Origin of the sequence: Fibrella aquatica, assembly GCF_041321135.1 — a bacterium.
In the GTDB taxonomy this organism is placed as follows: Bacteria; Bacteroidota; Bacteroidia; order Cytophagales; family Spirosomataceae; genus Fibrella; species Fibrella aquatica.
On record NZ_JBGGWF010000008.1, the window covers coordinates 115,343 to 173,013 of the forward strand.

General features: G+C 50.3%; 49 protein-coding genes (2 of these 49 running past the window's edge). 29 read left to right on the forward strand and 20 right to left on the reverse strand.

Translation table 11 applies throughout. The features are described from left to right. The 3 genes from ACAW87_RS17965 to ACAW87_RS17975 form a co-directional block, all read left to right on the forward strand. On the forward strand, positions 1 to 812 hold the 3' portion of the coding sequence (locus ACAW87_RS17965; protein ID WP_370725022.1) for a hypothetical protein. The gene continues 337 nt to the left of window position 1, outside the view; the window shows 812 of its 1,149 coding nt (coding positions 338-1,149); the start codon falls outside the window, past its left edge; its stop codon occupies positions 810 to 812. 57 nt (positions 813 to 869) lie between these two features. After that, entirely contained in the window at positions 870 to 2,165 is a 1,296-nt protein-coding gene (locus tag ACAW87_RS17970; RefSeq protein ID WP_370725023.1) for a cation:dicarboxylate symporter family transporter, read from the forward strand. Between the two features lie 135 nt (positions 2,166 to 2,300). Continuing rightward, a complete protein-coding gene (locus ACAW87_RS17975) occupies positions 2,301 to 4,568 on the forward strand; it encodes an NADP-dependent malic enzyme (RefSeq protein ID WP_370725024.1) in 2,268 nt (755 codons plus the stop codon). A gap of 166 nt (positions 4,569 to 4,734) precedes the next feature. Here ACAW87_RS17975 and ACAW87_RS17980 read toward each other — a convergent pair whose 3' ends face one another. After that, positions 4,735 to 5,181, reverse strand: a complete 447-nt coding sequence (locus tag ACAW87_RS17980; protein WP_370725025.1) for a hypothetical protein — start codon at positions 5,179 to 5,181, stop codon at positions 4,735 to 4,737. Between the two features lie 240 nt (positions 5,182 to 5,421). Next, entirely contained in the window at positions 5,422 to 5,982 is a 561-nt protein-coding gene (gene pth / locus ACAW87_RS17985; protein WP_370725026.1) for an aminoacyl-tRNA hydrolase, read from the reverse strand. 108 nt (positions 5,983 to 6,090) lie between these two features. Between pth and pyrR the strand changes: the two genes are divergently transcribed. After that, positions 6,091 to 6,651 carry a bifunctional pyr operon transcriptional regulator/uracil phosphoribosyltransferase PyrR gene (gene pyrR, locus ACAW87_RS17990; RefSeq protein WP_370725027.1) on the forward strand — a complete coding sequence of 187 codons (561 nt, stop codon included), beginning with the start codon at positions 6,091 to 6,093 and terminating at the stop codon, positions 6,649 to 6,651. A gap of 62 nt (positions 6,652 to 6,713) precedes the next feature. On the opposite strand, the gene ACAW87_RS17995 is transcribed toward pyrR, so the two are convergent. Next, complete coding sequence (locus ACAW87_RS17995; protein WP_370725028.1) at positions 6,714 to 7,142, reverse strand: Hsp20/alpha crystallin family protein; 429 nt, start codon at positions 7,140 to 7,142, stop codon at positions 6,714 to 6,716. Positions 7,143 to 7,432: 290 nt separating this feature from the next. Between ACAW87_RS17995 and ACAW87_RS18000 the strand changes: the two genes are divergently transcribed. Continuing rightward, positions 7,433 to 8,758 (forward strand): tetratricopeptide repeat protein, encoded by a 1,326-nt coding sequence (locus ACAW87_RS18000; protein WP_370725135.1) that lies wholly within the window; start codon positions 7,433 to 7,435, stop codon positions 8,756 to 8,758. Positions 8,759 to 8,889: 131 nt separating this feature from the next. On the opposite strand, the gene ACAW87_RS18005 is transcribed toward ACAW87_RS18000, so the two are convergent. Beyond that, positions 8,890 to 9,663, reverse strand: coding sequence for an AMP nucleosidase (locus tag ACAW87_RS18005; RefSeq protein WP_370725029.1), 774 nt, complete (start codon positions 9,661 to 9,663; stop codon positions 8,890 to 8,892). Positions 9,664 to 9,814: 151 nt separating this feature from the next. On the opposite strand from ACAW87_RS18005, the gene ACAW87_RS18010 reads away from it, so the two are divergent. The 3 genes from ACAW87_RS18010 to ACAW87_RS18020 all read left to right on the forward strand — a co-directional run bounded on the left by ACAW87_RS18010 (position 9,815) and on the right by ACAW87_RS18020 (position 12,172). Continuing rightward, positions 9,815 to 10,261: a type I restriction enzyme HsdR N-terminal domain-containing protein gene (locus tag ACAW87_RS18010; protein ID WP_370725030.1), complete on the forward strand. Its 447-nt coding sequence runs from the start codon at positions 9,815 to 9,817 to the stop codon at positions 10,259 to 10,261. A gap of 71 nt (positions 10,262 to 10,332) precedes the next feature. Beyond that, positions 10,333 to 11,172 carry a crotonase/enoyl-CoA hydratase family protein gene (locus tag ACAW87_RS18015; protein WP_370725031.1) on the forward strand — a complete coding sequence of 280 codons (840 nt, stop codon included), beginning with the start codon at positions 10,333 to 10,335 and terminating at the stop codon, positions 11,170 to 11,172. Between the two features lie 109 nt (positions 11,173 to 11,281). Continuing rightward, the gene (locus ACAW87_RS18020; protein WP_370725136.1) at positions 11,282 to 12,172 is read left to right on the forward strand and encodes an SDR family oxidoreductase; all 891 of its coding nucleotides are present in this window, start codon (positions 11,282 to 11,284) and stop codon (positions 12,170 to 12,172) included. Between the two features lie 98 nt (positions 12,173 to 12,270). Here the strand turns inward: ACAW87_RS18020 and ACAW87_RS18025 are convergent, their stop codons facing one another. Further along, positions 12,271 to 13,047, reverse strand: coding sequence for a UDP-2,3-diacylglucosamine diphosphatase (locus ACAW87_RS18025; RefSeq protein WP_370725032.1), 777 nt, complete (start codon positions 13,045 to 13,047; stop codon positions 12,271 to 12,273). Positions 13,048 to 13,168: 121 nt separating this feature from the next. Between ACAW87_RS18025 and ACAW87_RS18030 the strand changes: the two genes are divergently transcribed. The 5 genes from ACAW87_RS18030 (at position 13,169) to ACAW87_RS18050 (ending at position 17,735) form a co-directional block, all read left to right on the forward strand. Further along, entirely contained in the window at positions 13,169 to 13,930 is a 762-nt protein-coding gene (locus tag ACAW87_RS18030; protein WP_370725033.1) for a hypothetical protein, read from the forward strand. A gap of 266 nt (positions 13,931 to 14,196) precedes the next feature. Beyond that, positions 14,197 to 15,150 (forward strand): OmpA family protein, encoded by a 954-nt coding sequence (locus ACAW87_RS18035; RefSeq protein ID WP_370725034.1) that lies wholly within the window; start codon positions 14,197 to 14,199, stop codon positions 15,148 to 15,150. Between the two features lie 19 nt (positions 15,151 to 15,169). Further along, positions 15,170 to 15,661 carry a helix-hairpin-helix domain-containing protein gene (locus tag ACAW87_RS18040; protein WP_370725035.1) on the forward strand — a complete coding sequence of 164 codons (492 nt, stop codon included), beginning with the start codon at positions 15,170 to 15,172 and terminating at the stop codon, positions 15,659 to 15,661. A gap of 12 nt (positions 15,662 to 15,673) precedes the next feature. Then, complete coding sequence (locus ACAW87_RS18045; RefSeq protein WP_370725036.1) at positions 15,674 to 16,393, forward strand: helix-hairpin-helix domain-containing protein; 720 nt, start codon at positions 15,674 to 15,676, stop codon at positions 16,391 to 16,393. 124 nt (positions 16,394 to 16,517) lie between these two features. Then, positions 16,518 to 17,735, forward strand: coding sequence for a thioredoxin family protein (locus tag ACAW87_RS18050; protein ID WP_370725137.1), 1,218 nt, complete (start codon positions 16,518 to 16,520; stop codon positions 17,733 to 17,735). Positions 17,736 to 17,741: 6 nt separating this feature from the next. Here ACAW87_RS18050 and ACAW87_RS18055 read toward each other — a convergent pair whose 3' ends face one another. The 5 genes from ACAW87_RS18055 to ACAW87_RS18075 form a co-directional block, all read right to left on the reverse strand. Beyond that, positions 17,742 to 18,446 (reverse strand): endonuclease III domain-containing protein, encoded by a 705-nt coding sequence (locus tag ACAW87_RS18055; RefSeq protein ID WP_370725037.1) that lies wholly within the window; start codon positions 18,444 to 18,446, stop codon positions 17,742 to 17,744. A gap of 35 nt (positions 18,447 to 18,481) precedes the next feature. Beyond that, positions 18,482 to 19,201 carry an SIR2 family NAD-dependent protein deacylase gene (locus tag ACAW87_RS18060; RefSeq protein WP_370725038.1) on the reverse strand — a complete coding sequence of 240 codons (720 nt, stop codon included), beginning with the start codon at positions 19,199 to 19,201 and terminating at the stop codon, positions 18,482 to 18,484. A 138-nt stretch (positions 19,202 to 19,339) separates the two neighbouring features. Then, positions 19,340 to 21,928 carry a type I DNA topoisomerase gene (gene topA / locus ACAW87_RS18065; RefSeq protein WP_370725039.1) on the reverse strand — a complete coding sequence of 863 codons (2,589 nt, stop codon included), beginning with the start codon at positions 21,926 to 21,928 and terminating at the stop codon, positions 19,340 to 19,342. Positions 21,929 to 22,230: 302 nt separating this feature from the next. Continuing rightward, positions 22,231 to 22,929 (reverse strand): hypothetical protein, encoded by a 699-nt coding sequence (locus ACAW87_RS18070; RefSeq protein WP_370725040.1) that lies wholly within the window; start codon positions 22,927 to 22,929, stop codon positions 22,231 to 22,233. A 282-nt stretch (positions 22,930 to 23,211) separates the two neighbouring features. Continuing rightward, the gene (locus tag ACAW87_RS18075) at positions 23,212 to 24,921 is read right to left on the reverse strand and encodes a sodium:solute symporter family protein (protein ID WP_370725041.1); all 1,710 of its coding nucleotides are present in this window, start codon (positions 24,919 to 24,921) and stop codon (positions 23,212 to 23,214) included. A 315-nt stretch (positions 24,922 to 25,236) separates the two neighbouring features. Here ACAW87_RS18075 and ACAW87_RS18080 point away from each other — a divergent pair, with 315 nt between their 5' ends. After that, positions 25,237 to 26,016 (forward strand): glucose 1-dehydrogenase, encoded by a 780-nt coding sequence (locus tag ACAW87_RS18080; protein ID WP_370725042.1) that lies wholly within the window; start codon positions 25,237 to 25,239, stop codon positions 26,014 to 26,016. A 76-nt stretch (positions 26,017 to 26,092) separates the two neighbouring features. Here ACAW87_RS18080 and ACAW87_RS18085 read toward each other — a convergent pair whose 3' ends face one another. Together ACAW87_RS18085 and selD are read right to left on the reverse strand one after the other, a co-directional pair. Continuing rightward, positions 26,093 to 26,872 carry an alpha/beta fold hydrolase gene (locus ACAW87_RS18085; RefSeq protein WP_370725043.1) on the reverse strand — a complete coding sequence of 260 codons (780 nt, stop codon included), beginning with the start codon at positions 26,870 to 26,872 and terminating at the stop codon, positions 26,093 to 26,095. A gap of 61 nt (positions 26,873 to 26,933) precedes the next feature. After that, the gene (selD, locus tag ACAW87_RS18090) at positions 26,934 to 28,001 is read right to left on the reverse strand and encodes a selenide, water dikinase SelD (protein WP_370725044.1); all 1,068 of its coding nucleotides are present in this window, start codon (positions 27,999 to 28,001) and stop codon (positions 26,934 to 26,936) included. Positions 28,002 to 28,268: 267 nt separating this feature from the next. Between selD and ACAW87_RS18095 the strand changes: the two genes are divergently transcribed. After that, entirely contained in the window at positions 28,269 to 31,664 is a 3,396-nt protein-coding gene (locus ACAW87_RS18095) for a TonB-dependent receptor (RefSeq protein WP_370725045.1), read from the forward strand. 103 nt (positions 31,665 to 31,767) lie between these two features. On the opposite strand, the gene ACAW87_RS18100 is transcribed toward ACAW87_RS18095, so the two are convergent. Beyond that, the gene (locus ACAW87_RS18100) at positions 31,768 to 32,736 is read right to left on the reverse strand and encodes a patatin-like phospholipase family protein (RefSeq protein ID WP_370725046.1); all 969 of its coding nucleotides are present in this window, start codon (positions 32,734 to 32,736) and stop codon (positions 31,768 to 31,770) included. Between the two features lie 206 nt (positions 32,737 to 32,942). Here ACAW87_RS18100 and ACAW87_RS18105 point away from each other — a divergent pair, with 206 nt between their 5' ends. Further along, entirely contained in the window at positions 32,943 to 33,917 is a 975-nt protein-coding gene (locus ACAW87_RS18105; protein WP_370725047.1) for a polyprenyl synthetase family protein, read from the forward strand. A gap of 73 nt (positions 33,918 to 33,990) precedes the next feature. On the opposite strand, the gene ACAW87_RS18110 is transcribed toward ACAW87_RS18105, so the two are convergent. After that, a complete protein-coding gene (locus ACAW87_RS18110) occupies positions 33,991 to 34,752 on the reverse strand; it encodes a fatty acid desaturase (protein WP_370725048.1) in 762 nt (253 codons plus the stop codon). 106 nt (positions 34,753 to 34,858) lie between these two features. On the opposite strand from ACAW87_RS18110, the gene pafA reads away from it, so the two are divergent. Beyond that, a complete protein-coding gene (pafA, locus tag ACAW87_RS18115) occupies positions 34,859 to 36,556 on the forward strand; it encodes an alkaline phosphatase PafA (RefSeq protein ID WP_370725049.1) in 1,698 nt (565 codons plus the stop codon). A 113-nt stretch (positions 36,557 to 36,669) separates the two neighbouring features. On the opposite strand, the gene ACAW87_RS18120 is transcribed toward pafA, so the two are convergent. Continuing rightward, positions 36,670 to 37,458, reverse strand: a complete 789-nt coding sequence (locus ACAW87_RS18120) for a biotin--[acetyl-CoA-carboxylase] ligase (RefSeq protein WP_370725050.1) — start codon at positions 37,456 to 37,458, stop codon at positions 36,670 to 36,672. Positions 37,459 to 37,573: 115 nt separating this feature from the next. Here ACAW87_RS18120 and rsfS point away from each other — a divergent pair, with 115 nt between their 5' ends. Both rsfS and ftsH read left to right on the forward strand, forming a co-directional pair. After that, positions 37,574 to 37,984, forward strand: coding sequence for a ribosome silencing factor (gene rsfS / locus ACAW87_RS18125; RefSeq protein ID WP_370725051.1), 411 nt, complete (start codon positions 37,574 to 37,576; stop codon positions 37,982 to 37,984). 106 nt (positions 37,985 to 38,090) lie between these two features. After that, positions 38,091 to 40,124, forward strand: coding sequence for an ATP-dependent zinc metalloprotease FtsH (gene ftsH / locus ACAW87_RS18130; RefSeq protein WP_370725052.1), 2,034 nt, complete (start codon positions 38,091 to 38,093; stop codon positions 40,122 to 40,124). A gap of 362 nt (positions 40,125 to 40,486) precedes the next feature. Here ftsH and rho read toward each other — a convergent pair whose 3' ends face one another. The 3 genes from rho to tilS all read right to left on the reverse strand — a co-directional run bounded on the left by rho (position 40,487) and on the right by tilS (position 47,132). Beyond that, positions 40,487 to 42,874 (reverse strand): transcription termination factor Rho, encoded by a 2,388-nt coding sequence (gene rho / locus ACAW87_RS18135; protein ID WP_370725053.1) that lies wholly within the window; start codon positions 42,872 to 42,874, stop codon positions 40,487 to 40,489. 440 nt (positions 42,875 to 43,314) lie between these two features. Further along, positions 43,315 to 45,603 carry a carboxypeptidase regulatory-like domain-containing protein gene (locus ACAW87_RS18140; RefSeq protein ID WP_370725054.1) on the reverse strand — a complete coding sequence of 763 codons (2,289 nt, stop codon included), beginning with the start codon at positions 45,601 to 45,603 and terminating at the stop codon, positions 43,315 to 43,317. A gap of 149 nt (positions 45,604 to 45,752) precedes the next feature. Continuing rightward, positions 45,753 to 47,132, reverse strand: a complete 1,380-nt coding sequence (gene tilS, locus ACAW87_RS18145) for a tRNA lysidine(34) synthetase TilS (RefSeq protein ID WP_370725055.1) — start codon at positions 47,130 to 47,132, stop codon at positions 45,753 to 45,755. Between the two features lie 38 nt (positions 47,133 to 47,170). On the opposite strand from tilS, the gene ACAW87_RS18150 reads away from it, so the two are divergent. From ACAW87_RS18150 to ACAW87_RS18195, 10 genes are all read left to right on the forward strand, one after another. Further along, entirely contained in the window at positions 47,171 to 49,072 is a 1,902-nt protein-coding gene (locus ACAW87_RS18150; RefSeq protein ID WP_370725056.1) for an OstA-like protein, read from the forward strand. 102 nt (positions 49,073 to 49,174) lie between these two features. Further along, positions 49,175 to 49,819, forward strand: coding sequence for a T9SS type A sorting domain-containing protein (locus ACAW87_RS18155; RefSeq protein WP_370725057.1), 645 nt, complete (start codon positions 49,175 to 49,177; stop codon positions 49,817 to 49,819). A gap of 106 nt (positions 49,820 to 49,925) precedes the next feature. Next, on the forward strand, positions 49,926 to 50,825 hold the full coding sequence (locus ACAW87_RS18160; protein ID WP_370725058.1) for an outer membrane protein assembly factor BamD: 900 nt from the start codon (positions 49,926 to 49,928) through the stop codon (positions 50,823 to 50,825). Between the two features lie 7 nt (positions 50,826 to 50,832). Beyond that, positions 50,833 to 51,147, forward strand: coding sequence for a DNA-directed RNA polymerase subunit omega (locus ACAW87_RS18165; RefSeq protein WP_370725059.1), 315 nt, complete (start codon positions 50,833 to 50,835; stop codon positions 51,145 to 51,147). Between the two features lie 99 nt (positions 51,148 to 51,246). Beyond that, positions 51,247 to 52,449, forward strand: coding sequence for a bifunctional phosphopantothenoylcysteine decarboxylase/phosphopantothenate--cysteine ligase CoaBC (gene coaBC / locus ACAW87_RS18170; RefSeq protein ID WP_370725060.1), 1,203 nt, complete (start codon positions 51,247 to 51,249; stop codon positions 52,447 to 52,449). A gap of 15 nt (positions 52,450 to 52,464) precedes the next feature. Continuing rightward, a complete protein-coding gene (porD, locus tag ACAW87_RS18175) occupies positions 52,465 to 53,376 on the forward strand; it encodes a type IX secretion system protein PorD (RefSeq protein WP_370725061.1) in 912 nt (303 codons plus the stop codon). A gap of 141 nt (positions 53,377 to 53,517) precedes the next feature. Further along, positions 53,518 to 55,182, forward strand: a complete 1,665-nt coding sequence (recN, locus tag ACAW87_RS18180; protein ID WP_370725062.1) for a DNA repair protein RecN — start codon at positions 53,518 to 53,520, stop codon at positions 55,180 to 55,182. A gap of 6 nt (positions 55,183 to 55,188) precedes the next feature. Further along, entirely contained in the window at positions 55,189 to 55,668 is a 480-nt protein-coding gene (locus ACAW87_RS18185) for a viral A-type inclusion protein (protein WP_370725063.1), read from the forward strand. Continuing rightward, positions 55,610 to 56,314, forward strand: coding sequence for an SCO family protein (locus tag ACAW87_RS18190; protein ID WP_370725064.1), 705 nt, complete (start codon positions 55,610 to 55,612; stop codon positions 56,312 to 56,314). The genes ACAW87_RS18185 and ACAW87_RS18190 overlap by 59 nt, the downstream gene beginning before the upstream one ends. Positions 56,315 to 56,344: 30 nt before the next feature. Then, positions 56,345 to 56,785, forward strand: coding sequence for a c-type cytochrome (locus ACAW87_RS18195; protein ID WP_370725065.1), 441 nt, complete (start codon positions 56,345 to 56,347; stop codon positions 56,783 to 56,785). 28 nt (positions 56,786 to 56,813) lie between these two features. Here the strand turns inward: ACAW87_RS18195 and lptC are convergent, their stop codons facing one another. Further along, positions 56,814 to 57,398, reverse strand: a complete 585-nt coding sequence (gene lptC / locus ACAW87_RS18200; protein WP_370725066.1) for an LPS export ABC transporter periplasmic protein LptC — start codon at positions 57,396 to 57,398, stop codon at positions 56,814 to 56,816. A 46-nt stretch (positions 57,399 to 57,444) separates the two neighbouring features. Continuing rightward, on the reverse strand, positions 57,445 to 57,671 hold the final stretch of the coding sequence (gene bamG, locus ACAW87_RS18205; RefSeq protein WP_370725067.1) for a BamG family beta-barrel-assembly machinery protein. It continues 1,054 nt past the right edge of the window; the window shows 227 of its 1,281 coding nt (coding positions 1,055-1,281); its start codon lies beyond the right edge, outside the window — the gene reads right to left on this strand; it ends in the stop codon at positions 57,445 to 57,447.

Here is a 57,671-nt window from a genome sequence, read left to right on the forward strand (position 1 = left end):
AATTAGTGGATATTCATGACCGATACGATGAAGGCGGTTTCGAGGCGGCGATGTCGGAAGCGGAAGAACAGAGTGCTATTTCGATAAAACTAATGGCCGAGTTGATGTTCGGAATCAAATTCGACCCGGAATTGGATTGGAGTGATCCCGAAAAAATACGGGCCCATATCGACGAACAACTTCGAGAACGTACCCAGGCTGAGCAGCAACGTCAGCAGGAAGCAGCCGAAAAACAGGCTAGTCGACCTAAATCAGAGAAACAGCAGATACGCGAAGCCAAAAAACAGGCCGAAGAGCAGAACATAACCAAAGCAGTGCGGGCGCTGTACATGGATCTTGTGAAAGCTTTTCACCCGGATCGTGAACCTGATGAGGCCGAGAAAGTCCGTAAAACGACCATCATGCAACGCGTCACAGCCGCCTACGAGAAAAGCGACCTCATGGCCCTGTTTCGATTGCAACTCGAATTTGAACGGATCGATCAGGCACACCTGGAAAAGCTGGCGGATACACAATTACAGTACTACAACAAGATTCTGAAGCAGCAGGTCGAAGAACTGGACGGGCAATTGTTTCAGATCGAGCGCGAAATGGAATCCATGACCGGCGGAAGCACCTATGGATTCAGCAGCGCGATTGGTCTGGACTACGCTATTAATGCCGATATAAAGTCGATGAAAGGAGCCGTTAAAGCGCTGAAAGCCGATTTGAAAACGCTTACCGATGCTGCTTACCTGAAGGCGTGGTTGAAGACATACCGTATTCCCAGAGAGTCTGATTTTCCACCTGTAGACTTTGGAGGTATTTTCTAAACGCGCTGGTTCGTAAACCTTATCTTGCCGCCTATCTCGCTCATAAGCCCTCTTGCATTGAAAAAAATACTGTCAAACCTCACATTTTGGGTACTCACCGCCATTACGCTGGGCGTACTAATCGGCCATTTTCGACCCGACCTAGCTCTTTATCCTGTCTTGAACGCGCCACTGAAAAGTCGTTTTATGGGGCAAGAACTGACAATCGGTGCTACGTTCAGTGAGTTTTTAAGTGGTGTTTTCATTAGTGCGGTCAAACTCTTCATCAGCCCCATCATTTTCCTGACCATCACGCTGGGCATTGTCAGTATGGGTGATCTGAAAAAAGTGGGTAAGGTGGGAGCGAAGGCCCTGCTTTATTTCGAGGTAGTTACCACGGTTGCCTTGCTGATTGGTGTTGTCGTGGCCAATATCATCAGGCCGGGCGATGGCGTTGCTACGTCGTCCCTGGGCGGAGGCGATATTTCTAAGTTCACCAAAGGTGCTTCGACCTTCAGTTGGTGGACGTTTTTCCTCGACAATGTTACCTTGCAGGTACTGGTTGGCGCTATTCTAGCCGGCATTGTGCTAACCCGCTACCAGGGCCGAGATCGGGTTGTGGCGGTTATGAATCAGGCATCGAAAGTTATTTTCAAGGGACTTCACAAGGTGATGCTGCTGGCTCCTATCGGTGCATTCGGTGGCATGGCGTACACCATTGGCAAATACGGGCTGGGTACGTTGCTGCCGTTGGCTAAACTGATGATAACTGTGTACACCACGATGGCCCTGTTCATTTTCGGGGTGCTAGGAGGCATTCTGTACACTTGCCGGGTGCCAATTCTTGGTTTTCTGCGCTACATCCGAGAAGAGTTACTGATTGTGCTGGGTACGTCCTCGTCCGAAGCCGGGTTGCCGTCATTGATGGAGAAACTGGAGCGGATGGGTTGTGCCAAATCGGTGGTGGGGCTAGTAGTACCGGCGGGCTATTCGTTCAACCTGGATGGTACCACGATTTACCTGTCGATGGCCACGATCTTTCTGGCGCAAGTCTTCAACGTAGAACTCAGTGTCAGTCAGCTATTGACTATCATCGGCATTTTGATGGTGACCTCGAAAGGGGCGGCTGGTGTTACGGGTAGTGGTTTTGTCGTGCTGGCCAGTACGATAACGGCCATCAACGTGATTCCGATCGAGGGATTAGCCCTGTTGCTTGGTGTAGACCGGTTTATGTCGGAAGCGCGGAGTATTACCAATTTTATTGGAAATGGCGTGGCGACGATCTGGCTGGCCAACAACGAAAAAGCATTTGACCGCACCAAAATGGAACACGCGTTCGGCCAGTCAGGGCAAGCCGAAAAAATCGGGCTTTGAGTTAGGAACGGTGTAATTTTGTGGCTGATAAGAGTCAACACAGAGGGGGCCGACCTCTCGGCGTAGAGCACACAGAGATATAATGCAGTAATATACCTCTGTGCGCTCTGTGTCTCTGTGTTGATACAAAAACATATGAGCACTTCGTCACAAAAACTCCGCGAAGACGCCTTGCATTACCATGCTAAGGGTCGTCCCGGAAAGATTGAAATTACCCCCACCAAAGAAACCGAAAACCAGCGTGATCTGTCGTTGGCCTATTCGCCCGGTGTGGCAGAGCCTTGTTTGGCCATTGCCGATAACCCCGAACTAGCCTACGATTATACGGCTAAGGGTAACCTAGTTGCGGTGATCTCGAACGGTACGGCTGTGTTGGGCCTAGGAAACATCGGGGCAGTGGCGTCTAAACCCGTCATGGAAGGTAAAAGCTTGCTGTTCAAGATATACGCTGACATTGATGCGTTCGATATCGAGCTGGATACAACCAACGTCGAGGAGTTTATTCGTACCGTCAAAATTCTGGAACCCACCTTTGGCGGGGTCAATCTGGAAGATATAAAAGCACCCGAATGTTTTGAGATCGAACGGCGGTTACGTCAGGATCTGAACATTCCGGTCATGCACGATGATCAGCATGGTACGGCCATTACCTCAGGCGCGGCCCTGCTCAACGCACTCGAACTCGCCGGGAAACAGATCGACCAGATTAATCTGGTGGTGAACGGAGCCGGTGCCGCCGCCATCGCCTGTCTAGACTTATACGTTCATCTGGGGGTGTCTCCAGATCACATAACGGTGTTCGATAAAGACGGACTGCTGACTAAAGACCGGACAAATCTGGTGGGTAATCAGTATAAATATTGCACTGATCGTCACCCGACTGGGTACGTGCTGGCCGATGCCATGGTTGGCGCTGATGTTTTTCTGGGCCTTTCAGTAGGCGGCGTGGTTACGCAAGACATGATCAGAAGCATGGCTCCCGATCCCATCGTGTTTGCCATGGCAAATCCGAACCCCGAGATTACCTACGAAGATGCTACCGCCGTTCGCCCCGATATTATCATGGCAACGGGCCGTTCCGACTTTCCAAATCAGGTCAACAACGTGCTCGGTTTCCCCTACATTTTTCGGGGGGCGCTCGACGTTCGGGCCACCGAAATTAATGAGGAAATGAAACTGGCGGCGGTCCGGGCGTTGGCGCAACTAGCCCGACGACCTGTACCCGAAGCAGTTAGTCGGAGTTATGGCACAGATGGTCTCGTGTTTGGACGTACCTATATTTTGCCGAAACCGTCTGATCCACGCCTGCTCACGATGGTTGCTCCTGCTGTTGCCAAAGCGGCTATGGACTCAGGTGTTGCCCGAACTGCCATTCGCGATTGGGCTGAGTATGACCTCAAACTGTCGCAACGGCAGGGGCAGGATAATTCGTTCATTCGTAATCTGGTCCGGCTGGCGCAACAGTCGCCTAAGCGGGTGGTGTTTACCGACGGTGAAAACCTGTCTGTGTTGCGGGCAGTAGCCGAGGTACGTGATCAGAAAATGGCCGTGCCTATTCTGCTCGGAAACCCCGATACCATTCACGCCATGCTCAAAGAGCACAATCTGGATTTGGGTGATACGCGCATTATTGATCACCGCGCACCCCGACAAGACCGAATGCGGGAAACCTTTGCGCAGGTGCTTCACGAAAAGCGCAAACGGAAAGGCATGACCCTAGCCGAAGCCCAAAATCTGATGCGTGACCGTAACTATTTCGGCGCCGTGCTGCTGGAAACAGGCGAAGCTGATGTACTTATTTCGGGTCTTACGCGTAACTATCCGCAAACCCTCCGGCCCGCGTTGCAGGTAATTGGGCGGCAGGCTGGTATCCGTAAAGTGTCGGGTATGTATGTCTTGATGTCGAGATTGGGCCCTATTTTCCTGTCAGATACCACGGTGAATATGAATCCCAACACGGCCGAGATTGTGGAAATTGCCGAAACAACGGCCCACGCCGTTCGGCGACTGGGTATTGAACCGCGTATTGCCTTGCTGTCGTATTCGACGTTTGGAAGTGCTACCGGCGAAGATGCCGTGAAAATGCAGGAGGCCACCGCCATGTTGCAGGCCCGTCACCCCGACTGGATTGTCGATGGGGAAATGCAGGCGCACCTTCCGTTCAATCAGGAATTGATGCGCGAGTCGTACAGTTTCTCGCCGCTTGCCGACCAACCCGCCAACGTACTGATTTTTCCAAGTCTGGCCGCTTCAAACATTGCCTATAACTTATTAAAGGAAATTGGTCGGATCGAAAAGATTGGACCGGTGCTGATGGGTCTTCGTAAACCGGTTCACGTGCTGCAATTGGGTAGTTCGGTACGCGAAATTGTCAACATGGTAGCTATTGCCGTAGCCGACTAGTGTGGTAGATATACCTCGCTTAATCTACACAGGGCAAAAAGAAAGGGCCGGATCAATGACCCGGCCCTTTACTGACTATTCCTAAACCCTTAACCTTTTCTACTTGAAAAACTAACTTAAGCACTTTCTTGTTCCAAGAACCCAACTAAATTAGTAGAATTAATAACTACTCATTGTCAGGTAATTGCGGAACTTCCTGGCCTAAAACCCAGAAGTATGATATCGTTCTAACTGTATTGTCAACCTGACTTAACCACAGGCTGGCGTTACCGTCTTTTTGCTTAGCCAACTGCTTCGAAACTACCGAGGCAGCCTGTTTGAAATTCTCATGTTCTGTTGCCGTTAAGGCAAGTACTGAAATGGGATTTTCATTGTACTTCGTCACTACATCCATGCAGGTCTGCCACGAAGGCTGACGAGTAAGCCGATTCATTTTTTGATCAGCATACGTGCTGAACATTTTTTCTGAACCATTAATTAGCATTGTTCCCGCTGGCTTATTGGCAGCTGGGCTATCATCGTTTATGGTGGTAGCTACGCCAATGGCCGCGTTTGATGTTGCCGTGATACTTAATCCAAGAATCAACGATGCAAAGATAACACGCGTTTTCATTGTTTTATTCTATTTTGTGTTCAGTGATAGAACACAGCTGCCCGCCAGTAAGTTTATATAACGCAGGTAGTTACTAGAGTTGCTTCGGAATTATATTTCGTAAAAATCCGTCGAATAACCCTAAAAAACAAAATTAAGTCTTTATTTGGCAGTTAAAACAGAATATTATACGGTGTTAAATTATCGTTACGTCTATTTTGTAACTCTTGATATAATTCAAAAGTTCTTCAAATAGTTATATCATTGGTTGTAATTATTCATGGTATGTTGTATGCCCATAGTGCAAAAACTGATCACCGCGTTACCGGCCCGATCCAGAAAGTCGGGCAATTGAATTAATTCATCTTCCGGAAACTGTCCGAGTACAAAATCTACCTGTCGGCCACGCGAGAAATCGTTGCCGATGCCAATGCGAAGCCGGGCATATTCCTGTGTGCCCAGTAGTTCATCGATACTGCGTAGGCCATTATGCCCGCCGGGAGATCCTTTGGGTTTCAGGCGTAGCTTGCCAAAGGCAATATCTTTGTCATCAGTTAGTATCAGGACATTCTCAATTGGTATATGTTCCTGCTTCATATAGTATGACACGGCTTTTCCGCTCAGGTTCATGAACGTGGTTGGCTTAATGAAGACAAACTGCCTGCCTTTGTGCGACCAGGTAGCTGTGTAGGCTAAGCGGTTCATCGTGAACGTGAAGCCATGTTGTGCGGCCATTCGGTCGAGCACCATAAAGCCTGCGTTGTGCCGTGTCAGTGCGTATTCGGGGCCAATATTGCCGAGGCCTACAATCAGAAATTTCATTGTTTATACCGTGATTCAGTAAACTACCTGGTGCGTTAAGCTAGTGCAAAGGTCATAAAATTGGTTGCTGAAAGCCAGAAACTACCGCCGGAAACCTACTTTTAAGCCATGAATCAAAAACGTCTCGTGTTGTCCAGCCCTTTGCTGGAGATCGTTATCAGTCGCCTGAGTCAGGAATTGATTGAAAATCACAACGATTTTGCCAATTCGGTGGTGCTTGGCCTGCAACCGCGTGGTATTTATTTCGCCGAGCGCGTTGTGCGTGAACTGAATCGAACCCTGGCCATTACCAATCCCGGCGTAACCGTTCCGTTGGGATACCTGGACGCTACGTTCTACCGCGACGATTTTCGCCGTCGCGATTCGCCGCTTAGGGCCAATACAACCAATGTGCCGTTCTTACTCGAAAACAAACGCGTCATTCTGATCGATGATGTGATGGCTACGGGCCGAATGGTACGCGCCGCACTCGACGCCATGACGGCATTTGGTAGACCCAGTAAGGTAGAGTTGCTGGTGCTCATTGACCGGCTCTATAACCGCGACCTTCCAATAAACCCCGATTATGTAGGGCAACGCGTACACACGCTCGATACGCAACGGGTATTGGTAGAATGGACCGAGCAGGGTGCAGAAAAAGACCGTATTTGGCTGGTTGATCCTGAATAACACAAAAACGGCAACCCTCAATGAAGGTTGCCGTTTCTACGTACTAGGTCAATATTTAGGAGTTAGGCAATTTGAATTTGCTTCACTTCTGGCTTAGGTTCTTCCATTTTAGGCAGTTCCACCGTCAGAATACCGTCGATGTAGGTAGCCTTGATGGCCTCTACATTTACAGTTTTGGGAATCCGGAAGCTGCGTTCGAAAGACTGGAAGCTAAACTCCTGACGAACGTAGCTATTCTGCGTTTCTTCAGTGTTTTGCTCGTGGTTAAATGTTAGCGTCAAGACTTGTTGATTGACCGACAAGCCAACGTTTTCTTTCTTAACACCGGGGGCTGCCACTTCAAGCAAATAAGCCGTAGGGGTATCTTTCACGTTAACCGCCGGCGTTGAAGCGGCAGGTTTGGTGTACCGGGTGATGTAAGGTCGGCCTGCATGTGAAGGCCCAAAAAACGTGTCGAACAACGTAGGAAGTGAGTTTGATAAGGTGTTCATGGTTGTGTGTTGTTTAGCTGCTTTTTGTAGCAGGATAACTGTCTTTGTTCAAATCTGATACCAATCGAATAAAGCTGACTTATTGGCAGAAAAATACTGCTTTTGATTGAATTGTGTGTCAAAATGTCGCATTTTTACTGTTTCTCTGTGTCATTCCTTCCGTTCTTTCCTGTGTCTGTGAGCGACCAATAAACTTAATTTGTTGTAGGCGACCCCTTTACGTAGTTTTAAGGTCCGTTAGCTAATTGTACTTTCAAATTAATCCTGCCTCATTTGTGATACGTCTTCCTATTCTACGCTCGCTGTTGTTGCTTAGCAGCCTGGCCGTTACACCCCTGCTGGCTCAGCAAACCGCCGTCGATTATTTTGAAACCGGGGTTACTAAAAGCCGTACCGGTGATTTTACGGGTGCTCTGCAAGCCTTCAGTATGGCTATTACCATGAACCCCGATAATGCCGCGAGTTACTACAACAGGGGGCTGGCTAAAGCCAATTTGAAAGATCACCGGGGGGCGATTTTGGATTATGACCGGGCGGTTGAACTGAATCCGAAGGATGCGCTGGCGTATCTAAACAGGGGTGTAAGCAAAAGTAAGCAGGACGACCACCGGTCAGCGCTGCTGGATTTTGGCCGCGCTATCGAACTTAGCCCGGAAGATCCGCAGGCTTACTACAACCGGGGAGCAAGCCGGAGTAAACTCGAGCAACACCGGGGTGCTTTGCAGGATTTCAACCGTTCGCTCGAACTAGACCCCAATAATCAGGCGGTGCTGTATGCCCGGGGTTTGACCAAACAAAAACTTGAGGAATATTCGGGCAGCCTGGCCGATTTTACCAAACTCATCGAGTTAAGTCCCAAAAAATCGCAGCCTTATGCGGCTCGTGGCGCATCACGGCTTGAATTGAGCGATTACAGCGGAGCCATCACGGATCTGAACAAAGCCATCGAAATCACGCCCGACGATGCCGAGTCGTTTTTGAATAGAGGATTTGCTAAGGGGAAACTGGAAGACTATAAAGGAGCAAACAGCGATTACGACCGGGCTATTGCGCTCAATGCCACCAACTATAAAGGGTATTATGGCCGTGGTTTCTGTCGTAGTAAACTGGGCGATCAGAAAGGAGCCGTGCAGGACTTCAATCAGGCCATTGAAATGAACAATGCCAACACGGAGTCGAAAGTATTTTTCAACGGAAAGATCAGTCGTGCTACGCTTGGTAACCTGCTCAATGTGGTGCAGGAACGCAACAAACTGAACGAACTATCAACTGAGCGGTCAGAGGCGTATTTCAGCCGGGGAATCAGCAAGAATAAGCAGGGTGACTCAAAAGCGGCGATTGCCGATCTGAACAAAGCTATTGAGTTAAATCCAACGTATGCCGAAGCATATTTCAGCCGGGGAATCATTAAGTCGGCACAAAATGACCAGAAAGGAGCCATTCTGGATTGCAACAGCGCTATCAAACTGAATCCCCGTTATGCTGAAGCTTTCTATGTGCGCGGTATCATCCGTCACGGCCTCGGCGATGATAACGGCGGCTGCCTCGACCTGTCAAAGTCTGGCGAACTAGGCTATACGCCCGCTTATAAGGTCATCAGCGATTATTGTAACTAAAAGAAGAAGGGAGGAAAGGGAAGAGGGGGAGGAAGGGGAAGAAAGGGATTGCTGACGCTATAGCAAATTAGCTGGCGTCAGCAATCCCTTTCTTCCCCTTCTTTCCCCTCTTCCCTTTCCTCCCTTCTTCTCTATTCAAACCGCAAATGCTTCACTGATTCGCCGGATGTGGCAAGTTCGAGGAGCGAGTCGATGCCGATTTGCAGGTGTTTATTGACGAAATTGGTCGTGACGATTTTATCGCTCTCTTCCGTTTTTACCCCTTCAGGTACCATTGGGTTATCAGAAACGAGAAGCAACGCACCGTGCGGAATGGCATTGATGAAGCCTACCGAGAAAATGGTGGCTGTTTCCATGTCAATCGCCATAGCCCGGGTTTCACGCAGGTATTCCTTGAACGTTTCGTCGTGCTCCCAAATCCGGCGATTGGTGGTATAAACCGTACCGGTCCAGTAGTCTAACTCATGTTTTTTAATGGTCGACGAAACCGCGCGTTGGAGCCGGAACGAAGGCAGGGCTGGAATCTCAGGGCGCATGTAGTCATTGCTGGTACCCTCGCCCCGAATAGCGGCAATGGGCAGAATGAGATCACCAATCAGGGTACGGCGTTTCAGACCTCCGCATTTTCCCAGAAACAATACCGCTTTTGGGCTTACTGCCGATAGTAAATCCATGACCGTAGCGGCCATAGCACTGCCCATACCGAAATTGATAATCGTGATATTGTTGGCCGTGGCGGTTTGCATAGCCCGTCCGATGCCATAAATTTCTACGTTATGGTCTTTGGCGAACATTTCAACATAGTTGATAAAATTCGTCAGCAGAATGTACTCGCCAAACTGATCAATCGGCGTACCGGTGTAACGGGGTAGCCAATTCTGCACAATGTCTTCTTTTGTTTTCATGAGTGTAAGGTGAGATAAAAAAGCTAAAACACAGGGGTGCAAAGAGTTACACGAAGCTACACGGACTTATTTTGCTTATTTCTTTGTGTAACTCTGTGTTTTCTCTGTGCATCTCTGTGTTTTAGCTGTTTTATCTCGTTTATCTTCGTGTATGGACGCGCTGAATCTGCCTGAATTTGATTGCAAACTTACGGAGATCAATGGCAAACCGTATATTTTCGATTTGTTACGCCGGAAGCATGTTCGACTAACGCCCGAAGAGTGGGTACGTCAGCATGTAGTGAATCTGTTGATCAATCACTACCAATATCCTAAATCGCTGATTCGTTCAGAGGGAGGGGTGGTGCTGAATGCTACCCAGAAACGCACTGACTTACTGGCCTTCACCCGCGATGGTAAGCCCTTTCTGATTGTTGAATGCAAGGCACCGCATATACCCCTCACCCAGGCCGTTTTTGATCAGACGGCGCGGTATAATCATGTACATCAGGCGCCGTATCTGGTCATCACCAACGGCATGACCCATTATTGCTGCTCGGTGTGCCACCAAACCAGCAACATCACATTCCTCGACGATTTTCCGGTATTTCTCGGCTAGTGTTCTTGTCTTTTTCGGGGAATTTATACCTTTGCCCTGTACCAAAATAGTATGCGTGCATACTACTTGTCATGGCAGAAACATATCAATCGCTTTCAACAGCTACCCAAAACGGTGTACTGACGTTAACCTTGCTGGGCCCGGGAAAAGGCAATGCTATGGGCTCGGATTTCTGGGCCGAATTACCACAGATAATTGATGAAATAAACCGGATGGATGATGTTCGGGCGGTTATTTTGCGCGGCAGCGGCGACCATTTTTCGTACGGGCTTGACTTACCCGACATGATGCCTAAACTGGCTGCTATGGTGGGGGGCAATCAAATGGCCGACCGGCGGCGTGAACTGATGGACATGATCCGGCAGATGCAGTCTGGTTTTCTGAAAATCCACGAGTCGCCAAAACCATTTATAGCGGCCGTACATGGCTGGTGTATCGGCGGTGGGTTGAATATGATTTCAGCGGCCGATATTCGCCTTTGTTCAGCCACGGCCAAATTCAGTCTGCGCGAAGCGAAACTGGCCATCACACCCGATATAGGAGGGTTACAGTGGTTACCGCGTATTGTGGGCGAAGGCATCACGCGTGAAATGGCCTTTACCGCTGGTGATTACGACGCCAATTTTGCGCTGCGTACCGGTTTAGTTAACCACATACTCGACACACCCGACGAGTTATTTGCCAAAGCTGAAGAAATGGCGCATCAGATTGCCGATAATGCTCATTTGGCAGTACAGGGTGCAAAAGCCGTGCTCAACTATGGGCTCGACAAATCCATTGACGCCGGTTTGCAATACGTAGCTGTATGGAATTCATCGCAACTGGAATCCATCGATTTTTCGGAAGCCATGGAGGCAACAGCTGAACGGCGTCAGGCTGCTTTCAACAAAAAAATTAACCGAGGTTATTAAACTATTAATTAGTGAATGGGCGAGTTGTGCTGCGGGTTCAGGCATCGAGTCACTCACTGATTCACTCACCAGCTCATACACTAATTCACTTCCTATGGCAAACACCGGTATGCTGCGCGACGACGCACTCAAGGGCAAAACAATTATTGTAACAGGCGGAGGCACTGGCCTCGGCAAGTCAATGACGCGCTATTTTCTACAACTGGGTGCCAACGTGACCATATGTAGTCGCCGACAAGCGGTGCTCGATCAAACAGCGCAGGAGCTAACCGAGGAGTTGAAAGATCAGGCAGGGGCCGGTCAAATAATGGCGATCAGCTGTGACGTGCGCGACCCGCTGGCAATCGAGAAAGTCATTGCCGATACGGTGGCGCGGTTTGGGGAAGTGAACGGTTTACTCAATAACTCGGCAGGTAATTTTATCAGCCCCACAGAACGGCTTTCTTACAAAGCGTTCGATGTGGTGGTGGACATTGTGCTGCGGGGTACGTATTACTTCACGCTGGCCGTTGGTAAATACTGGATCGAAAATAATATCAAGGGCACGGTATTGAACATTTCTACAACCTATGCCACTACAGGTTCCGGGTACGTTGTTCCGTCGGCTGTGGCTAAAGGTGGCGCATTGATCATGACCAAATCGCTGGCCGCCGAGTGGGGCAAATATGGTATCCGGCTAAACGCCATTGCACCGGGTCCGTTTCCAACAAAAGGAGCCTGGGATCGCCTGTTTCCGGAGCCACTAGCCAGTATGATGGACCCTACCAGTCGAATTCCGCTCAAACGTGTCGGCGAGCATCATGAACTGGCCAATCTAGCCGCCTATCTGCTATCCGATTTTTCCGGGTACGTCACCGGCGAATGCATTACCATTGATGGCGGCGAAGTGCTGGCTGCCGGCGAGTTCAGCCACCTCGAAAAAGTAACCGAAGACCAATGGGACATGATCGGCCAATCGATCAAACAAGCCAATCGGGAAAGTAAGAAAGAGGGGCAGTGAACAGTTATCAATGAACAGTTATCAGTTATCAATGGCTCCGCTCAGGTACGTTGATCAACGAAGCCACTGATAACTGTTCATTGGTAACTGTTAACTGTTCATTGAAAAACCTCCAGTTTAACGGTATTGCCATCAAAAACGCCGTAGGTACGGGCGTGGACCCATTCGCCGAGGTTGATGTAGCGGCTCGTGGGCGATACGGCCAGATCGAGGGGGAGGTGGCGGTGACCGAAAATATAGAAATCATGGTGGGTTTGGGCTTCCACTTCGCGGCAGTAGTGCCAGAGCCATTCGTGCTCTTCGCCCCTGAATATTTCTTCGCCCTTTTTTGAGTTGCTAATCCGGCTACGGCGCGACCAGGCTTGTGCTAACCCAATACCCAAATCGGGGTGAAGCCACCGAAAGGTTTGCTGAGCCAGGCCACTTTCAAACACTTTTTTGAGTCGCTTATACACATGGTCGCCGGGCCCCAAGCCATCGCCGTGGCCAATGAGTACCTGCTTATCACCTAATTGATAGGAGCGGGGTTGTCGGTAGACCGGAATGCCCAGTTCGTCGGTGAAATAATGGCGCATCCACATATCGTGGTTACCCGTGAAGAGGGTAATGGGCATACCGCCATCAGCCAATTCGGCCAGTTTCCCCTGCAACCGGGCAAACCCTTTTGGAATAGCGTGCTTGTACTCGAACCAAAAATCAAAGACATCGCCAACCAGAAAGATAGCGGCCGCATCGGCTTCTACCCGGCACAGCCATCGCACCACCGCCGCCTCACGTTCACGGCTTTGGGCAGGTGAAGGAGTACCCAGGTGAAAGTCAGACGCGAAGTAGATCTGGCGTCCCTGCGGTAAATCGATATGGGTAATTGCATTCATGTGTGGCAAAAATACGTCATAAAAAGCAGCGTATGTCCGGTTAAAGCCGACCAGATTTCAGAATAACCCTTGCAACATTCTGCCACTAAACAGAGTTGATGTCATAGCTATAAATCAAGTTATGAAACAGTCAGCCATTTTATTATCCTTTGCTTTCCTTGGCATGATCTCTTGCCGACCTGCCACAGAAGAAGGTGCCAATGATTCAGGTGCGCCACTAGCCCGTCAGGTTGTGGGCGTGCGTTCGCTATCGAATGACGCACTTTACGAAAAGGCAAGCACCATGCTCGCCGAAGAGTTTGTACGCGGTACGTTTAATGTGGAAGACGGCACCGAGATCGAAACAATTGACGAAAAAAATGGCGGCAAGTTTGTTTGGGGCAAAAACGAAGTAGATGTGTCGTTCGCATCGTCGCGTCCCTATCAGTCTATCTATCATGCCGAATACGCTTTCGATCGTATGTATCAGAACAAGCCAGCTACGCCCATGACGGAAGATGCTGACCCAGATATGACTGGCAGAGGCCCACTAAGTGGTCCAGCTCCAGAGGGAACGGGTGCTGAGTTGCCTGCCGAATCGGCCACCGGAACCATTGCAAAGCGCGATACGTCGGCCCAAAATGATACGGCAACAAGTGTCTCGCGCGTAACAGCTGCCGCTGCCCGATTAGCCACGCCTGCCGTAAGCACCACTCGTTTTGCCGCATATCCAGGTATTGGTGATAAAGCAGTTTGGGATGCGTCGACGAAAACATTGCATGTTTTGTTGAACAACCACATTTTGAACGTTCGTGTGAACACCACGGACAACATGGCCATGTCGCGGCAACGTGCGGCTATGTTGGCTAATGTACTCTTCGCAGAGGTAGTTGGTGGTCATTAAGCCGCTGCCCGTTATGCATAAAAAAACCTTCCTCTCAAACGGGGAAGGTTTTTTTATGCGAGAAAACTCAGAACTATGAGTATTTACTGCATTCAGTCTATAGGCCAAGTACAACCATTTAAAGCTACTTGAACACTTGAAATCCCTTGATATTGTTGCATTTACGAAACACAGGCCTATTTTTGGATGACCATTTCCTCTCTGCTTCGTCTAACCGTTTTCGTATACCTGACTAGCCGAGTAGGTTCAACAATTACCCTTCCTCTATGTTCACTAACAAAACCCCCTGGATTATCCTGCTCCTTCTCTGGATGGGCGGATCGGCGTGGTGGCACGTCTGCAAGATCAAGCAGCTTTGTGGTACTGCCCCCGTGGCTGAATCTGCCACTGCAACCATCGCCATGCCCGCCCTGTCGATTGTCGATGCTGATCGGTTAAACCTAAACGTACCTGGTAATTTCAGTTACGCCAAATCAGGAATCGTGGCCAATACGGCAACGATCGGCAACACGATTCAAACCCTGGCTGATTATCTGAAAAAAAATCCAGACCGATTACTGACCATCAATGGATATTATCAGGCCGATGAACAAAACGCGTCGACGTACCCAAATCTGGGGCTTGCAAGGGCCGAAGCCATCAAGGCCGAATTGGTTGAGTTGGGCGTTAATGCCAGTCAGTTAGGAACAGCCGGTATCCTGATCGGTGATGCGAATGGCGACCTGATGCCATATAATGCGCAGGGCGATTCGCTGTATGGCGGTCTGGCCTTCGCCTTTGCCGGTGCAGCTACTCCGGCAGTCGATACAGCCGCTAAAACAACTACTACTGCTGCTCTCAAAACAGAGGAAGCACTGGCCAATGCACAGACGTTTACCTCCGTGTTCAAACCCATCGACCTGTATTTTAAAACCGGCAAGTCAAGCTATATTGAAACGGCGGAAACTAAGAAATTTTTTGCCGAAGCAACCACGTACCTGAAGGAACATAAAGACAAAAAACTGTTGCTGACCGGCCATACCGACAATTTAGGGGCCGACGCCATTAACCTTCAATTATCGAAAGCCCGTGCTGGAACGGTGAAGAGTCGCTTGAAAAGAGCAGGTATCGATGGCGACCAGATTACGGTTGAGGCTAAAGGTGAATCACAACCCAAAGAATCGAACGAGACATTGGATGGCCGTAAAGCTAACCGCCGTGTAACTGTTGTTGTCCAATAATCGAAAAAGCTGAATCACTATGTTTACAATGAATCCCCTGAATTTGCCCGATGCTACCCTACAGCACTGGATTATGCTGTTTGTAGCTGGCACGCTGGGCTTTATTATTGGCTACATTTCGCGGAAGAGCATCATTGCTCAACTGGAAGGCGATTTAGCCAGCACCGAGCGTGAACTTGCCGACTGTTTGCGCATGCCGACGGATCCTGCTGATCAGGAAATGTTGATTCTGAACCGGGTACGTGCACGGGCCAAGGAACTCGATTTTGATCGTATTGGCCGGGCCTCAGCCGCCGAGGCCAATGATTTGAAAGATATCGTGGGTGTTGGGCCGTTTCTAGAGAAAAAACTACACGCTATTGGTATCTACACGTTCAAACAGATTGCCAATTTTAGCCGCGAAGATGTGGCGATGGTAAATGATATCATCGAGTTTTTCCCCGGTCGCATCGAGCGTGATGACTGGGTAGGCCAATCGGCTGAGTTTGAACGCAAGAAACGTAACGCTTAACCCCTTACACTCATGTTTGGATTAGATCCTTTTAGTCGCCCAGTAGCTATCATCGAAATACTTTTGCTACTCGCCCTGGCAGCCTTCGTGGGGTGGTTGATTGCTCGCCTGCTGTTAAATAGTCGGGTAAATGCCTTACAGGCCGCCATTGCGGATAAAGAAGCCGAACTGGAAAACTGCCGCCGCTCAAAAGCCGCCGTCAAAGTACCGGCCAACACCATCAGAACTGAGGTAGTTGTTCCTGCCACTGTTACAGAGCCTCTGATTGTGCCGGTAATGTCTGCTCCGGTGCTGGAAGTACCCGTAGAATTGCCACCCGTTTTGGTGTCGACTGTAATCGCGCCGGTTACCGAGCCTGTTCAGCCAACAATTAGCGAGCCAGTCATTCCGTCGGTAGCCGTAGCAACTCCCCCCGGTATCACGTCAGAAGATGATGTATTGACCCGAATTGCAGCGCGGGCAGGCGAAGTTAACTTCGACAGAATTGGTCGGGCAATGGCTACTGAAGCCGATGATCTGAAAGATATCGTTGGCGTGGGCCCCTTTCTCGAACGCAAACTCCACAGTCTGGGAATTTATACATTTCGTCAGGTAGGTAATTTTGCCAAAGAAGATATCGATAAGGTAAACGAACTGATCGAGTTTTTTCCCGGTCGAATAGAACGCGATAATTGGGTGAGTCAGGCTCAGGCGTTTCACGAACAAAAATATGGTCGTCAAATAGGCGAATAGGGCCAACCAGACAATTGTATCAAAAATGGGTTATTGGTAGCTTTTTTTACTACCGGTAACCCATTTTTTGTTGATTTAATACTTGACTTTATGTACACTTGTTAGAAAAAATAGATACGGAGTGATGATCCTAACTGTACGTTTCCTGCTGGTGTTGTGTCTGTTGCCCGGTTTAACCGTTGCGCAGATTAACTTCCAGAAAAAAGCCTGGAAAGATGTGTTGGCAGAGGCCAAAATTCAGCGAAAGCTAATTTTCGTCGACGTATATACCGACTGGTGTGGACCCTGTAAAATGCTTGACCGTGAGGTGTTCAGGAATAGCGAAGTAGGTAAGCGGTTCAACGGCCAGTTTATCAACTACAAAGCCGATGCCGAACACGGGGGAATTGCCATTGCTTCGCAGTACAATGTCAGGGCTTATCCGACCGGCCTTTTTATCAACGGCGATGGTGAGCTGGTGCATACGTTTGTTGGCTACCGGCCAGTTGAATTCTTTCTTAAAGAGGGTGAACAGGCATTTCTGCGCACAAACGATGGCATTGACCTAGCCTTTTATATGCAGAGTTACGAAGAAGGAAACCGCACGCCTGAACTGATGCGGGCAATTCTGAAACTGAATCGGAAATATGGGCGGGACAGAGAAGCCATTGTCGAGGATTACCTGACTAAGCTCCCTGCCGATTCGCTCAACAAACTGGTCAATCTGATGATTGCTTATGAAAACGCCGAGCGGGTCGATAGCAAAGCATTTTCGGTGCTGGTGGCTAACAAGAAAGACGTCCGATTTCTTGACCGGGCCCGGATCATTCTGAGTCAGGATATAAACAGATCGGCCGAAAATCGCCGTGAAGATCGGTTACCTGTGCTGATGACAGCCGTTGAGCAGCTTGTAGATGAACGCGTTGACGAGCAAAAAGCCGACTACCAGATTCAGTTTTACGAATCCATGAAACAGTGGGACCAGTATGCTGTGCAAGCGGAAGCATACGTTAAAACACACCTAGCCCCCTCGTTGACTCTGGAAGCCAAGACGCGCGATTCTACCACCTTCTGGATGAACTATTACAAACTGTGTAATATTGGCTGGTCTTTCTTTAAGGAAGTAAAAGATGAAGCAAAGCTGAAAGCCATGACCGATTATGTGCGTCAGGCCAACCAGCTAACCGAAACGCCAAATGCGATGGGTGTTTGTGCCTGCTTACTGTACCAGATGGGTCAGAAAGAGCAAGCCGTTCAATGGCAGGAAAAAGCCGTACTGCTATCGGCACAGACCGGTGCGAGCGATGTTGATGCGTATAAAGATCGACTGAAGCGAATGCAAAAAGGCAAACCGGTGCAGTAGCTGATGCTATTTCTTGCGGGTAGGCGTACTGCTCAGTATCGTCTGCTTACCCGACTGTAGATAGTCGCAGTGAGGGGCCAGTACACATTCGTGACAAGCAGGCGTGTACCAGGTGCAGGTACGTTGCCCGTGCCAGTAGAAGTGCTTGTGAAAATTAAACAGCTCAATAGCGTCGGCGGGCAGGGCGGACAAAAGTAGGTCGTGTGCTTTGCTGGCGCTCACTTTTGGGCCAATAACACCGATTCGTTGCGTAACCCGATGAACGTGCGTATCAACGGGTAACACGGGCTTATGAAAGGTGAAAAGCAGCAGGAGGGTAGCCGTTTTTGGGCCGATTCCTGGTAACCGGGTCAGCCACTGCATAGCCTCCTCGGTCGATAGATCGGCCAGGAAGTCGATGTTTGCTTCGCCTCGCTCGGCAATCAATACCCTAAGCAACTGCTGAATATAAGGTGCTTTTACTTCCGGGTAATTGGCTGTTTGAATAGCCTGAACCAGATCAGCCAGCGGAGCATCGCGAACGTTTTCCCAGGTTGGAAACTCCTCACGCATTCGGCGGTAGGCCGTCACCTCGTTGGCATGTGTGGTCCGGTGCGAGAGTATCGTACCGACTAATTCATGCATGGGGTCTTTGTAGCCGTAAATAGCCTGAATGCCGTACTGTTCGTTGAGGAGTTGGTGCGCCAGTCGCGTTTTTTCCGCCAGTGTCATGGCGTTACAACAAGACTGGGCGATAGTGGGCTTGCTTACACGGTCTTTTCTTTCTGACTGGCCTCCAGAATGAGCTTGTCGGCCAACTGAGTCATGCCAATGCTGGCGGGTTCACCGATGAGGGTCAGGTTCGGGCGGGGTCTGATATCGGGCAGGTTGGGGTCAACCACATAGATGGGTACCGTTTTCGGAATGAAATCGATGAGGCCCGCTGCCGGATAAACTACGAGCGACGTACCCACCACAATGAAGATATCGGCCGTAAGGGCCACATCAACGGCTTCTTCCATCATGGGAACCGACTCCCCGAACCAAACAATATGTGGCCGCAGTTGCGATCCTTTCTCGCATTGATCACCCAGTTTTATTTCCCAACCGTCTACTTCGTACACCAACGATTCATCGATTGAACTACGCGCTTTCGACAATTCGCCGTGCAGGTGAATCACATTCGTTGACCCTGCTTTCTCGTGCAGGCTATCTACGTTTTGGGTTATGATCGAAACGTCGTAATAGGCTTGAAGGCGGGCCAATGCGTAATGCCCGGCGTTGGGTTCGACGGATAAGGCCTGTTTGCGGCGTTGATTGTAAAAATCCAGAACGAGTTGCCTGTCTTTGTGCCAGCCTTCGGGAGTTGCCACGTCTTCGATCCGGTGGTTTTCCCACAGGCCGTTCGAATCGCGAAACGTAGCAATACCGCTCTCTGCACTAATACCTGCCCCCGTTAATACGACGATTTTCTGACGCTTTTCCATATCATCAAGATACGGAAATCCTGTCAAAAAAAACGACCTACTGCCTACGTTTCTCGTTTCAAATCAGCAATCAACCTATTCATCAACAAAAAAAGCCCCGAGAGTATCGGGGCTTTTTTTGTTGATGAGCAAGTCTATTTACTTCTTCTTGGCTACTGCTTTTTTGGCAGGTGCTTTGGTAGTTGTAGCCTTTGCTGCCGTTGTTTTTTTAGCGGGAGCCTTCTTGGCTGTCTCGCCTTTAGGGTCTTCACCGGCCAGTTCAAGGCAGCGTTCCAGCGTTAATTCAGCCGGGTCAATATCTTTCGGTAAGCGGACATTACGTTTGCCGACCGCCAGATAGGGGCCATATATGCCGTTGACTACCTTGATTTCAGGGCGTTCCGGGAATTCCTTGATATACTTGTTCGCTTCGGCATTGCGCTTTTGCTGAATCAGTTCAATCGCTCTTTCCAGCGTAATGCCTGCCAGTTGCTCGCCTTTGGCCAGTGAAATATACTTGTCTTCGTATTTTACATACGGACCAAACCGGCCTTTGCCCGTAGTCACCGGCTTACCTTCGAACTCACCAATCGATTCGCTGACGGCCTCGGCGCGTTTCTGCTGAATTAGCTCAGTAGCCCGTTCGGCTGTAATGGTGTATGGATCGTCTTCCTTAGACAGCGACACGTATTTGCCGTCATGCTTCACGTAGGGCCCAAACTTGCCCACGCCAATGATCATGGCCTGATCTTCAAAGAAACCAACTTCGCGGGGAAGACCAAACAGACTCAACGCATCCTCGATCGAGATAGACTCAATCAACTGACCGTCGCGCAGGTTGGCATACTGTGGTTTTTCGTCGTCGGTCGATTCGCCGATTTGCACGTAAGCGCCGTATTTGCCCAGGCGGGCCGATACCCGTTTGCCCGTTTTAGGGTCGATCCCCAATTCGCGGGCTCCGGTCTTGAAGCTTACACCAGCCGCTGCGCCCTGAATGTCTTCGATGTTCTTGTGGAAATCGCCGTAGAAACCCTGTAGCATAGTCTGCCATTTGAGCTTGCCCCCCGCAATTTCATCGAATTCCTGTTCCACGTTGGCCGTGAACTTGTAATCGACAATGCCCGGGAAGTATTCCATTAGGAAATCGCAGACCACTACGCCGGTATTGGTCGGGAAAAGCTTGGCTTTCTCTGAACCAAACGTTTCTTTACCGCTTGTTTCCGTAATGGTTTCGGCCTGAAGCGTGTACTCCAGGAATGTACGTTCCTGGCCGGGTTTATCCTGCTTGGTAACGTACCCACGGTTGATGATCGTGGAAATAGTTGGCGCGTAGGTCGACGGGCGGCCGATGCCCATTTCTTCGAGTTTCTTCACCAGCGATGCTTCAGCATAACGCGGTTGCGGACGGGTGAATTTCTCCGACGCCTTCATTTGGCTTAAGTCCAGCTCCTGCCCGATGGTCAGGGGCGGCAACATGCCCTTTGCGTCATCGTCATCCTCATCGTCTTTCGATTCAAGGTACACTTTCAGGAAACCGTCGAACTTGATCACCTCACCCTGCGCTACCAATTCCGTCGGGAAACCGTCGGTTGGCACGCCTGTGGTGCGGATGTTGATCGAAACGGTAGTACGCTCCAACTGAGCATCGGCCATTTGCGAGGCAATTGCCCGTTTCCAGATCAGCTCGTATAGTCGTTTCTGATCGCGGTCGCCACCGGCACTATGATCACCGAAATTGGTTGGTCTGATGGCTTCGTGAGCCTCCTGAGCCGATTCGTTTTTATTCTTGAAATGCCGTTTCTGAATATAACGCTCGTCGAATGCCGCCATAATCTCGGTAGTGGCCTTATCAACAGCCTCGGTTGAAAGGTTCAGCGAGTCGGTCCGCATGTACGAGATCTTACCGGCTTCGTACAGATTCTGGGCAATGCGCATGGTACGGTCTACTGAGTAGCCGAGCTTGCGGGATGCCTCCTGCTGAAGGGTAGACGTAGTAAAAGGCGGCGCGGGTGATTTTTTGGCGGGCTTAACGTCCAGACTTTTGATCGTGAAGGTGGCGCCAATACACTGCTCGAGAAACGAACGCGCTTCGGCTACGGTAGCAAAGTTTTTCGGCAGTTCGGCGTTCAGCACCTTTCCGCCATCCACGATAAACTGAGCCGTTACCTTGAAGCTTGATTTTGAATTGTGTTTGTCAATCTCCCGTTCGCGCTCAACCACCAGCCGCAGGGCCACCGATTGCACCCGACCAGCCGACAAGCCCGTGCTACCTCCCTTGATTTTGCGCCATAACACAGGCGATAGTTCATACCCCACCAACCTGTCGAGTACGCGACGGGCCTGTTGAGCGTTCACTAAATCGAGGTCGATAGTGCGGGGTATCTGAATGGCATTCAGGATGGCGTTTTTGGTGATTTCCCGAAAAACGATCCGCTTTGTATCGGCTTTCAGGCCAAGCGCCTCTTTCAAATGCCACGAAATGGCTTCGCCTTCGCGGTCATCATCCGTTGCCAGCCACACCTCGTCGGCATCTTTAGCCAGCTTTTTGAGTTCGCTGACCAGTTGCTTCTTGTCGGGTGAAATCTGGTAATCGGGCGCAAAACCGTTTTTCACATCAACGGCCAGGCCGTCTTTAGGCAGGTCGCGAATGTGGCCAAAACTAGACCGGACGGTGAAGTCGCGACCGAGGTAGCCTTCAATTGTTTTCGCCTTCGCGGGCGATTCGACAATGACTAAGTTCTTTGACATAAAGTGTCCTGCAGTTGATGATATAGACCTTTCACGTTCTGTGCCAGATATAACGGTTGGGGTCAAATATAGACGCAAACCAATGATATCACGCAAATCGCATGACGGGCAAAGCCAGCTATGAGTAGGGAGAATGGTATACTATAGTAACACAATAGAGTCACTGAACGTTCGGTATGGCAGACCAAAGTGCGGGGATTATTGATCTGAAATTCAGTGATTTATAAAATTTATTCTTTTTTTATACAACCTCAAATGGGCTGGAAGCGTACACTGATAAATGCACTGGATAAGCTAGTGATTTAATGCCGCGAATATTGACGATACCGCTGCAAAACCGCAAAAGTCAGGTCGTATTCGGAAGCCTGAAGCACAAAGTCGTCGTTGAAATTGCAATAGTCACGAAAGGTTTCGATCGTTTCTCCCTGGAGGTCGGTTGCCCGTTGTGTGATGAGTTCAACCCGGTAGTTGGCCAGCATTCGCTTGCGGTGCTGTTGACTGATGACGGCTGCTTTTCGGCTGGCTTTGGCGTGTTTACTGAATAGCTCATACAGCAACGTAACCGGCGATTGGGCTAATCCCAGAATCTGATCGCCCGACAGGTTTTTTCGCGCTTCCGGTTCCCGCAGAATTTGCTCCAGTTCCTTACGTACTTCGGCTTCACGTCGGCCACGTACCGTCAGCGTGGGTAAATTGATTATATCGTCGGAAAGTTGCCGCTTCATGACTAATTGCGGCTCTTTGGTAACCCCATCCCATTTTATACCGGCCCGACCGTGGCTTGGGCTCAGCACAATCACCGAATCGCCGGGTTTTACATCCAGGTAAAACGCGCCCAACGCGTTGGTGCGCCCCATTGCCTGGGTACGTGGATTGATGACGGTGGCATTGTTCACGCCGCTCCCTTTCTCCTGATCCAGCACTTTGCCAATGATGAACCGGGGTGTCTGAGCCTGACACAACGCAGGAACCAGAAAAAGCAACGTAAAGAAAAAGCGCATGGACGGTTGAAACAGGGGAGTGCAAAAATAACGCATCAGGGCGTTAATCCGGTATGCTGGGAGCCAGGGACGTTGGCTAGCTGGCCTGAGAAATAGGCCTACACTGCTTTAAATCAACTTTTCAGGTACGTTAACTTAAGAGTTTTTAACAGGGTTACCCCTCCCCTGAAATGGAGGGGAGGGGAGTCGCACTACCACAGCTTCGCTATTGTGAAGAACTACGCCAAAGCATCTCCCCTCTCCCGTAGGGGGAGAGGGGCTGGGGGTGAGGGGAGGCGCTAGTTACACCCTTGCAGTCCGGTCTGCTTTGGCAGGCAGAAACTGACTGAGTAAGAGGGCAAATGCCATGACGAGCAGACAGCCAACGACGTTGAGCCAGAGAAAGGCCATCAGGTCGAACTGGTAGCAGCCTACCACAATGGCCTCGGCCAATAATGCAGCCCAGAAAGTGGCTCGTCCGCCAACGGATTTGAGGTAAAAGGCCACGCAGAAAATGCCCAGGATAACGCCGTAGAACAATGAGCCAAGCACATTGACAATCTCGATCATGCTTCCGCCGATCAAATTGGCAAACTGGGCTACAATGATGCAAAATACCCCCCAACCCAGCGTTAACCATCGAGAAAGAGTTACCTCACTCATGGTCTGGCTGGAAACCGGAATGATGCGATTGTACACGTCGACGACCGACGTTGACGCCAGCGAGTTATAGGCCGAAGCGATCGAGCCCATAGAAGCAATGAACAGCGCGGCAATCAACAATCCGATGAGGCCGTGGGGCAGATGGTCGAGCACGAACCGTAGAAAAACGTAGTTAACGTCATTGGTGTCGGCCGCTGGGTTGTTTCGCTTCACCAGGGCCGAGACATCGCCGCGCAACTTTGATAATTCACCGTCGCTGGCCTTGATGAGTTCACCTGCTTCCGTTACACCTGCCTCGTTGTCGGCTTGAATAGCTACCTCCAGGTTGGCCACCGCCTCGCGCCGAGTGGCCGACAGGGTCTGGTGTTTGATGTCGAGTAATTGAAATTCGGCGGCCAGCGGCCCGGAACGAAGTCGTTCGGTTTCCTGCTGATTAAAGAAGATAGGCGCTTCGTTGAACTGATAAAAGACAAATACCAGCACGCCCACCAGCAAAATCAGAAACTGCATGGGTACTTTCAGTAGCCCGTTCATCAGCAAGCCAACGCGGCTCTGTGTAACCGATTGCCCCGTCAGGTAACGCCCCACCTGCGACTGATCGGTACCGAAATAAGAGAGTTGCAGAAAAAAACCACCAACAAGTCCCGACCAAAGGTTGTACCGGTTTTGGAGATCAAATTTGGTGTCGATCAGGTTTAGCCGACCTGCTTTGCCCGCTACGCGCAGGGCTTCGGTCAGTCCCATACTTTCGGGCAGGAGCCGTACCGTGAGCCAACCCGCCACCACCATCACCACGGTGACAATCAGCATTTGGGTCAGGTGCGTGTGTGAGATGGCTTTGGTACCGCCTGTTATCGTATAAATGAGCACTAACCCGCCCATAATCAAGTTGGTCAGGTAAATATTCCAGCCCAAAATAGTAGAGAGAATGATGGCTGGTGCGTAAATCGACAGGCCCGTTGACAGCCCGCGTTGCAACAGAAACAACCCCGCCGTGAGGGAACGTACCCGGCCATCGAATCGCTTTTCCAGAAACTCGTAAGCGGTATATACATTCAGCTTATGAAAAATAGGGACGAACGTGATCGATAACACGATCATGGCGAGTGGCAGGCCGAAGTAAAACTGTACGAACCGCATGCCATCGGCGTACCCTTGCCCTGGTGCAGATAAAAAGGTGATGGCACTCGCCTGCGTAGCCATGACCGACAGCCCAACGTGATACCACGGCAGCGATTGGCCAGCCCGCGAAAAATCATCGAAATTTTGCTTTCCCCGACTCCGGTATAACCCATAGCCAATCAGAATAGCCAATGTGCTACCCAGTACCCACCAATCCAGACTGCTCATGCGAACCAGCGCATTAGACCGTAGAAGAAAGCAATTTCAAGCAGTAAGGCGCCCATTACCAAGGCATAGGCTCGTGGCCAGGAGCCAAACAGGGGTGAATCAGATGAGGCGGGCATAGGAATGAAGATTATCGGTAAATGTACGCATGAACCTGTAACCAGTAGGTTCGTTGCTTACCCTTGTAACGCATAAATGATGCCACCACTTACTTTTGTTTGCCGACATCATGCTTGGGTACGTTTGCCTATATATGCGGTATAGGTAGCTTATTTACTGCTTTCGTTCGTGCAATTCATTAAATCAACAAGCTGGATAATGACAGTACTGGATGCCGAAAAGGCCGTTTTTGACCTGACAAATAAGGTCGCTATTATTACCGGTGCCAGTAAGGGTATCGGCGAAGATATTGCCCGGCTATATGCCCGTTTTGGCGCTAAAGTGATTGTGAGTAGCCGCAAGCAGGAGGCTTGCGATGCGTTGGCGGCCGATATTAAGGCAGCTGGTGGCGAGGCTACGGGTATTGCCGCCCATGTGGGCGACATGGATCAGTTGGCGCTACTGGTCGAAAAAACCATTGCGGTGTATGGTGGCGTGGATATTCTGGTGAACAATGCGGCTTCAAACCCCGTATTTGGTCCTTCGCTGGATGCCGATGGATTGGCTTTCGACAAAATCATGCAAGCCAACGTGAAGGCACCATTTGAGTTAAGTAAACTGTGTTACCCGAGTATGAAAGCGCGTGGTGGTGGCAGTGTCATCATGGTCAGTAGTATTGCCGGTCATACACCCGATCCCGGTTTGGGCCTCTACAGCGTGAGCAAGGCGGCGATGAACATGCTGACAAAAGTGCTGGCGAAGGAGTGGGGGCCTGACGGCATTCGGGTGAATGCGATTTGCCCCGGCCTGATCAAAACCAAGTTCAGTCAGGCACTGTGGCAGGACGATAAGACGCTGGCACACTTTACCAAACGCCTCCCTATTGCCCGCATGGGAACCACCGACGAGATTAGCCCCCTGGCGCTATTCCTTGCCTCGTCGGCGTCTTCGTACTCAACAGGCAGTCTGTTCTACGCTGATGGAGGAACAGTGATTTGAATTAATAATTAAACGTGAAGAATTAAGAGTTGCTTCGCTTGTGGCAGAGCAACTCTTAATTCTTCACGTTTAATTATTAATTCAAGAATCCCATCAACACCTCCACAAACTCGGCGGGCTTTTCGGCTTGTACCCAGTGACCAGCGTCTTCGATCGTGGCCAGGTGGGCGTTAGGGAAAAGCGCAAGAATCGCTGGCCAATCGCTGTCTAAGATGTAAGGTGATCGGCGTCCCCGTATGAATAAAGTAGGGTCTGCAACGGGGTGTGGATTGGTCAACTCCTCACCAACGCCGTGAATTTCGCGGCTGATCACGGGCAGGTTCAGGCGCCAGGCAAACTGGGCGGTACCGTCAATCGTTTCGCGATACAGGTTTTTAAGCAAGAACTGGCGAACTGTCGGAGAAGGCTCGAAAGGAGTTAGTGCCGCATCTGCTTCGGCCCGGGTGCGTACATTATTCAGGTTTATAGCCGCCAGTCCCCGAAGAATCTCGCTATGATGAACCGGATAAAATTTAGGAGCAATATCAACAATCACCAGGTGCGAGAACGTACCTGGATATGTGAATACATATTGCATCATGGTTTTGCCTCCCATCGAATGGCCAACCAGAATAGGCTTCTCCAGCTTTAGATCAGTAATCAGCTCATAGATATCGGCGGCCATGTCGACGTACGAGAAATCATCGCTTCGGGGCGACTGTCCATGATTGCGCTGATCGGGTAGAATAACTCGATAACCCAGGTCGGCAATGGTTTTGCTGATGGTGAGCCAATTGTCTGACGACCCGAAAATGCCGTGAACAATAATAAGTGGAGTGGCTGTGAGGTCGCCCACTTCGCGGTAATACAGTTTCATACAAATTTGGTTCAAGGTTCAACCGCACCGGCGGACCGGTCTGGTTGAACCTTGAACACATTTAGTTCACATATACGACTTTCTCCCGTTTCGCTACCAGCGTACCAAATGATGTCAGAGTGAACCCGTTTTCTTTGGCCATACGCTCAAACTCATCGGTGCAGTGGGGTTCAACGGCAATGAGTAAACCGCCAGATGTCTGGGGGTCAGCCAGTACGAAGCGTTGGTTGTCGGACAGATCGTCAATTTTATGACCGTAGCTATCCCAGTTGCGGTGAGTACCGCCGGGAATGCTGTTCTGCGCCAGATACGTATCGACAACATCCAGTCTGGGTACGTCGTCGAACTGGATTTCGGCGCTCAGTCCGCTGCCTTCGGCCATTTCGGTGAGGTGGCCGAGCAAACCGAAGCCAGTTACGTCGGTCAGGGCTTTTACGTAGGGTAGGTGACCCAGGACAGCCCCAAACGAATTGAGCTGCGCCATCTGACGCGGAGCTAAATCGGCATGCTCGGGCAACAATATGCCTTTTTTCTGAGCTGTGGTTAATATGCCAACGCCCAACGGCTTGGTCAGGTAGAGGGCACAGCCTTCGGTGGCGGTGTTGTTTTGCTTCAAATCGCTGATACGTACCCGACCGGTAACGGCCAAGCCAAACACCGGTTCGGGACAGTCGATACTATGCCCACCCGCCAGCGGAATACCGGCTTCGGCACAAATGGCCCGGCTACCGGCAATGACCTCACCCGCTATTTCCGGCGACAGCTTATCGATGGGCCAGCCAAGAATAGCAATGGCCATGATGGGTTGTCCGCCCATAGCGTAGACATCACTGATGGCATTGGCCGATGCAATTCGTCCGAAATCATACGCACTATCGACAATGGGCATGAAAAAATCGGTGGTGCTGATGATGGCTTCTCCATTGCCAAGATCCATCACGGCGGCATCGTCGCGGGCATCATTACCGACCAATAAGGTCGAAAACAGATTGGCGGGCGAAGTTGGGCCGCTTGCTTGACCGTGCAGGATTCGGTCAAGCACTTTGGGCGCAATTTTGCAACCGCAACCAGCACCGTGGCTGTATTGAGTAAGCTTGATCGAGGCGGCTGAATCGGTAGTCGATGTCATCAAAAAATAGTGTCTGGTTAAGTAGGTAAACGCAGAAGATTGCCTTTGGGTTGGCTTAACAATAAGATAATAAGCACCTACTAGGCTGATAGTATGGAAATTGTAGATTTTTTCAAGAAAATACCCGTACGATAACAAAATCGTAGCACTATTTGTAGATGAGGCCTTTGGCGGTGACGAAAACTTATCTGACCTTTGCGGCCGAAAACTTCGCCGAATTCTACGGGTATGAAGAGAACTGCATTAACAATCAAACCAAATACATTTATGTTTAAAAAGCTACTGCGTTTCCGGGCAGCCTTCACGCTGCTGGGCAGCCTGTTGCTGGCCGTACTCCTCGGAAGCGGGGCCATGGCACAGGTAACAACTGGTGCTATTAATGGTATTGTAACGGATGCAAAAGGGGAGGGTCTTCCAGGTGCAACGGTTGTTGCTATACACGAACCTTCGGGAACCCGTTATGGTACCACCTGTAATGTGGCGGGTCGGTACACCTTGCCTTCCGTACGGGTTGGTGGTCCCTACTCAATTAAAGTAACGTTTGTTGGGTACAAAGATCAGGCTGTAAACGGTGTGTTTGTCAGTTTGGGTACAGCAGCCGATGCCAACTTTAGATTAACTGACGAAGGCACTAGCCTGAACGAAGTAGTTGTAACAGCCAATCGGACAGACATCTTTAGTTCTGACCGTACCGGTGCGTCTAGCTCGTTTGGTCGTGAGGCTATCAACACAACGCCTACTATTGGTCGTACAATCAACGACATCACCAAATACAACCCATACGGTAACGGTCAGTCATTTGCTGGTCAGGATAGCCGGTTCAACAACATTACCATTGATGGTGCTGTGTTTAACAACGGTTTTGGTTTGGGTAGCTCAGCGCAGGCGGGTGGTCGTACGGGTACAACAGCCGTATCGCTCGATGCCCTTGATCAGGTTCAGGTTAACGTAGCTCCATTCGATGTTCGTCAGTCGGGCTTTACTGGTGCCGGTATCAACGCCGTTACCCGTTCAGGTACGAATGAATTCTCAGGTTCGGTCTACACCCTGTTCCGTTCTGATAAAGTGGTTGGTAAAACAGTAGGTGGCGTAGAGTACACGCCTGCTCCTAACCTGAGCGAGACCACGTACGGTTTCCGGTTGGGTGGTCCGATTATCAAAAACAAACTGTTCTTCTTTATGAACGGTGAGCAGTTCGACAGCAGCACGCCTGCCCTTACCTGGTCTCTGAACCGGGGCCAAACCGGCGGTGGTAACATTTCGCGCCTGACTCAAGCTCAGGCAGATGATCTGACGCAGTTCATGCAAACGAACTTCAACCGTACGTTGGGGCCATTCGATGGTTTTAATAACCCGGTTAAAAGTATAAAGGGATTGGCTCGTATTGATTATAACATCAATGACAACCACAAACTGTCGGTACGGTATTCGCACCATGATTCAGAGTCGGGCGTACCCATCAGCGGCAGTAACAGTAGCAACACGGCTGGTAATGGTAACCGGACTAACTCACGGGATGCTCTGTCTCCTGAGAACACAGGTTACATCATTGCTGATAACACGCGTTCGATCGCCGCTGAGTTGACGTCTACGTTGGGTAGCAAAATGTCGAATGACCTGATTGTGACATATAACAAGCAAGTTGAAGACCGGACTTACAAGACCGATTTGTTCCCAACGATCGACATTTTGAATGCGCCGGGTGGTACTACGCTGACGTCTATCGGTTTCGATCCGTTCACGCCAAATAACAAGCTGAACTATTCGACTTTCAACATCACGAATAACTTCAGCTATTTCGCCGGTAAACACACGTTGACTGCTGGTGTAGTATACGAGCACTTTACATCGAATAACGTGTTTTTCCCGTCATCGAACGGTGTGTATGTTTACAACTCGATCGACGATTTCAAAACCGCTGCGTTGGCTTCGATCAGCAACCCAAACAGCACAACATCGCCCGTTGCGGTAAACCGCTATAACCTGCGGTATTCACTGCTACCAGGTGGTGCTGAGCCACTGCAACGTCTGGACCGTGATCTGTATAGTGCGTATGTTCAGGATGAGTTTCAGGCCACGCCAAACTTTAAACTGACGTTGGGTCTGCGCGGTGACGTTTACGCGTATGACAATGCAAACGCCGCTTCTTTCAACAATCAGCGCGTAGCTGATCTAACGTTCAACGATGAAAACGGTGCTCCGTACAAGATCACAACGGGTTCGTTCCCTAAAACGCGTCTGTTACTTTCGCCCCGTGTTGGTTTCAACTGGGATGTGAAAGGCGATAAAACAACGCAGATTCGGGGTGGTAGCGGTTTCTTCGTATCACGTATTCCAGAGGTGTTGATCTCGAATCAGTTGGGTAACAACGGTATCAATACGGCTGTATTCAACCTGACCAACACGCGTGTTCCATTCGTCACTGACCCAAGCCAATTGCCTGCTGGTATTCTACCGCCTGTAACGAGCCCTGCCAGTTTAACGGGTTATGCAGTTAACGCTTCTGATCAGGATCTGAAATACCCACAAATCTGGAAGACGAACATTGCGGTTGACCAGCGTTTGCCTTTTGGCCTGGTAGGTACGGTTGAATTTATCTATAACAAGACGTTGAATGGTCTACGTTATATCGATGCTAACCTGAAAGCACCTACCGGTGCGTTGACTGGTGCTGATACCCGCCCTCGTTTCCCTGCTTCAGGATTGTCGGGCGCAGCGGCTACTAATGCCCGTTTCATCAATCCAACGATTGGTAACGCCTTTGTCCTGAAAAACACAGATCAGGGTGATTCATACATCGCCACGGTTAAGTTGGAAAAGCCTGCCTCGAAAGGATTCGGTGGATTTATCTCGTATACCTACGGCGAAGCGCGTGATATTGCTTTCGTAGGTAGCACGGTTCAGGCCAACGTACCTACCACAATAGGTCAGAACTACCTGCCCCTGACGTACTCAGATAATGACTTGCGTCATCGTATTGTTGGTTTGTTGAACTACCGGTTGAACTACGGCGGTAAAGTAGGTGGCTCGTCTACCTTCACGTTGGGTCTCGTGGCAAACAGCGGATCGAAGATTTCATATACCTACAATCAGGATTTGAATGGTGACGGACAGACATCGAATGATTTGATGTTCGTGCCAAACCGGGCTTCTGATCTAACGTTCCTGCCATTGGTTGTAAATTCGGCTGCTACAGCTACTACACCTGCTTCATCTGTAACATATACTGCTGCCCAACAGCAGGCGGCATTTGACGCGTTCATCGATGGTAATGACTACCTGAAAACTCGTCGTGGTCAGTATGCTGAGCGCAATGGCGGTGCATTCCCCTGGTTAGTGCGTGCTGATTTCACATTTATCCAGGAGTTCTACTTCTCGGTAGGTGCCAAAGGCAAGCGTAACACGATCCAATTGCGGGCTGATATCCTGAACGTAGGTAACCTGCTGAAAGATACATGGGGTGTTGGTAACGTATCTACTTCGTTTAACCCGCTGGCTGCAACAGTAGCTGCAAACGGTACTGTTTCGTATCGTCTGGCTACTCAGCAGATCACAGAAGGTAATGTGTCTAGAACTGTTCTACTGCGTGACTCATTCCGGCCAAACATATCGCTGAACGCTGTTTGGCAAGCACAGTTTGGTTTGCGTTATATCTTCAACTAAGAAGTATAACGTACCTGGATTTCGAGAAGAACCCCGGCCATATCTGGTCGGGGTTCTTTTTTGGTAAATGGTTAATTGGTAGGCTTAGCAGCGCCGTCATGCATCAGCCTACTCCTTTAGTCAATATATCAGTGCCAGCCTTGTAGCCTTGCACGATTAGCTTGCCGATGTCGTCAGAGGTGAACTTTTGCAGGTTCAGGTTAAGGGGTTCGGTGGGGCGAATAACGGTTAGGCTGAAGGTATGGCCGCGCAGCTTTTCCCGGTCAACGAATCGTTCGGCCCAGGCAATGTCGTTGTTCACAATCTGGTTGATCATGATATCTTTCACCCGCTCCACCAGGTTCAACAAGTTGCGGTAATTAAACGATTCGTTGAAAATTCGTTTAGAGTGACAGGCCACGCAGACCAGCTCAGTAGCGCCATCATCGAGCGCTTCCCGCAAGGGGGCTACTTCGCGCAAGCCACCATCCAGAAAGGCCTTCCGATGGTCGCCGCCGATGGGTACCGCAGGCATCAGAAAAGGGAGTGAACTGCTGGCAAAAACATAATCGAGAAAGTATTCGTCCTTGGGGGAGGCATACACCATATCGCCTTCGGTAATATTCACAGCGCCCACCTTCAGTTTGATGGGTCCCTGTCGGAGTGTGTCGACGTTGATATAACGATAAACCAGCTCGCGGAGGGGAGCATTATCCAGGAGGCCGTCGAATCGGCTGAACAGCGTATTGTAGCCTGTCAGAAAGCGCGACCGAATCACGGCTACATCGTCGGGCTTTGTGATGTTCTTGACCCAGAATTCGAGTAAGGCCCGGCCGACCTTAGGCCAGTCGATCTGCCCCGTTTCGGCATGCTGGCGATTGGCTTCGTTGACCAGAAAGGTGGCGTTCAGGCTGCCCACCGAAATGCCGTAGATCGCTTCGGGTTTGAAGCCTTTCTCCAGAACAGACAGAATTGCCCCACATTGAAAAGCGCCCTTTAAGGAGCCGCCACCGAGCACAAGCGTGCGTCCGCAGGAGGTAGGTAATAACTCAGAATGAACTTCAGAAGCAGGAATGGTGGGTAAGTCGGGCATGGAGTTAGTGAATATGTATGGGGGTAAGGAGAGTGAATGAAGCCGGTTGATTACTTGATGAGCGCGTCGAAGATTGTAATTTTTCCGAACAGTTCGTCAATTCGTAGCTACTTTTGCCCAGTCACAATTCACAAATGGCGTATCGCGGACGACCACGAACCCACTTAGCCGGGTAACGCTGAGCGTTGCCCCCCACAGTTAACCCAATGACCCTTACAATCGCCGACATCCAGGCTCCGATTGCCGCTGAGATGAATCGGTTCGAGCAAACATTCAAAGATTTGATGAAGAGCGACGTGATGTTGCTCGATCAGATCACGAACTACATTGTTCGGCGTAAAGGCAAGCAACTCCGCCCCATGTTCGTGTTTCTGACAGCGGGCGTTTGCGGTACCATCAACGACTCTACCTACCGGGGGGCGGCCCTGATCGAACTGCTGCATACGGCATCGCTGGTTCACGACGATGTGGTCGATGATTCTAATTACCGGCGCGGTTTCTTCTCGGTCAATGCCCTTTGGAAAAATAAAATCGCGGTGTTGGTAGGCGATTATCTGCTTGCCCGTGGTTTGGCGCTTTCACTCGATAATGGCGATTTCGACCTGTTAGGCATCGGTAATAAAGCGGTTAAAGACCTATCGGAAGGCGAATTGCTTCAGATGGAAAAAGCCCGTCGGCTCGACATTGATGAAGGCGTATATTACGAGATTATCCGGCAAAAAACGGCTTCGCTTATCGCCGCTTGCTGCGCTATGGGCGCGCGCTCTGTGAATGCGTCGGTAGAGGTCATTGAGACAGCCCGACTGTTTGGCGAAAAAGTAGGCATGGCCTTCCAGATCAAAGATGATCTCTTCGATTACGGCACCGCCGAAGTCGGTAAGCCATTGGGTATCGACATCAAAGAGAAAAAGATGACTCTACCGTTGATCTATGCGCTCAACAAGGCTGGGCGGGGTGAGAAGCGCCGGGTTATTAATATCATCAAGAACCACAGCGATGAGCCCAAACAAGTCAGTGAGGTTATAGCATTTGTGAAAGGATCAGGCGGTATTGAATATGCGACTATCACGATGCAGAGCTACGTGCAACAGGCTAAAGACTTGCTCTACAAGCTCCCCGACTCCACCTACCGCAACTCGCTGGAAGGACTGATTCAGTACACGATCGAACGAAGCAAATAGAATTAAGAGTTAAGAATTAAAAATTAAGAGTTGCTTCGCTAACAGAACAAATCCTTAATTAGCGAAGCAACTCTTAATTCTTAACTCTTAATTCTTCCATCTCTCTCGCCTCAGCCAGTTTCCACCACGGCAGGTAGGGTTGATTGTGGTGTTCGAAGTGGTAGCCGAAAAAATAGCAGGAAACGAATGCCCATACGTGGTTGAGGCCTTGACTGCGGGCATTGTGGGGCGGATTTTCATGGTCGCCGCGATGGGGCAGGTACGTGCCAAAGGTGAACAACTGGAAGGTGCTCAGGAAAGCCGGGACCATCCAGAAAATGATCAGGTTTTCCATTGGAAACCAGATTTTCAGCACGTTATAGGTAGCGGCCATCGCCAGGATTTGCCAGATAGACACGTAGCTACGGGCAAAGTCGATAAACCAGAGCAGCATGTTGGCATTACCCCGATGATAGTCTGGGTCATGCTCAGTGGCCGCGTGGCGGTGATGCAGGTGATGTCCCGCCGATAACTTTCCGTAGCTGTTGTAGGCAAACAAAGTCGTTGCCACCCAGCCAATCGTTGTGTTAATGCGTTTGTTGTTGGGCGCTACTACGCCGTGAATAGCATCGTGGGCCGTGATGAACACACCCGTGTAGAGGTGAGTCTGAAGCAGCACGAAGAGATAGACAAGGGGATCGGACCAGCTTATGCCAATGCCGGCAACAGACGGTTCGGGGCTTTGGTACGTAAGCAGAAACGCGAGCAGACCGAACCAGGCCGACAAAATGATCAGTGCAATCCAAATGCCCTTGTTGCCAATCTGGGCGGGGTTAAACGTCATTCGTTGAGGCATGAACAAGCCGATAGCTTCGTGGTTTGGTAATACAGTCAACGGTAGCCGCGCCGGATTTGTTCGTTACCTTTGTGGGCATCTATAGCTCGTTTCGACGTATTAATCCATGACGCGTTTCGCTTCCCCGTTATTTCTCTTTGCTCTTTTTTGCACTGTTTCAGCCGTTGGTCAGCCGAAAAAAGCGCCCGCAACTACCCTGACACCAACCACCACTCCTGCCAATGCCAATTCGTCGGCCCGGCCAAAGCTGGTTGTCGGCATTGTGATTGATCAGATGCGCTACGACTACCTGTATCGCTATTATGATCGGTACAGTTCATTGAAAACCGGCGGTGGTTTCCGGCGACTGATTGAACAGGGCTATAACTGCCGAAACAACCATTACCATTACGCGGCTACCTATACCGGCCCTGGCCACGCAGCCATTTATACCGGCTCGGCTCCGGCTTTGAACGGAATTGTTGGCAATGACTATTACGATCGTCAGTTGGGTCGTCTGGTGTATTGTGCCGAAGATACTTCCGTTAAAACGGTTGGGAACACCGGGTCGGCAGGGCATATGTCGCCCCGTAATTTGCTGGTGACCACGATTGGCGATCAATTGAAGTTAGCCACCGACAACCGGGCCAAAGTAATTGGCGTAGCCCTGAAAGATCGTGGGTCTATTCTGCCCGCTGGTCACGCGGCAGACGGAGCCTACTGGTTCGACTCGAAAGATGGTAACTGGATTACCAGCACGTTTTACCGGAACGATCTACCCGCCTGGGCTCAAGCCTACAATAACCGCCGCCAACCCGAACAGTTTATTCGGCAACGGTGGGACCTGCTGTTGCCCCTCGATCAGTATGTAGAGAGCACTACAGACGATCAACCTTACGAAGCCACCCTGCCGGGCGATACCAAATCTATTTTCCCGCATGAGTTTGTGGGCATAGCCGGTCAAAATCGGTACGAAGTGCTGCGTGCAACGCCTTTCGGCGATCAACTCACCAAAGAATTTGCATTGGCTGCCATCGATGGCGAGCAACTGGGTAAAGACAATATCACCGATCTGCTGGCGGTGAGCTTCTCAACGCCCGACTATGTGGGGCATGCTTTTGGCACGCACGCGATTGAAACGGAAGACGAATACCTAAGGCTAGATCTTCAATTGCAGGATTTTTTCAATCAGCTGGATGCCAAGGTGGGTAAAGGAGAGTGGCTCGCCTTTCTGTCGGCTGATCACGGCGCAGCCGATATTCCGGCCTTTTCGAGAACCTACCGCATCCCGGCTGATATAAAGTCGGGTAGTGAGATAAGCACGGCGGTGAAAGAAGCATTAGCTAAAGCTTACGGGCCAGGACAGTGGATGTTGACGTACTTCAACCAGCAGATTCACCTGAACACGCCGTTGCTGGCCGAGAAAAAAATACCGATGCAGGAAGTGTATGCGATTGTTCGGGCTACGCTGCTGGCGCAGAAAGGCATTATCAACGTCATTAACCTACACGATTTGGGTAACACGCAACTTCCCGACAATCAGTTGGCCATGTTGCGTAACGTATATCACCCCAACCGCAGCGGCGATTTTTATGTGATGCTACAGGCGGGCTGGTTTGAGGGGCGTAGCCGAGGCACCACCCACGGAACCATGTATCCATACGATACGCACGTACCCTTCCTGATTTACGGCTGGGGCGTGAAAGTGGGGCAAACGTTTCACCGCACCCAAATCGCCGACATCGCCCCCACAGTTTGCGCCCTTCTCGGCATTCTGGAACCCAACGGCTGCATCGGTAACCCCGTAGAAGAAGCGATGAAGTAAGCTTTGTCAGTTATCAGTTATCAGTAAACAGTTATCAGCGCTGCTTAAGTACGTTGTGCGCCACGAGACTGCGTTCCTCAGCGGAGCCACTGATAACTGATAACTGATAACTGTTAACTGACAAAGCTTACTTCTTTGAAGGCGAAAAAGCGGGTGACACCTTCTGTCAGGATGCCAAGACGTCCGGTTGGGTCGAGGTCGACGATAATGCCCGTGAAAAGCTGATCATCGGCCAAGTACGTACCTGGAATTTGGTAGCGGTACAGGTGCTGTAAATACGCGGCGCGGAGTACATGTCGATGCCCCGATCGCAATTGCAGGTACCGTTTTTCGAGTTGTTCGGCCAACGCTGTCAATAGTCCTGGTAGCGAGTAGCCATCTGGTATGGGTGATTCGAGCAGCAACGACGTTGCTGTGGGTACGCTGAAGGCGAGTTGATTCACATTCAGGCCAATGCCAACGATAGAATAGGCCAACGCGTAGCCCTGGAGCGTATTTTCGATCAATACCCCGCCCAACTTTCGGTCGTAAACATAGACGTCGTTAGGCCATTTTATCGTTAATCCTGCAGTGGACAGGAGCGGTGTCAGCGTATCTTGAATAGCAAGTGAGACGGCTATGTTGAGCCAAAACTGTTCGGAAGCGGCCAGGAAATGGGGATTTAGTACCAGCGAAAAAGTGAGATTTTGCCCCGATTGCGCTTCCCACGTATTGCCGCGTTGACCACGCCCTTTGGTCTGCTGATCGGTGACAACAATCGTACCTTCGGGGATCGTATGGCCCGTTGAGGTAGGGTCATCCTGGTTCAATAGCCGGGCTGCTTCATCGTTGGTGGACTGACAGCTTGGCAGATAAACGATTTTTTGCCCCACGAAGAGGGTTTTGGGATAAATTTTGTACAAAAGATTGTTACGATTATAGATTAGTCAAATAACGTATGGTGCGCTGAAGCAGTTGCTTCCTTCATTTGGCCACGTACCCGCTACTTGTTTGCGCTCACAAGTTTACACGCAAAGCATGATTCAAAACGCTGTTTCAGCCAAACTAACAGAATTAACGACCGAACAACTCCGTGATCTGGTCGTCAAAGGAATGCAGGAGAAAAAAGCGCAGGACATTGTGGTGATGGATCTGCGTCAAGTAAAAAATGCCGTTACCGACTACTTTGTAATCTGTTCTGGTAGCTCCGATACACAGATCGACGCCATCGCCGGCTCAATCGAAGAAGAAATATTGAAAATTAGCCGGGTATTTCCCTCAAACCGCGAAGGCAAGCTAAACCGCGAATGGATCCTGCTGGATTACATGGACGTTGTTGTGCACGTGTTTAAGAAAGAGCGCCGGACTTTTTATGATCTCGAACAGCTTTGGGGGGATGCCGAGATGACCTGGGTGGATAACGAAACCGATATGCTTGTGCAGCGCTAGGCTGTCGAACACGGGCTGGTTGTCTTCCTGTTCACAGTACAATAGTAAAAACATTCACTATTGTACTGTGTTTCCCTATTAACCGATTTCTGTATAACCTGTCGAAATGTCTGATAACAACAACAATAAAAATCCACTGCCCCGGTTGCCTCGGAAACCAAATTTCCAGGGCTGGATTGTGGTTCTGCTGATTGCCGCAATTTTGGGCATCGCGTTCCTGAGTAAAAACACCTCTGTACGCCCTACGTCGGCCCGTCAGTTTGAGCGTATGGCTCGTAACAACGATGTGCAAAAAGTCACCGTAGTTAACGATAAATACGCCGAGATCACCCTGACTCAACAAGCTCTTCAAAAACCCGAATACCGGGGTTTGAACGGTGAAAAACCTTATTTCGGAAACGGCGCCGGGCCGCACTATCAGTTTGAAGTGCCTTCGGCCGAATCGCTGAAACGTGATCTGGAAGGGATTCAGAAAGAAAAGTCTATCGATCAGAAAATCGATTTCAACGTTGAAACCCGTACCGATTTTGCCAGTCAGTTAGCTACGTACGGTTTCTTCATCGCCATGATTCTGGCCATGTACTTCATTTTGGGGCGCATGTCGGGCGGCGGTGGTCCGGGTGGTCAGATCTTCAACATTGGTAAATCGAAAGCCGCGCTGTTCGATGCCGATAGCAAAGTGAAGATCACGTTTAACGACGTAGCCGGTCTGGATGAAGCCAAAGAAGAAATTAAGGAGATTGTCGATTACCTGAAAAATCCGTCGAAGTTCACCAAGCTGGGAGCTAAAATCCCGAAAGGTGCGTTGCTGATTGGCCCTCCGGGTACGGGTAAAACGTTGTTAGCGAAAGCCGTGGCTGGTGAGGCAGGCGTTCCGTTCTTCTCACTGTCGGGTTCCGATTTCGTGGAAATGTTTGTGGGTGTTGGTGCCGCCCGGGTACGTGACCTCTTCAAACAAGCCAAAGAAAAAGCGCCCTGTATCATCTTTATCGATGAGATCGACGCCGTAGGCCGCTCACGTGGCCGTGGCTCGATGCCGGGTGCCAATGATGAGCGCGAAAACACGCTGAACTCACTGTTGGTAGAGATGGACGGTTTTGCTACCGACTCCGGTATCATTATTCTGGCCGCCACCAACCGCCCTGATGTACTCGACTCAGCCCTGCAACGTCCCGGTCGTTTCGACCGTCAGATCAGCATCGACAAGCCGGATATCATTGGTCGGGAAGCAATTTTTAAAGTTCACTTGAAACCCATCAAACTGTCGTCTGATGTGGAGCCGAAAGAATTGGCCGCTCAGACACCTGGTTTTGCCGGTGCCGAAATTGCCAACGTATGTAATGAAGCTGCGCTGATTGCGGCCCGTCATGACAAGGAATCAGTTGAAATGATTGATTTCCAGGATGCGATGGACCGGGTAATTGGTGGTTTGGAGAAGAAAAACAAGCTGATTTCGCCGGAAGAAAAGGAAATCGTGGCCTATCACGAAGCCGGGCATGCGTTGGCGGGCTGGTTTCTCGAATTTGCTGACCCGCTGGTGAAAGTATCGATTGTGCCCCGTGGTGTGGCGGCGCTGGGTTACGCCCAATACCTACCCCGCGAGCAGTATCTCTACCGTACCGAACAGCTTATGGACGAGATGTGCATGGCCTTAGGTGGCCGGGCCGCCGAAGACCTCGTGTTCGACAAAATTTCGACCGGTGCGCTGAGCGATCTGGAGCGAATTACCAAGCTGGCCTATAGCATGGTAACCATGTACGGTATGAACGACAAGATTGGTAACGTATCATTCTACGATTCGAAACAATCGGAGTACTCGTTCAACAAGCCGTATTCGGAAGAAACAGCCCGTCAGATTGACGAGGAGGTTCGGAAGATCATCGAAGGCGCTTACGAGCGTACGAAGACGATGCTGACCGACCACCGCGAGGCATTGGAAATCATTGCGCAGGAACTGCTGAAAAAAGAGATTCTATATCAGGATGACTTGGTTCGTCTGATTGGCAAGCGTCCGTTCGAGCGCGATACTGTATATCAGGCCTACAAAAAGCGGGGAATCGCTGAAGAAGTTAAGGAGGAAATTGGCACGGAATCAATCCCCGACGCCATCAAGCCGCACGAGACACTGGAAGGTATCTGATAACGTACCTGACTAAAATAAAAAAAGCCCGATCAGCACTGGTCGGGCTTTTTTTATTGCATTGTGGGTGGTGTTTGACCAGTCAATTAGTGAAAGTATTGCAACCCAGGCAGCGTTTTTGTTATCCCAACGACAGGAGGGATCTTGAGTTCTATGAACAGTATTCATGGATAAAACGCAAAATTCCTCTTATCATCGGGATGATAAAAGCGCTGCCCACCAATATTTAGGAGTTAAATTGGAAGGGTAGTAGGTACGTTCTAATAAAAAATGCCCAGCCAGCGATGGTTGGGCATTTTTTGTGTTCAGGTACGTTGCTATTCTTACTGATACTCAAAGCGGAGCGGCGCTCCGCTGAACTGTTATCGGTTCATTGAGATCAGGAATTCTTCGTTGTTGCGAGTGCCGCGCATCCGGTCGAGGAGGAAGTCCATTGATTCAACGGGGTTCATGTCCGACATGTGTTTGCGCAGAATCCAGACGCGTTGCAGCGATTCACGGTCAATGAGCAGGTCTTCTTTCCGGGTTCCTGACGCCATCACATCGATGGCCGGGTAAACCCGTTTGTTGGCAAGGCGACGGTCGAGCTGAAGTTCCATGTTACCGGTGCCTTTGAACTCTTCGAAGATTACCTCATCCATTTTAGAACCGGTGTCGATCAGGGCCGTAGCAATGATGGTCAGCGAACCGCCATGTTCTACGTTACGCGCCGCCCCGAAGAACCGCTTGGGCTTGTGCAATGCATTGGCATCGACACCACCCGACAGGATCTTACCCGATGATGGAACAACCGTGTTATAGGCCCGTGCCAGACGAGTGAGCGAGTCAAGGAGAATCACTACGTCGTGACCACATTCAACCATACGCTTAGCCTTTTCCAGCACCATGCTGGCCACTTTCACGTGGCGGTCGGCCTGCTCATCGAAGGTCGACGAAATAACTTCGGCGTTTACACTCCGTGCCATATCGGTCACCTCTTCCGGGCGTTCGTCGATCAGCAGGATCAGCAGATACACTTCGGGATGGTTTTTGGTAATGGCGTTGGCAATCTCTTTCAACAGCACCGTTTTACCCGTTTTGGGCTGGGCCACAATCATGCCGCGCTGTCCTTTACCGATGGGAGCAAAGAGGTCGAGCACGCGGGTCGAGTATACCTCGGGTCGAGTGCTGAGTTTAAGTTGCTCTTCAGGGAAAAGGGGCGTAAGGTATTCAAACGGAATCCGGTCGCGAATCTCTTCGGTGGTTTTGCCGTTCACAGTGGTCACTTTCAGCAGGGCGAAATACTTTTCACCTTCTTTGGGTGGCCGGATAGAGCCGATGATGGTATCGCCGGTTTTCAGACCAAACAGTTTAATCTGTGAAGGCGATACGTAAATATCATCCGGGCTAGCCAGATAATTGTAATCGGCAGAGCGCATAAAGCCGTAGCCACCATCCGACATGATTTCCAGCACGCCTTCGTTATCGATGATGCCATCGAACTCGCGCACGTGTTGGTTATACTGCCGACGAATCTGACGGGCATATTCGGTTTGCTCGCGGGTTGGTTGCGGCGACTGGTGACGCTGACCATCCTGACCAGTCGTTTCTCCGTCGGCCTGAGTTGTTTCTGCCGAAGCCTGTCCCTGGTCGGCTTGCTCAGGTACGTTAGGTACGTTGGCCATACCGGGCGTTTCTTCCGAAATCACCGTTGGTGTGACAAACTCTTCTTCCGTCTCCTGCTGAAAGTTGGTCGCGTTTTCGTCACGAACGGCTGGACGACGATTTTGAATCGGTTGCTGATACGAAGGTGGCGCCTGGTTCGGGTTCTGACTCCGGTACGAATCACGCAGTTCGCGGCGAGTTTGCTGATTGCGATTGGCGTCCTGATCGGGTCGGCCGGGGCGTTGCTGATTGCCAAACCGATCGTTTCTTGGCTGAGGCTGGTTGCCCGACTGCCGATCGGGGCGGCCGGTATCGAAACGCGACGAATCGGGCCGTCCGTAGCCTGAATCGCGTGGGCGGTCAGACTGATTACGACGATCATCCATCCGTTGCCGGGAATCATCCCGGCCACCGTCGGTCCGGCGGGGCATATCGCCTTGATCGGGCCGGTTTCTGTTTAGCTGGTCAGGCCGATTTTGATCTTGCCGCCCCTGCCGCGTAATACCGTCAGGCTGGTTACGGCGGTCATCCTGACGTCCCTGACGGGTATCGCCCTGGCGCGGGCCATCCATTCGCTGGCGTGGTTCGCGGCGGGTTTCGGGCAAACCGTCGACTGGTGTCTCTGGCTGTTCGGACTGGGCTGGCAACGGTTGACTGGCTGCGCTGGTTGCCGGTGCTTCTGTACTGACCTCAGAAACGGGAGGGGTGTTTACTACCGCCGTTTCTACCGGAGCCGATGGGGTGTTGCTGGATTCTGTTGGCTCCGCCACCCGTTTTGCGCGCGGTTGGCGTGATTTGGGAGACGCCTCTGAAGCAACCTCTTCAACAGAGGTTAGGGCCGACTCGAGCGTAGGTGCAGGTACGTTGCTGATGGCCTCTGCTGGCGCTTTGCGTCCACGGGCCGCTTTTTTGGGAGCTACTTCAGTGGTAGACTCCGCATTGGCTGATACAGGCGAAGTGTCGCCCGGTTGCCGCGATTGTTGATCCAAAATTTTATAAACGAGGTCTTTTTTAGGGTATTTAGTGGCGTCAGAAATGCCGAAGTTATCGGCAAGGCCACGTAGCTCCGACAAGAGCTTGGACGTTAAGTCGTCAATAGTATACATAAGTAAGGGTTAGCGCAGACTGCTGTCGGGAAGCAACGTGAGCACGCACAGGGGGAATTTGGAAAGTGGCCGTTTTGGCCAGCTAACAGATGATGTACGCTGAAGGATATACGACAGGAAATAGAGACTAAGGTTGGTCTGGATGACCGCGCCCGATACGGTGTTCAGGCGGTCAAAATCTGCAACGGGAAACGTAAGTTACTTGCAGGCTACAAACAGGGTGGAGAATAATGAGTTAGCCCCTCTGAATCGTAGGTAGGCAAATATAAAACAATCCCTCAGATTAATTACGTAACACAAAAAAAGTGAAAAGGTTTTCTGGCGAGAATCTATTTCACAAACGGGCTACTGACTTTATTGGCCGCCTTATTCAGCGTAAAAAGAGAAAGCGCAGGTTATAAAACCTACGCCTTCCCCAATCTACCTCACAACACAAGGACTTATTTCACGGCCAGAATTTTGAATTCAGTACGCCGGTTTTGTTGATGTTCTGTTTCTGCACAGTCGATTCCGTCGGTGCAACCATTCACAATTTCGCTTTCACCGTATCCGCGAGCCGTTAATCGGCTAGGACTGATACCTCGTGAGGCAATGTAATCGATAGCGGCCCGGGCTCTACTTTCTGACAAACGCATGTTGTATGCGTCGCTCGAACGGGCATCGGTATGCGAACGTAGTTCGATTTTCATGGTTGGATATTCTTTCAGAATAGCCACTACATGGTTCAGTTCTCGGGCTGCATCGGGCCGTATGAAGAACTTGTTCAGGTCGTAATAAATATTCTTGAGCTGGAACACATCCCCTTCGCCATAAAGACCGAGCGAGTCGACCGAACTGCGCTGTGCTTTTCCCTTAATTACTTTGCTTGGGGTACGTTTGGTGGCATACCGGTCTTTTTGAGCCGTGATGGTGAACGGAGAGTTAGGCTTCACGTCAAATTCATAACCGCCATCGGGGCCGGTCACCATTGTTTTCTCTGACTTATCCCGTTCGTTCCGAAGGGTCACTTTTACGCCTTCGGCAGGCTTCTGGTTAACCTCGGTTTTTATGACACCGCGTACAATGGTATTCTCGCTTTTTTCCAGATAAATAGACACATTCATCTGTGGCCGATTCGACTGGGTCAGCGTAGAGAAGCGCACACTGTTGGGCGCGTAGCCTTCTTTAACAGCCTTGAACTCGTATTCGGTGTTCACGTCGAGGCACAAATCCGTTTTGCCTTCGTTGTTGGTAACTTTCAAATCCTGGTTCGATCCGTTACGCACAATACGCACATCGGCGGTACTGATGGGGGCACCACTTTTAGCATCGAACACCAGAATATTAAGCTGCTTGCAAGACCGGCGGAACGAGTAGATATCATCGTCGCTAATGCCCTTGCGGCGGTTACTGCTGAAATAACCGGAGGTACGTCCTTTGTCGGTGATCAGGCCAAAATCGTCTTTTTCGGAGTTTATCGGGTAGCCTACGTTCTGTACATCACGGTAGGGAACGCCATCTTTCAGTTCGGCATAAAACACGTCGAGGCCACCTAAACCGGCATGTCCGTCAGAGGCGAAGTAGAGATTGCCACCTGCATCTACGTAAGGGAACATTTCGTTACCCTCGGTATTGAGCTCTTTACCCATGTTTACGGGTGTACCCCATTCGCCGTTTTTAAATTCAACCACGTAAAGGTCCGTTCCTCCGTAACCACCGGGCATATCCGAGACAAAATACAACCGCTGATCGTCGGGCGAGAAAGCCGGGTGACCCACCGAGTATTCGTTGCTGTTGAAGGGTAGTTCCGTGACATCGTGCCACTTGCTGCCCCGGTATACCGCCGAGTATAGTTTCAGTTTACGAATGCCTTCGCTGCTCTTGGCTGATTTGCCTTTGCTGCCGTTGTTCCGGGTAAAAACAATGAAGTTCTGATCCTGCGTAAAGGTTACCGGCCCTTCGTGATACTTCGTGTTCAGAGTCCGGCTAAACTTCTCTGATTTGGAGATCGGCTTGTTCTCGGCTTCAATTTCCACCGACTGATCGGCTGCCGGACCACCACCGCCCAATACGGCCGTTGCGGCAGGTTTCACCACCGGATCGAAGCCGGGAATGCGAAGCTGATTAGTGTCCGGGAAAGAATACAGATCCAGAAAGGGTGTCTGGTTCCACGAGAAAACGCGTTTGATCGCCCCTCCTTCATCACGCGAGGAGACAAAGACAAGCCCTTTTTTATAAAACATCGGGCTAAAATCAGCCTGGCGCGAGTTAATAGGTAAATTCTGAACCCGGTACGACGAGGAGTCGAGGTAAAAGCGGCTGAGGTCCATGTAGGTGATTGTACCGGTACGGCCGCGTAAGTCATTGCTTTGCCGCTGCCCATACTGACTATACATTTTCTGCGCTTCGCGGCTCTTGCCGTTTTGGGCCAATGCCTGTGCGTAGTAGAGATACACCTCGCTTTCCAGGTCCGGATAGTTCGCAACCAGTTCACCGTATACCCGTTCTGCATTACGCGTATCCTGTAGTTTACGGTAGCTGAAACCCAGCTTAGTCATCGCCTCCTTCACTTCGGTGGCATCGCCTGGTTTTCCACGCAAAAACTCTTCGTATAGGCGTACTGCCGTCAGATAACTGTAATTATCGTACTGTTTATTGGCGGCCTTAAGTCGCCCGCTCTGCGCGTGCAGCGTCAGCGACGTCATTAGCAGCCCGGCTAGTAAGAGCACAACCCGTATTGATCGGTTCATGATGTAATCTGTTTTAAACTATGGGTTTCCCGAAAGGGTAACATCAAAATAAGTGCCAAAGTGTAGCTGTGAAGGTGATGTGGGGCCAAACAGCTGAAAATTCGTAAATCAATAAAGCTCGTAATTTAGCCTATAGATTAGATTATTTATTAAAATTTAAGCCCTTCTACGCAGCAGATACGCCTGGTTTTTTGGGTAATCCGGGCTGTTTGAGCAATGCGCATCCCCACCACCCACATAATCCGTCCGTTGCATTCCAGCACCCGCACCCGCTCACGCAGCGGAAGACCCAGCTTAGTATCGGCCAGGAAATCGCTGACCAGTCGACTTCCGTTCATGCCAAGCGGCACAAATCGGTCACCCTCGCACCATCGGCGAAGGGTCCATGGAAAGGGAAGGCTGTCGGCATCAAACAAAGCGGTGTTAGAGTCTGTTGGCCACTTTTGGTCCCAATCAGTTCGGTTTATGACGCGAATGGTTAATTGGCCGTCACTGGCCAGATCAACTGGTGATGTTGGCCAATCGGTTAAGTGTACTGATAAAACGGGGGTTACCTGCCGCGGGAGTAGCCAAAGTTGTTGCCGGTCATGGAGCAAGCGGTATTCAGGGGCAAGAAACACCTGACCAATCTGGCCGGGTACGTGCCTGTTTGGGTCAACTGCATGCCAGCATTGGGCCAATACATCGGGTGTGAAGCCGTAAGGCCTTAGCCATTCGCCCAATCTGAATAGGGGTTCGGGGTAGCTTACCAATGCCGAAAGGTCAATGATAAATCCGTTGCTGATTGGGCTTATGCACCGTTGAAACGAAGCTACTATATCGTTCTGAAGGATGGTTTCGGCGGCGCGTAACTGACTCAGCGAACGCGGCAGGGCCCGAAGCAGACCCGGGTTGATTTGTTCCAGCACCGGCACAACCTGATGCCGGATTTTGTTACGGCTGTACTTATCCAATGCGTTCGACGCGTCTTCACGCCAGTCTAATTCATGCTGTTCTGCGTATACCTCAATAGCCGAGCGGGTAGCGAACCAGAGCGGTCGAACCAGGTGTGGTCCTGTTTCCGACAGTTCCGATTGAATGGGCATACCGCGTAGACCAGACAACCCAGTTCCGCGTATCAGGTTAAGCAGTATTGTTTCCAGCACATCGTTCAGGTGGTGGGCTGTGGCTACGGCAACGTACCCGTACTGAAGTTGTATCTCGCGGAACCAGTTGTAGCGTAATTGCCTGGCCGTGACCTGCGTTGATTCGTGCCGGAGAGAGGCTTCGGTTAGGGTGTCGAAGCGGGTTACATGAAACGGAACCCCGTAATGATGAGCCATGTTCTGCACAAAGGCTGCGTCGGCGTCGGAATCGGCTCCACGTAAACCGAAGTTTACGTGGGCAATACCAAACGTAAAGCCAGCCTGCTGCATCAGCCTGACCAGCACCACCGAATCGATACCACCACTTACGGCGAGTAAGACCCGGTCTGCAGGGCCAAAAAGCTGGTGTTCGTTAATAAAAGATAAAAATCCGTCGGGTAGCACGCGGGTACGTTAGATTTGCATGTTGAAGTTACATGACCTTGAGTACACAAAAATATAGCCTTTCACGGCCCGTAGCCGTTTTTTTCGGTTGCCTTGCCATACTATTCCTGCTGAGTATATTGGCAAGAGCGCAACAGGGCCGTCCGGCAGCGCCGGGTACGTCGGCAGCAGGCGGCACTGAGCAGGTTCAGATTCTGAATGCGGATAGTCTGGAAGTGAGTCAGGCACCGGGTAGTGCCACGCGGCGATTGATTGGCAACGTGCGGTTGAAACATAAAGGAGCGCTCATGTTCTGCGATCTGGCCATTCAGAACGCGAGTGCCAACGTGGTGGAAGCTTACGGAAACGTACGGATTTTGCAGGGCGATACCATCACGGTGAAAGGCGACACGATGTACTACTACGGCAACACCCGTTCGTCGACGTTGTTGAACCGGGTATCACTTCGCGATAGCAAAATGACCCTGACCACATCGCGCCTTGATTATGATATGGCCAACGGGATTGCTCACTACCCCAACAAAGGGCGTATCGTTGATAAAGATAATGTACTGACGAGCGACGAAGGGTACTACGACACGCGTTTCAAGCAGTTTACGTTTATCAGGAATGTGCGGCTGGTCAACCCCAAAACCACCATCACGGCCGATTCGCTCCTGTATAACAGCGCTACCAAGATTGCCACCTTTCAGGGCCCTACCAGGATCGTGAACAAAGACGGAACATTGGTGGCCCGCGAGGGTACGTATAATACGGTTACGCGCATTTCTAATTTCAGAAAACGCGCCACGGCCTACACCGAAAAATATACGCTCACCGGCGATACGCTGAACTTCGATAACCAAACAGAGTTGGGCGTTGCCCACGGAAATGTGGTGCTGGTTGGTAAAGAAAACAATACCATTATCACGGGCGATCATGCTCGCTATAATGGTAAGGCCGGTATTTCGCGCGTAACGGGCAACGCGGTGGTTCGTTCGGTGGTGAGCAACGACACACTGTACATACGCGCCGATACCCTTTTCTCATACGATACGCCGAGTGGTAGTGCCGTGAAAAAACCACGTAAACTGGTGGGGCAGAAGAATGTATTGGTCTACAAATCTGATCTTCAAAGTCGCTGTGATTCGCTGGTGTATGCCGTGTCTGATTCCACCATTTTTTTCTATAAAAAACCAATTGTCTGGAGTCAGGCTTATCAAATGGAGGCCGATACGTTGACGGCAAAACTGAAAAATAATCGAATCAACACGATGCTTTTGCGGAGCCGATCATTTGTCATTTCACAGGATTCGCTTCAGTATTTTAACCAGATAAAAGGGCGCTCTATTACGGCTTCGTTCAGGAATGTGCTGGACACGATCCGTCCTAAACCGGTGGCAAAGGCTGTTCCCCGCTCCAAAACGGCCCGTGCTACCACGCAAAAAGTGGTTCCGCCGCCTCGTTCAGCAACGGCTGTGGCGGGTGCGTTTAGGGTAGAAGATAAGACCGAACTAAACAGAGTTGTGGTTGAGGGCAACGGTCAGAGCATTTATTACGTAGTAGATGACAAGAATGTTTTCACGGGAATGAACCGCGTTGATTGCAGCAAAATGACGATCGATTTCAATAAGGGCCGGGTGGGTACAATTCGTTTCTACGGAAGCCCCGACGGTGTGCTGACTCCGCCTAAATTAATAACCGACGACAAGAAAAAATTGGATGGCTTTCGTTGGCGTGTTGGCGAAAAACCAACGAAAGAGCAAGTATTGGGTGCCCAATCCACAACGGTTAATTCGGCAAATGCACAGCGATCAACTGTGACCGGAGCAAACACGGCCGCGTCAGCTATGCAGCAACAACTTTTACTAAAAGGGGCAAATACACCATTGGATAAAAGCGGCATTAAATTTGACGCTAATTTTAAACCATTGACTGGCAAAACGGGTCAGAAGAAGTAAATCGCAGTTAGAATTACAATTTTTTACATTTTACCACGTTGACTTTGTCTTTTTACTACCTTACGTTTGTGTTAGATAGAGTCAAAGCATTGATTTTCAGGAATGGAGAAATATTTACGTATATATGGGTGTTTACTTGGTCTGTTATGGGCCACTTCGGCTCAGGCGCAGGTGCCCGGGCGGAGTCGGCTCGAGCTTGGCCGAAAAGCTGCCCAGCCCGCAACAACGGCAACTGCTGTTAAGCCACAACGGGTTTTACTACCGCTTTCGCGCCCCATGTCAACGATGGATAATCTGCTGTCTCAGGGTAAAAACCTGGCCATGCGTGATTATTACCGGTCTTTACTGATTTCGGCGCCAACAGCAAACACAAAAGCAACGGCAACGCGTTCGGGTGGTATAGCAGAAGGAAACAGCAACGGTGCTGGCACCGAGCGTTCTATCGAGGAGGCGAGCCGGGCCGATGAACGGATGTACAGCAGTGATCGCCTGACCGTCTCGAACATTTACCCGAATCCGGCTCACGACGTAGCCGAGATTGATTACGTCATGAACAGCAACGTTGGTAATGCCTCCATTACACTGCTAAGCATTTTGGGCGCTCCTGTTGCTGAATATACCCTAGACCGCAACGATCGTAAGGTGAAATTGCAAACCCGAGACCTGCCAACAGGTTATTATTTTTACCAACTCTCGGTAGAGGGCGTAAAAGTGGCCACCAAGAAACTGCTCGTAAAGCATCAATAACCACTCGATATCATAAAGTACTCTTAACATATGTTAAGCAGTGCACCAGATTGGCTACATCCACGTTTAAAGGGTGTAGCCATTATTTTTGTATATTTGCGACCTTATGCAAAACCGTTGTTTTTTTGCCTTATTGATTGGAGTAGTAATGCTGAGCCTATCGGCCTGTAGCGATTTTTCTAAATTACAGAAAAGTGGCACAGATGACCAGAAGTACAAAGCGGCATTGAAATACTACGAGAAAAAGGATTGGTATCGTGCCGGTCTGCTTTTTGAAGAGATTATCCCGAAACTGAAGGGTAGCTCTGAACAGGAGATTTCGCAGTTCAACTACGCCTACACGCAGTATAATCAGGGGTTGTACGAACCCGCGGCTCAATTGTTCCGGCGTTTCTACGAAACATTTGCCCGCAGCGAGTCGGCACCCGAGTCGATGTATATGTACGCGTTGTCCCTGTATAAATCAACGCCTGGTTTCAACCTCGATCAGTCGAATACCATCACGGCGATGTCGGCACTGCAGGATTTCGTGAACAGCAATCCTGATAGTGAACACGTAAAAGACTGTAGCGAACTGATCTTAGATCTGCGCCGTCGGTTAGAAAGAAAGGCGTATGAACGCGCAAAGCAGTACTACAAGGTGAGTGGATTTAGCATCGCTAATTACAAATCATCGGTGGTAGCGATCAATAACTTTCAGCGCGAGTTCCCCGATTCAGAATTCAACGAAGAATTGGCGTACCTGAAAGTAGACGCCGAGTATAACCTGGCTACCAATTCGATTGCTGAGAAGCAAAAGGAACGTTTTCAGGAAGCGGTGGCGTTTTACAAGTCGTTTCAGGAAAAATACCCCAATAGCAAATATTTGAAGCAGGCCGAGAAAATGGTGGAGAACAGCACGAAAGAGCTGGACCGAATAGCCAAAGAAGAGAAAGCCCGCGAAGACCTTAAAAAGCAACTCCAGCCGAACCCCAACGCCCCGGCGAAGGTGACATCGGTAAACTGATAAAACTATGGCATCTAATCCTTCGATTATCACCCGCGACACCGATAAAATTGCGGCAATGACCGGTAATCTGTATGAGTCGGTTTCGATTATCTCGAAACGCGCGCGGCAGATTTCGACCAAAAACAAAGAAGAACTGAGCAACAAACTGTCGGAGTTTGTGTCGGCAGTAGATAACCTCGAAGAGGTGTTCGAAAACCGGGAGCAGATCGAAATCTCAAAATTCTACGAGCGCATGCCTAAGCCTACCACGCTGGCAACCGACGAGTTTCTGGCCGGTAAAGTATATTTCCGCTATCCGGAAGAAAGCGAAGAGAAGTAGGTTAACGAACCAATATACGGTCCCACGTGAAGGTACAGAGGCACGGAGTTTGTAGAAACTCAGTTGATCTTTGCACTTTACGTGGGATTTTTGCTGTCTATGAAGCCCCTTACTGGTAAACGAATTATACTGGGTGTATCGGGCAGCATTGCTGCCTATAAATCGGCCTTGCTGGTTCGGCTATTGGTGAAAGCTGGTGCTGAGGTGCAGGTGATCATGACCGAATCGGCGAAGGCGTTCATTACGCCACTAACGCTGGCAACGCTTTCTAAACGACCGGCCCTGTCTACGTTTGTGGCCGATGCTAATGGGGTCTGGAATAACCATGTTGAGTTGGGCCTGTGGGCCGATGCGCTGGTTATTGCTCCCGCCTCAGCCCGTACGCTGGCCCGTTGCGCCACGGCTCTCTGCGACGATTTGCTGTCGGCAACGTACCTATCGGCAAAGTGTCCGGTGTTTGTTGCCCCGGCTATGGATCTGGATATGTACCGACATCCGGCGACGCAGGAAAACCTGGATCGGTTGAGACGGTTCGGAAACCATATCATCGATGCTGAGCATGGTGAACTGGCGAGTGGTTTGGTAGGAGAGGGGCGTTTGGCCGAGCCCGAAACCATTGTGCAAACGCTGGAACGGCACTTCAGCAGGCAGCAAACACTGATTGGTAAAACCGTGCTGATTACGGCTGGCCCTACCCAGGAGGCTATTGATCCGGTGCGGTATATTAGCAATCATTCGACGGGTAAAATGGGTTTCGCTATTGCGCGTGCCTTTGCCCTGGCCGGTGCTGACGTTACGCTGATTTGTGGACCAACGCACCTGTCCACGCCTGATTCCTCCATAAAACGAATAGATGTACGCTCGGCTCAGGCCATGTATGAGGCGGCGGCACTAGCTTTTCCAACGGCAGACGTTACTATTTTGAATGCGGCCGTAGCCGATTACACACCGGCTCATCCGGCCTCAGAAAAAATAAAAAAGAAAGACCCAAACTTCAGCGTTGAACTCACCAAAACCGTGGATATTGCCGCTACTTTGGGAGCTCAGAAGCGGGCTGATCAGCTCATGATGGGCTTTGCGCTGGAGACGACCAATGAGCGGGAAAACGCCCTCGGTAAGCTGCACCGGAAAAATCTTGACTGGATTGTGTTAAACTCACTGCGTGATACCGGAGCCGGATTTGGGCACGACACCAACAAAATTACCGTTATGGATAGGCAGGAAGTAGTGACCGAATTTGGACTGAAAACCAAAGACGAAGTAGCTGCCGACCTGCTGGCTATCATTGCACAAAAAGTATAGGAAATTCGCCCGATCATGATACGTATAGTGCTTTTAATCAGTTTATTAGTTTCTCTGGCTGAAGGTCTTCAAGCGCAAGAACTAAATTGTACCGTCACGCTGAATACCGAACAGCTGGCGGCAGCTCAGAAGACTGATCTGGCTTATTTTAATCAGTTGAAAGGCGTAATCTCGGAGTTTATGAACACCCGGCGCTGGTCGACAGATCAGTTTGCACCGGCTGAAAAGATCAACTGCTCGCTGACCATCAACCTGATTCAGTCAACAGCCATTGGTGTCTTCAGAGGCAACGCTCAACTGAGCGTAACCCGGCCAGTGTATGGTACAAGCTATCAGACAACGACGCTTAGCTTTATTGACCGAAACTTTGATTTTAGCTGGTTACCGACGCAGCCCTTCTTCTATCGCGAAAATCAGTATTCTGATGATCTGACGCATGCGCTGGCTTTTTATGCCAATGTTATTCTGGCGGTCGATTATGACTCGTTCTCCCGGCAGGGCGGCAATGTGTACGTTCAGCGGGCGTTTCAAATCGTCAACGTGGCGCAGGCGGTATCGGATAATGGTGCCTGGTCGGCGCAGGATAACAGCCGGAGAAACCGGTATTGGTTGATTGAGAATCTTCAAAATCAGCAGGTTATTCCTTTTCGGGAAGGCTTTTACACGTACCATCGGTTGGGCCTCGATGCCTTTGCTTCCAATCCGGTGCAGGCTCGAAAATACACGATGGATTTGCTGACCAGTATTCGGCAGATTACCTTGCAAAAGCCCGGAGCTGTGCTGCTTAACTCGTTTTTCGACGCCAAGTCCGACGAATTGTTGAATATCATGGCCGAAGGTACCCGCGATGAACGTAAACGGGCCTTCGACCTACTCTCTTTTTTAGACCCGGGAAAAACAGAGAATTACCGACGGCTGTTAAACTGAATACGTAGTTCGCAGTGGCATCAGGCAGGTTCCGCTCATCGTGGTGCTTGATTGGTATCCGGCTGCTCACTGCTATTGTCAACTGCTACATATAGCCAATTAAACTAAATCTTTCTTCCCGGCAGACTGTTTCTTGTTCGTATGCTATCGCACTTACTAATTAAGAATTACGCGCTTATCGATCAACTGGAAATGACCCCCGATCATGCCCTGAACATTATTACGGGCGAAACCGGAGCGGGGAAATCCATCATGTTAGGGGCTATTGGCCTGTTGCTGGGCAACCGGGCCGATACACGCGTATTGTATGACCCATCGGTGAAGTGCATCATTGAAGGGTCGTTTGATGTGTCGGGGTACGTAATTGAGACCATTTTTGAGGAAGAGGAGCTGGACTTCGCACCTACCTGCATAGTCAGGCGCGAAATAAGCCCCGCCGGTAAATCGCGGGCCTTTGTAAACGACACACCCGTTAACCTCGAAACCATGCGGCGGGTTACCAGCCAACTCATGGATATTCACTCGCAGCATGACTCGGTGTTGTTGGGGTCTAACGAATACCAGCTACAAATTGTCGATACGTATGCTCAGGACGATGATCGACTACGTACCTACCGGGCCGACTATCAGGTATACCGGGAGCGGCAGACGATTTATGATCATTTGATGAACGAAGCCGGGGCCATGCGTCGCGAGTTCGATTACAATAATTTTTTGTACGAAGAACTGGCCAAGGCGAACCTGCAAGCCGACGAACAGGAGACGCTGGAGCAGGAGTTGAATGTGCTCGAAAATGCGGGTGAAATCAAAGAACGCCTACTGCTGGCTTCCGAATACCTGGATAACCCGGAACAATCGGTGGTGGCGTTGCTGAAAAGCGCGGTTGGTTGCCTGAATCAGGTGAGTAAAGTAGCCGATCAGTACCGTCCGTTGCAGGAACGCGCTCAAAGCGCGCTGATTGAACTGCGGGATCTGGCCGATGAAATTGCTACCGAACAGGAGGGTGTGGAGATGGACGATACCCGCACCGAAACCGTTCGGGAGCGACTAAATCTGCTTTACCAGTTGCAGACCAAACACCAGGCTAAGAACGTAGCAACGCTGATCGAGTTGCGGAACGAACTGGAGCAGAAGGTGAGTAAAGTGCTGAATCTGGATGAAGAAATTGAGAAAGCCAAAGTCAGAGCCGACGCTGCTCAGAAAAAGATGAACAGCAGTGCCGAAGCGCTATCAAAGGCGCGGTTGGCCGTGTTGAAGCTGATAGAGAAAGAAATAAAAGGACTTCTGAACGATCTGGGTATGCCGAACGCTTCGCTACAGATCCATGCCGAAAAAGGTCGACCAACGCCGACGGGGATCGATACGGTTTCATTTTTGTTCAGTGCGAATAAAGGGGTTAAGCCGCAGCAGTTGAAAAACGTGGCCTCCGGTGGTGAATTTTCGCGGTTGATGATGTCTATTAAATACATTCTGGCCAGTAAGCGCTCGTTGCCAACCATTATATTCGACGAAATAGATACCGGGGTATCGGGTGAAATCGCGATTAAGATGGGCCATATGATGCGGGATATGGCCCACACGCATCAGCTTATTTCAATTACCCATTTACCTCAGATCGCGGCGCAGGGGATGGCCCATTATTTTGTGTATAAAGATCACTCGGCAGCCAAAACGGTTAGCCGGGTGCGTAAGCTTACCTTTGAGGAACGCGTGCAGGAAATTGCACAGATGATCGGTGGTAAATCGCCGTCGCCGAATGCGATCAGTAGTGCCCGCGAGATTCTGGAACAAAATGCAACTGTTTAACAATCAATGAGAAAGATAGGAATTGCTCTCGGTCTTGCCGTCGTTTTAACGGCCTGTGGTACTAAAGAGAAAACAGGTCATGAAGGGCATGATATGGCCATGACCGAAGCGGGGACAACCGTTGAGAAGGCCGAAAAAGATGTCTTTGCCGTGCATGATGAAGTAATGCCGAGTATTGATGATGTCATGAAGCTGAAGAAGGAACTCAACGGTAAACTGACCGCTTTAGATAGTATGCAGGGCACACCAACCGAAACGGTTCGGATTGATGAGCAAAAAGCGCAGGTACGTCAATTGGTTCGCCGACTCACAGAAGCTGATAGCCTGATGATGGACTGGATGGGCAACTACAAGGGCGATACGCTGAAAAAACTGCCTGAGGCCGATGCACTTCGTTACCTGGCTGAACAGAAGCAATTGATCAACAATGCAAAAGCAAAAATTAACCAAAGCATCGAGCAGGCACAGACGTACCTTAAGCAGTAAGTCGATTGCTAGTTTGCTGGTGATCAGTCCGATTGTAGCCCTGTTCTTAGGGATAACCGGCTGCTCAAAACCCGATCGATTACCGATATTAGGCGAACGATCGACCGTAACTAAACAAGTGGATGGTAAAACCGTCACTGATTCGGTTTACCATACCATCCCCGATTTTAAGTTCGTCAGTCAGTATGGCGATACGGTTACGGCGGCCACACTGAATGGTAAAATCTACGTAGCTGACTTCTTCTTCACCTCTTGCCCAACCATCTGCCCAAAGATGAAAACGGAGCTTAAACGCGTGTACGAACGCTTTAAAGCAAATCCGGACGTGTTGTTGCTCTCGCACACGATTGATCCCGAACACGACTCTGTACCCGTGCTGAAAGAGTTCGCACAGGAATTGGGGGTGACTGGTAAAAACTGGTTATTCGTAACTGGTGACCGCGACAAGATTTATGATATTGGTCAGAACAGCTACATGGTGACGGCGCAGGAAGATTCAACGGCCCCCGGTGGCGTGGTGCACAGCGGCGCGTTCATTCTGGTCGATAAAGACCGCCATATTCGGGGTATTTATGACGGAACAACCGAGGTTGGCGTTGATAAGCTGATGGCCGATATGGATAAACTGCTGAGTGAGAAAAATTGATAACCAGGTCTGCTTTACAGACTATTACTTATGTTCATATCCGTAAAAAAGTCAGTTTTTTTTTGCTGTCTGGCTAGCCTTCTTCTCACACTGCCCTTTACTGCCTGCCAAAGTGATGAGGAAACAAAGCGGCAGAAATACATTACGGAGGGGATTTTTCTTTATCGGAAGAACTGCGCTAACTGTCATCAGGCAGATGGAACAGGTCTTGCCAATTTATATCCGCCCCTGGTCAATTCAGATTATATGAAGGCCAATAAGAACGCGGTGATATGCTCGATCCGGTATGGTCAGAAAGGGCCGATTGTGGTGAACGGAAAGACGTATAATCGGGTGATGCCGCCTCAGTTGCAGTTGAGCGCTCTTGAAGTAGCCGAAATAACGACCTACATCTACAGTCAGTGGGGAGGGGATAAACGCTTGGTTACTGGCAAACAGGCCGAAGCTATACTGACGAAGTGCGCTCAGTAGGGCCAGTTACCAATGGTACTTGGTTAACTTATATGCCTCCTTCGAGATTGAACACCCCCGTTACGCGACGAACAGAATAACGCGAGAAATCCTGGTTGGCATCAAGGCCAATGCCGTACAGTTTTTCGCCGGTGAGCTGACTAGTCACAATCACTTTCTGATCCGTAAACACTTTGCGGGTATTCGGATTCCAGTTCAGCAGATTGGTACGTAGCTTTTCCTGCTTTGCTTTGTTCACTACTACCACGTGCCCCATCACTGTATATAGGTCTTTAGCTTTATCGTACCGGCCGGAGTCTGAACGCAGGGTGGTAACAATCTGTGAACCAGACGCATCGTAGAAGTCGATTAGGACTTCTTTAGGGTATTTTCGGTCATCGTTAATATACCGTAGCTGACGGGCAGTAGTCAGCTTTACCCGCATTTGTGCCGACTCGCTGTAGAGTAGCTTTACATTATTGATTTCTTCAATCGGCCCTTTATATGCTACCGCCTTCACCGGTTTTTTCTCTTCTTCGCAGGAAGACAGGAGAAGTAAGGTGCCGAAAAGCACCCAAAGTGTACCGGCCTTTAAACGACCGGCATGCGTTTTGGTTGGAAAAGAAGTAGACATCGACAAGTGGGAAATAGCAAGATGACCACCAAACATAGACACGGTACTAGTCGATTACTGTTTTGCGGAACCACCAGTCGTTTAGCGAGAAACCAAAAGCGACCTTGAAATATTTTTCACGTACCTGCGCACCAGTCAGTGCCCCGCGCTGACCACCCACTACCGCTACATTGATGTGGTTGACAAAGTAAGCACCTACCGGAATGGAGAAGCCCAGGCTACCATTGACATCGGTCAACTGCACACCATCTACCTGATACGGCATTTTGTTGT

Excerpts from the sequence above, each read along its gene's own strand:
- ACAW87_RS17975 (WP_370725024.1), top strand. The coding sequence starts at position 2,301 with ATGAGCACTTCGTCACAAAAACTCCGCGAAGACGCCTTGCATTACCAT.
- ACAW87_RS17980 (WP_370725025.1), bottom strand. The coding sequence starts at position 5,181 with ATGAAAACGCGTGTTATCTTTGCATCGTTGATTCTTGGATTAAGTATC.
- pth (WP_370725026.1), bottom strand. The coding sequence starts at position 5,982 with ATGAAATTTCTGATTGTAGGCCTCGGCAATATTGGCCCCGAATACGCA.
- pyrR (WP_370725027.1), top strand. The coding sequence starts at position 6,091 with ATGAATCAAAAACGTCTCGTGTTGTCCAGCCCTTTGCTGGAGATCGTT.
- ACAW87_RS17995 (WP_370725028.1), bottom strand. The coding sequence starts at position 7,142 with ATGAACACCTTATCAAACTCACTTCCTACGTTGTTCGACACGTTTTTT.
- ACAW87_RS18005 (WP_370725029.1), bottom strand. The coding sequence starts at position 9,663 with ATGAAAACAAAAGAAGACATTGTGCAGAATTGGCTACCCCGTTACACC.
- ACAW87_RS18010 (WP_370725030.1), top strand. The coding sequence starts at position 9,815 with ATGGACGCGCTGAATCTGCCTGAATTTGATTGCAAACTTACGGAGATC.
- ACAW87_RS18015 (WP_370725031.1), top strand. The coding sequence starts at position 10,333 with ATGGCAGAAACATATCAATCGCTTTCAACAGCTACCCAAAACGGTGTA.
- ACAW87_RS18020 (WP_370725136.1), top strand. The coding sequence starts at position 11,282 with ATGCTGCGCGACGACGCACTCAAGGGCAAAACAATTATTGTAACAGGC.
- ACAW87_RS18025 (WP_370725032.1), bottom strand. The coding sequence starts at position 13,047 with ATGAATGCAATTACCCATATCGATTTACCGCAGGGACGCCAGATCTAC.
- ACAW87_RS18030 (WP_370725033.1), top strand. The coding sequence starts at position 13,169 with ATGAAACAGTCAGCCATTTTATTATCCTTTGCTTTCCTTGGCATGATC.
- ACAW87_RS18035 (WP_370725034.1), top strand. The coding sequence starts at position 14,197 with ATGTTCACTAACAAAACCCCCTGGATTATCCTGCTCCTTCTCTGGATG.
- ACAW87_RS18040 (WP_370725035.1), top strand. The coding sequence starts at position 15,170 with ATGTTTACAATGAATCCCCTGAATTTGCCCGATGCTACCCTACAGCAC.
- ACAW87_RS18045 (WP_370725036.1), top strand. The coding sequence starts at position 15,674 with ATGTTTGGATTAGATCCTTTTAGTCGCCCAGTAGCTATCATCGAAATA.
- ACAW87_RS18050 (WP_370725137.1), top strand. The coding sequence starts at position 16,518 with ATGATCCTAACTGTACGTTTCCTGCTGGTGTTGTGTCTGTTGCCCGGT.
- ACAW87_RS18055 (WP_370725037.1), bottom strand. The coding sequence starts at position 18,446 with ATGACACTGGCGGAAAAAACGCGACTGGCGCACCAACTCCTCAACGAA.
- ACAW87_RS18060 (WP_370725038.1), bottom strand. The coding sequence starts at position 19,201 with ATGGAAAAGCGTCAGAAAATCGTCGTATTAACGGGGGCAGGTATTAGT.
- topA (WP_370725039.1), bottom strand. The coding sequence starts at position 21,928 with ATGTCAAAGAACTTAGTCATTGTCGAATCGCCCGCGAAGGCGAAAACA.
- ACAW87_RS18070 (WP_370725040.1), bottom strand. The coding sequence starts at position 22,929 with ATGCGCTTTTTCTTTACGTTGCTTTTTCTGGTTCCTGCGTTGTGTCAG.
- ACAW87_RS18075 (WP_370725041.1), bottom strand. The coding sequence starts at position 24,921 with ATGAGCAGTCTGGATTGGTGGGTACTGGGTAGCACATTGGCTATTCTG.
- ACAW87_RS18080 (WP_370725042.1), top strand. The coding sequence starts at position 25,237 with ATGACAGTACTGGATGCCGAAAAGGCCGTTTTTGACCTGACAAATAAG.
- ACAW87_RS18085 (WP_370725043.1), bottom strand. The coding sequence starts at position 26,872 with ATGAAACTGTATTACCGCGAAGTGGGCGACCTCACAGCCACTCCACTT.
- selD (WP_370725044.1), bottom strand. The coding sequence starts at position 28,001 with ATGACATCGACTACCGATTCAGCCGCCTCGATCAAGCTTACTCAATAC.
- ACAW87_RS18095 (WP_370725045.1), top strand. The coding sequence starts at position 28,269 with ATGTTTAAAAAGCTACTGCGTTTCCGGGCAGCCTTCACGCTGCTGGGC.
- ACAW87_RS18100 (WP_370725046.1), bottom strand. The coding sequence starts at position 32,736 with ATGCCCGACTTACCCACCATTCCTGCTTCTGAAGTTCATTCTGAGTTA.
- ACAW87_RS18105 (WP_370725047.1), top strand. The coding sequence starts at position 32,943 with ATGACCCTTACAATCGCCGACATCCAGGCTCCGATTGCCGCTGAGATG.
- ACAW87_RS18110 (WP_370725048.1), bottom strand. The coding sequence starts at position 34,752 with ATGCCTCAACGAATGACGTTTAACCCCGCCCAGATTGGCAACAAGGGC.
- pafA (WP_370725049.1), top strand. The coding sequence starts at position 34,859 with ATGACGCGTTTCGCTTCCCCGTTATTTCTCTTTGCTCTTTTTTGCACT.
- rsfS (WP_370725051.1), top strand. The coding sequence starts at position 37,574 with ATGATTCAAAACGCTGTTTCAGCCAAACTAACAGAATTAACGACCGAA.
- ftsH (WP_370725052.1), top strand. The coding sequence starts at position 38,091 with ATGTCTGATAACAACAACAATAAAAATCCACTGCCCCGGTTGCCTCGG.
- rho (WP_370725053.1), bottom strand. The coding sequence starts at position 42,874 with ATGTATACTATTGACGACTTAACGTCCAAGCTCTTGTCGGAGCTACGT.
- ACAW87_RS18140 (WP_370725054.1), bottom strand. The coding sequence starts at position 45,603 with ATGAACCGATCAATACGGGTTGTGCTCTTACTAGCCGGGCTGCTAATG.
- ACAW87_RS18155 (WP_370725057.1), top strand. The coding sequence starts at position 49,175 with ATGGAGAAATATTTACGTATATATGGGTGTTTACTTGGTCTGTTATGG.
- ACAW87_RS18160 (WP_370725058.1), top strand. The coding sequence starts at position 49,926 with ATGCAAAACCGTTGTTTTTTTGCCTTATTGATTGGAGTAGTAATGCTG.
- ACAW87_RS18165 (WP_370725059.1), top strand. The coding sequence starts at position 50,833 with ATGGCATCTAATCCTTCGATTATCACCCGCGACACCGATAAAATTGCG.
- coaBC (WP_370725060.1), top strand. The coding sequence starts at position 51,247 with ATGAAGCCCCTTACTGGTAAACGAATTATACTGGGTGTATCGGGCAGC.
- porD (WP_370725061.1), top strand. The coding sequence starts at position 52,465 with ATGATACGTATAGTGCTTTTAATCAGTTTATTAGTTTCTCTGGCTGAA.
- recN (WP_370725062.1), top strand. The coding sequence starts at position 53,518 with ATGCTATCGCACTTACTAATTAAGAATTACGCGCTTATCGATCAACTG.
- ACAW87_RS18185 (WP_370725063.1), top strand. The coding sequence starts at position 55,189 with ATGAGAAAGATAGGAATTGCTCTCGGTCTTGCCGTCGTTTTAACGGCC.
- ACAW87_RS18190 (WP_370725064.1), top strand. The coding sequence starts at position 55,610 with ATGCAAAAGCAAAAATTAACCAAAGCATCGAGCAGGCACAGACGTACC.
- ACAW87_RS18195 (WP_370725065.1), top strand. The coding sequence starts at position 56,345 with ATGTTCATATCCGTAAAAAAGTCAGTTTTTTTTTGCTGTCTGGCTAGC.
- lptC (WP_370725066.1), bottom strand. The coding sequence starts at position 57,398 with ATGTCTACTTCTTTTCCAACCAAAACGCATGCCGGTCGTTTAAAGGCC.